The sequence below is a fragment of the Sphingobium scionense genome (genome assembly GCF_014197035.1).
Taxonomy (GTDB): domain Bacteria; phylum Pseudomonadota; class Alphaproteobacteria; order Sphingomonadales; family Sphingomonadaceae; genus Sphingobium; species Sphingobium scionense.
Genome location: NZ_JACIEU010000005.1, coordinates 113,523 through 167,301, shown reverse-complemented (window position 1 = coordinate 167,301; position 53,779 = coordinate 113,523). Strand labels below are relative to the sequence as shown.

The following is a 53,779-nucleotide window of genomic DNA, read 5'->3' as shown; positions in this document are numbered from 1 at the left end:
TGTTGCCGATCAGGGCTTTGAACCACTCAGAGCGTCGCGCGCCTGTTTGGGAAAGTCGCTGAAAATGCCGTCGACGCCGGTCGCGGCGATCGCCTGGACATAGCCGGCAAAATCGCCCCGCCCCTGCGGATCGTCCGGCCGCTTATACGGATCGGGCAGGAAGCTGTTTTCCATCCGCAGCGTCCAGATATGAACCTGAAGCCCGGCATCATGGGCGCGGCCGACGAGAGCGGTCGCACCTTCGGGCGCCAGCACCATGGCGGCGGACGGACCAAGGCCGGTGGCATAGCCGGCGATCGCCTCCAGCCCGGAGACACTCATCATGTCGGCATAGCTGGTGCCGGGCTCGTCGGCGGGGCCGCCTTCTGCATCGACGAGCTGGATCAGGCGCAGCCGGGTCGCTTCATGCAGGGCCTTGAGGTTGCCGACCTCGAACGACTGGATGAAGACCGGATCGTCGGCATTGGTGTAGCCATATTTGCCGAGCAGATCGAGCAGCGCCTGCTGGTGCGGCAGGCCGATGCTGGCGAAATAGCTGGGATGCTTGGTTTCGGGATAGAGGCCGATGCGACGATGCTGCTCCGCCTCCTTGGCACGGACCAGCTTCAATATCTCCTCGAAGGTCGGGATGAGATAGAGGTCGTTGAAGCGGACATTGGGCGCGCGCAGATCAGGCAGGCGTTCGCGCGCCCGCAAGGTGCGCAGTTCGGCGAGGGTGAAATCCTCTGTGAACCAGCCGGTCATTTCCACGCCGTCGATCGTCCTGGTCGTCTGGCGATCGGCAAATTCGGGATGGTCGGCGACGTCGGTGGTGCCGCCAATCTCATTTTCGTGCCGGGCGACCAGCACGCCGTCCCTGGTCAGGACCAGATCAGGCTCGATATAGTCGGCGCCCTGGTCGATCGCCCGCTCATAGCTGGCGAGCGTATGTTCGGGCCGCTCGCCGCTGGCACCGCGATGCGCGATGATCAGCGGGTCGGCGGCCCGGACGGCGGAAAGGGGGAGCAGGCCCATCATCAGCAATGCCCCGATGCCCAGCAGCCCCCGTCCGATCACGCCATCACGCCTTTCAGCGCGTTTTCATAGGTCGTCGCCTTGAAGCCGACGATCGTGCCCTTGCCGGTGTCGAGGATCGGGCGCTTGATCATCGAGGGGTTGGTGATCATCAACAGGATCGCCTTGTCCGAGTCGATATGCGCCTTGTCCCCGGCGTCGAGTGCCTTGAAGGTGGTGCCGGAGCGGTTGAGGATGGTTTCCCAACCATGCTCCATCACCCATTCCTCCAGCTTTTCCTTGTCGACGCCGGCGACCTTATAGTCGTGGAAATTATAGGCGACGCGCTCATTATCCAGCCAGTTGCGGGCCTTCTTGATCGTGTCGCAATTCTTGATGCCGTACATGGTAATCATGATGATGTGTCCCTGTTACCCTTTGAAGGCGGTGACTTCGATTTCGATCTTCATCTCCGGCTTGATGAGGCCAGCGACGACGCAGCTGGCGGCCGGGCGGATCTCGCCAAAGATGGGCGCAGTGGCCTTGCCCAGATCGTCCCAATAGGCAGGGTCGGTGATATAATAGGTGACGCGCACGACATCGGCAAAGGAGAAGCCGGCGTCTTCGAGCGCCTTGCCGATCACCTTGAGCGCGTTGACGCCCTGATCGACCACGCTGTCGGGCATGATCTTGGTTTCGGGATCGGTGCCGGTGGTGCCGGCGACGAAGCACCAGTCGCCCTGGACGACGGCGCGCGAATAGCCGACCTGCGCCTCGAAGGGCGAGCCGGAGGAAATGAGCTGGCGGGACATGGAGGGATTCCTGTTGCAGTGCGAAAGGATCGACAGGGCCTTTGCCCCCTTGGTCCGGCGCTGTCCAGCCGTTTCCCGGCGCGCAGGCACGGAACGGGGCCATGGTGTGGACGTTTGGGAGGGGCACGCCCTTTTCAAGGAGACACGCCATGACGCTTCCCGACAATCGCCCCTTCCCCGATGACAGCCCCGACAACAGCGAAGAGAATAGCGAACAGGCCGACACCGGCACCCAGGCGAACGACGTTGCCGACGATGCGCTGGGCCGGACCAGCGACCTGAGCGAAGAGAGCGAGCATGGCGGGCGGACCAACCCGGCGCAGATCATCCCCGATGATGTCCCCGACCTGGTCGACAAGATGAACGAGATGAACCGATCCGGCCGGATCGATGAAGGGGCATTCGACGGCGAGCCGCGCATGGACGACGAGGATGACGGCGAGGAAGACGAAATCCTGAACGAGGATGACGACTAGGAGTGATCGATATTCAGCGCTGACGGCCTGCAAACGAGCAGTGCCCCCTCCCGTCTACGGGAGGGGAATAGCAAAAAGCGCCTATCCCGGCCTTTAGGCCGGTTGCGCCTGTGCCGGCGCGAGACCGAAATTGATCATGCCGCGCGCCATATGGCCGAGCGCCTGCGCCATGGCGTCGGCAATGTCGGTGTCGAGATCCTCCTGCCCGGCGATGGCGCAGGCGGCCGCCGTCGCCCATTGATCGGCCAGTTGCGGCGTGATCGGAAAGGCGCGGTGCAGCGACATGATGCAGGTGCCGCGCTGAAACCAGTCGCGCGGCCCGCCGAGCCAGCCACACAGGAAGCGGGTGAGGCCGTGGCGCACGACGGAGAGGTCGGCGGCATGAATGGCGCGCAACTGCGCATAGGCCGGATCGCTTTCCAGCAGGTCATAGAAGCGGTCGGCAATGGCGCGGACGACCGGTTCGCCGCCGATGCGGACATAGGGAGTCATGGGGGCATTGGGCGACGCGGCGGCGTTCATGCGGCGATCTCCATGGGCTGAGGCCGGCGCACCATGGCATCCCCCACGATCGCGACATTGATCCTAGTCAAAAGCCGGTTCACCCCGAAATGGCGACAGGCCGGATCAGATTTAACCTACTGTTTTTTCTGAACCTGCTAGGGGCGCGCCATGTCCAGACGCCCCGACCGATTCACCCCCGACCGCATCGACACATTCTGGCGCCGGGAAGCAGCGCGGCGCGGCGGCTTCAGCGGCAAGACCCTGATATTCGTGCTCGCGATGGGGATGATGATCGGCTGGCAGGCGCCCGACTGGTGGACGCGGCTGGCGCCCGAGATCGCGATGCCGACGGCGTCGACCGGCACCGCTCCGTCGAACGCCAGCGCCGACCAGCTGTCGGCCGAGTTCGGCTATTGCCACAGCGGCGGCGGCACCAATTGCGTCGTCGATGGCGACACTTTCTGGTTCCGGGGCGAGAAATATCGGATCGCCGACATCGACACGCCCGAAACCCATGGGCCGCGCTGCGCGGAGGAAGGCGCGCTGGGCGCGCGGGCGACCAGCCGATTGCAGCAGTTGATGAATGCCGGCCCCTTCTCGCTGGAGATCGAGGGGCGGGCGACCGACAAATATGGCCGCGCGCTGCGGATCGTGATGCGCGACGGCCGGTCGATCGGTGGCCAATTGGTGGATGAAGGGCTGGCCCGGACCTGGGATGGGCGACGCCATCCCTGGTGCTGAAAAAGGGGGCGTTTCCGCCCCCTTTTCAAATTAGCGACAGCTCAGGCTGCCCCGGTCGATCTCGCGGCCGAGCAGCGCGCCGGCACCGCCGCCGATCAGGATGCCCGCCGTGTTGGAATAGCCGCGATCCAGTTGGCCGCCGATCAGCGCGCCGATCGCGCCGCCGATGATGAGGCCGGTGGTGCCGTCCGAACGGCGACAATAATAGCGGTCGTCATAGCCGCGATAGATGCGCATGTTGCGGTCAACCCGCATTGGGGCATAGCCGCCGCGATAATAGCGATCGGGCCGATAGCGCCCGCCATAGCGCGGATCGGGCCGGTTCCAGTCATAGGCATAGACCGGCGGACCGGGGCGACGATAGCCGCCATGGGGCGGCGGTGGCGGACGATGGTTGCCAGGACGGCCATATTGGGGCGGACGGCCATTGCCGGGACGGCCGGGCTGTGGCGGGCGGCCTGCCCCCGGCCGGCCGTGTTGCGGCGGACGCTGGGCACCGGGACGACCGCCTTGTGGTGGCCGTTGCGCGCCGGGACGCCCCTGGGGCGGACGCTGGGCATGATTGCCGCCATGGCTGGGCGGACGTTGCGCGCCCGGACCACCGGGGCCGCCATGACCCGAGGAAGGACCGCCGGGGCGACCATGGCCCTGCCCTGGCTGGGCGGTGGCGGGCATGGCGGTCAACGCCATGGCGCCCAGTGAAAGCGCGGCAATCATGCTTCTGGCAAAGCGATGCATGGTCCTGTCCCTTTTCGATAATTGTTGACCGGGGCAAGCTAGAACGCCGCGGCTGAACAAATGTTGCACGAACGGAACAAAAGAAGCGAGGGCGCTATCCGAAATAGGAAATGCCGCGCTTAACTTCGCACATTTCCCGCACATTTTGACATTTAATTTCCAACTATTATCATTTCAGAACAATTCCCTGCCGACCACCGGAACGGCGGGACAGCATCATAGGTGGGTGGGAAGAAATAGGACAGCGGCACCCGAGCGCCCGCCCGGCACCTCAGAGCGCGTTGGCGATGACGGCGCGCTGACTGTTGTCGAGACCGTCCAAAGCAGCCGTCGCGGGCTGATCTGCGCCGACCTGATCGCCGCCGTCGCTGCCCACGAACTGGATCGCGCTGAGCAGCACCAGCACGGCCCAGAGCAAGGCCATCCAGCGGCTGGTGAAGAGGGAGCGGAGTCGGACGCCGAACATGGTGACGGGCATAAGGGCGCCGCCGTTAAGGAAGCGTCACTCGCCCGGTCAGCCCGATGCAGGCGGAAAGGCCGCAGTGCGCGTCGGCAAGGCGGCCGGCGAACTGGTCAGCAAAAGCTGATCGAGTTGCGCATAGCCCAGGCAGCGATGGCAATAGGCGAAGTCGAACGCGGTGTTGAGCACCCATGCCTGGGTCGCGACGTCCCAGGCGGCCCAGGCTTCCCGTGTAACCTGATCGCTGCCGCAGACATTGCAGACAAAGACATAATAAGGCGGAGCCGGCGGATCTGTCGGGCTGGTCATGGCCGGACCATAGCGCAGGGCATCGCATAGCGGCGCGAGACTGGTCCGTTATGGACGCGATGTGCGCCACCCGAAAACGGCGCGAAAAAGGGGAGGCACGCCGCCGTGCCTCCCCTCATGTCGATCCTGCCCGACGCTTATTCGGCGGCGATGCCGGCCGCCTTGAACATGTCCGGGTCGCCTTCTTCCGCGTTCGCCGCATCGCTGCTCTTGAGCGACTGCCGACGGTCGAATGCATTCCAGACGTCGTTCCACTGGCCGCGGGTCGCGCCCTTGGAATATTCGGTGGCGCGGGTTTCGAAGAAATTGGCATGCTCCACGCCGTTCAGCAGCGGAGTAAGCCAGGGCAGCGGATGCTCGTCGATCATGTAGATCGGCTTGAGGCCGAGCTGGCCCAGGCGCCAGTCGGCGATGTAGCGGACATATTTCTTGATGTCCTTGGGGGTCATGCCGGGCACCGGCCCCATTTCGAAGACCAGGTCGACGAAGGCATCCTCGATGCGCACCGTCTTCTGGCACATGTCCATGATATCGTCCTTGACCGCCGGGGTCAGGCACTGGCGTTCGGCGCAGAAGGCGTGGAACAGCTTGATGATGCCCTCGCAATGGAGCGTTTCGTCGCGCACCGACCAGGTGACGATCTGGCCCATGCCCTTCATCTTGTTGAAGCGCGGGAAGTTCATCAGCATGGCGAAGGAGGCGAAGAGCTGAAGCCCTTCGGTGAAGCCGCCGAACATGGCGAGCGTGCGGGCGATATCCTCGTCGCTGTCGACGCCGAAGGTCGCCAGATAGTCATGCTTGTCCTTCATCTCCTTATATTGGAGGAAGGCCGAATATTCGCTTTCGGGCATGCCGATCGTATCGAGCAGATGCGAGTAGGCGGCGATATGGACCGTTTCCATGTTGCTGAACGCGGTCAGCATCATCTTGATCTCGGTCGGCTTGAACACGCGGCCATATTTCTCGTGGTAGCAATCCTGCACTTCCACGTCGGCCTGGGTGAAGAAGCGGAAAATCTGGGTCAGCAGGTTGCGCTCATGGTCGCTGAGCTTCTGCGCCCAGTCCCGGCAATCCTCGCCCAGCGGCACTTCCTCGGGCAGCCAGTGGAGCTGCTGCTGGCGCTTCCAGAATTCATAGGCCCAGGGATATTCGAAGGGCTTGTAGACCTTGGAAGCTTGAAGAAGGGGCATGGCGACTTGTCCTAGTGATGTTGTTTGCGCCGTCGAAGTCGGCGGCTTTCCGCCTGAGACCCCAGCTTTCGCTGGGGTGACGGCCAATGAGCTTACTGGCAGGCGAGGAGAGTTTGGCGTTCCTGGTCAATGATCCGGGGGATCATTGACAGGCCAAGCACTCGTCATAGTCGGTGGTCTCGCCGATCTCGAACTTGGGGGCATCGATCGTGTTGTCGGCCTCCACCCCGCCGCTGCCCGCAAAGCCCGCGCGCTGCACCGACTTGGAGCGCAGATAATAGAGCGACTTGATGCCCAGTTCCCAGGCACGGAAGTGGAGCATCAGCAGATCCCACTTTTCAACGTCGGCCGGGATGAACAGGTTCAGCGACTGGGCCTGGTCGATATAGGGGGTGCGATCGGCGGCGAGTTCGAGCAACCAGCGCTGGTCGATCTCGAAGCTGGTCTTGTACACATCCTTTTCTTCCGGGGTCAGGAAGTCGAGATGCTGGACCGAGCCGCCGCGTTCCAGGATCGAGTTCCACACGGCGCTCGAATCCTTGGCCTTTTCGACCAGCAGCTTTTCCAGATAGGGGTTCTTCACCGCGAAGCTGCCCGAGAGCGTCTTGTGGGTGTAGATGTTCGCCGGGATCGGCTCGATACAGGCCGAAGTACCGCCGCAGATGATCGAGATCGACGCGGTCGGCGCGATCGCCATCTTGCAGCTGAACCGTTCCATCACGCCCTGATCGGCGGCGTCGGGGCAAGGGCCGCGTTCCTGCGCCAGCATCATCGATGCCTCGTTCACCTTGGCATTGATATGCTTGAAGATGCGCAGGTTCCACGACTTGGCCATGGCGCCTTCGAACGGGATGCTGCGCGCCTGGAGGAAGCTGTGGAAGCCCATGACGCCCAGACCCACCGAGCGTTCGCGGCTGGCGCTATACTTGGCGCGCGCCATTTCCGGCGGGGCACGGTCGATATAGTCCTGGAGCACATTGTCGAGGAAGCGCATGATGTCTTCCGCGAACATCGCTTCATCCTTCCACTCGTCCCAGGTTTCCAGGTTCATGGAGGAGAGGCAGCAGACCGCCGTGCGGTCATTGCCGAGATGGTCGCGACCCGTCGGCAGGGTGATTTCCGAGCAGAGGTTCGACGTCGAGACCTTGAGCCCCAGGTCGCGGTGATGCTTGGGCATCATCCGGTTCACCGTGTCGGAGAAGACGATATAGGGTTCGCCCGTGCGCAGGCGGGTTTCCACCAGCTTCTGGAACAGCGCGCGCGCATTGACCGAACCGCGCGCCGACCCGTCCTTGGGCGAGGTCAGCGTCCATTCGTCATTGTTGCGCACCGCTTCCATGAAGGCATCGGTGACCAGCACGCCATGGTGCAGGTTCAGCGCCTTGCGATTGAAGTCGCCGGTGGTGTTGCGGATTTCCAGGAACTCCTCGATCTCCGGGTGGGAGACGTCGAGATAGCAGGCGGCCGAACCACGCCGCAGCGAACCCTGGCTGATCGCCAGCGTCAGGCTGTCCATCACGCGGACGAAGGGGATGATGCCGCTGGTCTTGCCGTTGAGGCCGACCGGTTCGCCGATGCCGCGCACACTGCCCCAATAGGTGCCGATGCCGCCGCCGCGCGAGGCGAGCCAGACATTCTCGTTCCAGGTGTTGACGATGCCTTCCAGGCTGTCGTCGACGCTGTTCAGATAGCAGCTGATCGGCAGGCCGCGACCGGTGCCGCCGTTCGACAGCACGGGCGTCGCCGGCATGAACCAGAGCTTGGAGATATAGTCATAGACGCGCTGCGCATGATCGGCATCGTCGGCATAGGCGGCGGCGACGCGCGCGAACAGATCCTGATAGCTTTCGCCGGGCAGCAGATAGCGGTCGTTCAGCGTATCCTTGCCGAATTCGGTCAGCAGCGCATCGCGCGACGAATCCGTCACCACATGAAAGCGACGCGCATGAATCTTGGAAGACGCAGACGCCTCAGCCTCGACCGCCTTGTCCTTGGCGGCCTTGGGCTCGGCCTTGTCCACCAGATCCTCGATACGCTCGTCCATCACCGTCGCCACGTCGCCGTTTCCACCTTGTTCACTATCTCGAAAGTCCATGCGAGCCCCCGATTATTCCTGATTCCGTTCGATTCGGTCCAACCAGTTCAGAGACACCTGAAACCATAGCATGAACCCAATCGGGCCGGGACAGAAATGGGGTCAACCGACCAGACCGCAAGGGCAAAAGCCCCTTATCACCGGAAGCAGGTCCGGCAATGCAATCACAATCTATTGGGTGACCCCCTTGGTCCCGATACCACAGATAGTGCCACACCCCCGTGATCACGCAAGAGGGTAAATGACAGTTCGGGGACTCCGTTCATCGCCATCCAGATTCGTTTCGTCGCCGACACCCCATGCCATGGCACGGCGACGCGCGGACTTTCTAGGGCCTTTGAAAAGGCAAGAGGCGCCACGCAAATTTAAAATAAATTTGCCTTGCCAAGCAAAACCGCGCGTCGCCCGATCCGCGACAAAATCATGACCTGGCGGCATGGTGGCAAGGGCGACCACCATTTGTTGAATCATCCCATTTGCGACCTTGCTGCACAGCGCCCACCGATGCGCTATGGTGATGGGAAGGCGGACGAATCCGGGCGGCGCGCTCGATCGGGAGGCAGGCATGATCCTCTATTACCATCCCCTCTCTTCCTATTGCTGGAAGGTGCTGATCGCCTTTTACGAAAATGGCACGCCCTTCACCCCGCGCATCCTGGAAGCGGACGAGGCAGTGGCCGAATGGCGGGAACTGTGGCCACTGGGCAAATTCCCGCTGCTGCATGACCCGGTGCGCGGCGCGGTGATCGCGGAGGCGAGCATCATCGTCGAATATCTGGGCCGGCACGAGCCCGGCACTTTCCGCCCGATCCCGGTCGACGGCGACGCGGCGATCGAGGTGCGGCTGATGGACCGGCTGTTCGACAATTATGTGATGGGGCCGATGCAGGCGCTGGTCGGTGATCGGCTGCGGCCCGAGGCCGTGCGCGATCCCCATGGCGTGGCGGAGAATGCGGCAGCGCTGCGCAAGGCCTATAATCTGCTGGAGGCAAGGTTGGCTGGCCGCATCTGGGCGGCGGGCGATCATCTGTCGCTGGCCGACTGCGCGGCGGCGCCCTCGCTTCATTATGCCGACCGGATCGTGCCGCTGCGCGCCGACCACCCGGTACTGGGCGCCTATCTCGACCGGCTGGAGGCGCGACCCAGCTTTGCCCGGGTGCTGCGCGAGATGCAGCCCTGGTGGCAGAATTTTCCCTTTGCCGACGGGCCGCTTGCGTCCTGAACCGCAACCCTCTTCTGGACTCGTCGCCTCAAAGGCCTATAGCGCCGCCTTGCAGGGACCCGCCGTGCAGAGGCGGGCCGCAAATATAGGGACCAGGGTAGATGACGCTCATCAAAACCGCCGACCTCATCGAGAGCGTCGCCGATGCACTCCAGTTCATTTCCTACTATCATCCGATGGATTATATCCGGGCATTGGGCACCGCCTATGAGGCCGAAGCCAATCCGGCGGCGAAGGATGCCATCGCCCAGATCCTGACCAACAGCCGCATGTGCGCCGAAGGGCATCGCCCGATCTGCCAGGACACCGGCATCGTCAATGTGTTCGTCAAGTGGGGCATGGAGTGCCGACTGGACGATAACAGCCGGTCGATGCAGGACGTCATCGATGAGGGCGTGCGCCGCGCCTATCTCAACCCCGAGAACCGCCTGCGCGCGTCGATCCTGAAGGACCCGGCCTTTTCGCGCCAGAACACCAAGGACAACACGCCCTGCGTGCTGAACGTCGAGATGGTGCCGGGCAACAAGGTCGTCATCGACGTCGCGGCCAAGGGGGGCGGCAGCGAGAACAAGACCAAGTTCAAGATGATGAACCCCAGCGATTCGATCGTCGACTGGGTGCTGGAGATGGTGCCGCAGATGGGCGCGGGCTGGTGCCCGCCGGGCATGCTGGGCATCGGCATCGGCGGCACCGCGGAAAAGGCCGTGGCGCTGGCCAAGGAAAGCCTGATGGACCCGATCGACATGGGCGAGCTGAAGGCGCGCGGCCCGCAGAACAAGATCGAGGAACTGCGGATCGAGATTTTCGACAAGGTCAATGCGCTGGGCATCGGCGCGCAGGGCCTGGGCGGCCTTGCCACCGTGCTGGACATCAAGATCCACGACTATCCCTGCCATGCGGCGGGCAAGCCGGTGGCGATGATCCCGAACTGCGCCGCGACCCGCCACGCGCATTTCACCCTCGATGGCTCCGGCCCGGCCTATCTGGAAGCGCCCAAGCTGTCCGAATGGCCGCAGGTCGACTGGAAGCCGAGCAAGGAAGCGATCCGCGTCGATCTCGACAATCTGACGCCCGAAGTCGTCCAGAGCTGGAAGCATGGCGACCGCCTGCTGCTGAACGGCAAGATGCTGACCGGCCGCGACGCCGCACACAAGCGGATCGCCGACATGCTGGAAAAGGGCGAGACCCTGCCGGTCGATTTCAAGGGCCGCGTGATCTATTATGTCGGTCCGGTCGATCCGGTGCGCGACGAGGTGGTCGGCCCGGCCGGTCCCACCACCGCAACGCGCATGGACAAGTTCATGGACATGATGCTGGAACAGGGTCTGGCCGCCTGCGTCGGCAAGGCCGAGCGCGGCCCGGCCGCGACCGACAGCATCAAGACGCACAAGAGCGCCTATCTGATGGCGGTCGGCGGCGCGGCCTATCTGGTGTCGCGCGCGATCAAGGCGTCCAAGGTCGTGGGCTTCGAGGATCTGGGCATGGAAGCCATTTACGAGTTCACGGTGGAGGACATGCCCGTCACCGTCGCCGTCGATAGCGAAGGCCAGAATGTCCATCGCCTCGCCCCGCTGGTGTGGCAGGAGAAGATCAAGAAGGAAAAGCTGCTCGAAGGGGCGTAAGCTGCATATTCCTCCCCAAGCTTGCTTGGGAGGGGGACCGGCGAAGCCGGTGGAGGGGAAATAGACAATGCCCCCGAAACGCGAAACCGTAGAGAAGGCGCGCAACCTAAGGCGCGCCCTCTCCCTGCCCGAAGTGGCGTTGTGGCAATGGCTGCGCGGCAGGCCCGATGGCCTGAAGTTCCGGCGGCAACATCCGGCCGGTCCCTATATATTGGATTTCTATTGCCCCTCGGCGCGGCTGGCGATCGAGATGGATGGCAGCGGCCATGATCTGGCCGGGCAGGTTGCGCATGATGCACGGCGCGATGGCTGGTCGCAGGCGCAGGGGTATCGCGTGCTGCGGGTCCGGGCCGTGGATATTTTCAGGGATTTTGATGCGATGGGGCGGCAGATTTTGGACTGCTGTGGCGCATTACCCCTCCACCAGCCTTCGGCTGTTCCCCTCCCCATGCTACGCATGGGGAGGATTAAGTGATTGATACGGATCAAGGCGGCGCGCGAGACGGGAACCCCGTTCCGCGCGCCGCATTATTCCGGCACCCAAAGCCGGAGTTCATCCATGTCCTTCACGCAACTCGAACCGCCCTTGCCCGTCATCATCGAAGGCAAGGGCAAGGGTTATGCCTTCGCCGTCATCGACTATGGGCAGGAACATAATCTGATCTGGGTGACGGGCCTCAGCGACAGCGGAGAAATCTGGTGCGCGCCCAACCCGCTGGTGCGGCTGCAGACCAACTGGACGATGGGGCGCGCGCCGCATCATGAACCCGACTGGAAGAATGTCACGCTGGCGCCGATCAAGCCGAGCTGACGAAAAGGCGCGCCACCCGATGGGATGACGCGCCTTTTCGTAGCTTCCTCCCCATCTGGCGATGGGGAGGAATAACCTAGGTCTTACAGCTTGCCGCTGAGCGACACGCCGATGATGCGGGGTTCGTTGAACACCGGCGCCATGTAGTTTTCGATCACGCCCTTCATATTCTTCTCGCCCGTGATGTTGCGGGCAAAGGCAGCGATCTCGTATTTGCCGTCCGGGGCGGTGTAGCCGATCTTCAGGCCGCCCTCCAAGTCGCCCTTCGAGTAGAACTCCTTCGTCTTGTAGAGGACGAAGTTGGTGTAGCCCTGAATGTTCCAGTCGGTCGCCGCGAAGATCTTGCCGCCATTGCCCAGCGGCACGTCATAGCGGGCCGCGATGTTGGCGGTGTATTTCGGCGCGTTGGGCAGCGGGTTGCCGTCGATCTGGGCGAAGACGCCACGGCCAGCGACGGTAACGGTCGGATCCTGCACGGTGCAGACGACGACGCCGTTCAGCGCGCAGACCTGGGCATAGACATTCTTGTCGTTGATCTCGCTGTGCAGCAGGCTGAGGCCGGCCGACAGGGTGAGATTGTCGAACGGACGCGCTTCCAGATCGGCTTCCAGGCCATAGGCCTTGGCCGCATCGGCGTTGAACAGGACGCCATTGCCGTCCACGTCGTTGCCGTTGAGCTGGATATTCTTCACCTTCCAGGCGAAGCCCGACAGGTTGAAGCGGACCCGGTTGTTCAAGAGGTTGGTCTTGATGCCGCCTTCATAGGACATGATCGTTTCCGAATCCGCCGTGGTGAAGTCGCTGTTGAACACCGCCGAGCGGCCCTGGATGGTCGGGCCACGGAAGCCGCGCGCGACGCGGGCATAGAGGCTGACTTCGGGGCTGACTTCATAGAGGGCGCTGACGTCCCAGCTCGGTTCCTTGCCGGTCAGCTTGACATAGCGACGACCGGCATAGGTCGAGACGCCGGCCGCATTGGCGGTGGCGCGGACCAGACGGGTTTCCTTCGTGTCCTTGGTGTAGCGGCCGCCGGCGGTGATGGTCAGGCCCGGCACGACTTCGTAGCTCGCCTGGCCGAACAGGCCCCAGCTTTCATTCTTGTTGCGCAGGCGCACCCAGTTGTTGGGATTGTTGGCGGCGCCGGTCAGGAAATAGGCGCGCTGGTAGAAGTCGGTGGTGTCGCGGCTGTCGAAATACATGCCGCCAACCTGCCATTTGAAGGCGCTGTCGCCATTGCTGGCGAGGCGAACTTCCTGGGTCAGCTGGTCGAGATCGCGCACCTGGCCCTGGCTCTGGCCATAGCCATTGGCAACGCCGTTCACGGGATAGTCGGCCGCGGCGCCACCATCGGTGTCGCCACGGCTGTAGCCCGAGGTGGTTTCATAGGCGGTGATCGAGGTCAGGGTGACGGGACCCATGTCGATCGCGATATTTTCCGACGCGCCATAGGTCTTGTAGGCCTGCGGGTTGTTCATCGCTTCGTCGAGGGCGATCTTCGAACGGGGTTCGCCCGACACGCTGTTGCTGCCCTTGGTGAGGCCGGCGCGGTGGAAGATGGTCGAGGTGCCGTCATAGTCGCGGGCATGGACGCTGGTCAGCATCGAGACATTTTCGGTCGGCGTCATCAGCAGCTGAAGGCGCACGTCCTTCTCGTTATAGCCGCCCATCGCGTCCTTCTTGGGGGACACGGTGCCGTCGGCGCTGGGGCCTTCATAGGTGTTGTCGACCCAGTCGTCGCGATGCTGGTAGAGGGCCGAAACGCGGAAGGCGAGCTTGTCCGCGACGATCGGGCCGCCGATGCCGCCGTCGAAAGTGACGGTGTTATAGCTGCCATAGCTGGCCTGGGCGCGACCTTCCCACTCCATCGACGGACGGATGGTGTCGAACTTGATGATGCCCGCGGTGGTGTTGCGGCCGAACAGCGAACCCTGCGGGCCGCGCAGCACTTCCACCTGGTTGACGTCGAACACCGGGTTCGACTTCAGCACGACATGCTCCAGCACGACATCGTCCTGGATGATCGACACCGGCTGCGACGCGCCGAGATAGAAGTCGATATTGCCAAGGCCACGAATGTAGAAGCGCGGGAAGATGCGGCCGGTGGTGGTTTCGGCATAAAGGCCGGGCACGCGGGCGGCGAGTTCGAGAATGTCGCCGCCGCCGGCGGTCAGGTTGCGCAGCGCATCGCCCTGCACGACGCCGACCGAGACGGGCACCTTCTGCAGATTTTCCGAGCGGCGCTCGGCGGTCACGACGATCTCGTCGAGCTGGCCGGCGTCAGCGCCCGCTTCCTGTGCATGGGCGACGCCGGTCAGCGCACCGAAAGCCGTGGTCAGCAGCAGCGCCGACCGTGCGAAAGTGAATTTCGACAAGGTTATTCCCCGATAATATTGCTTTTGCGCCCGGGACAGCGGCGCCCCTGCGCCTGCCGTCCGGGATGCCATCGCCGCTAGGCGCGATTTGTGGCGGGACGGTGACGCCCGCCGCCCCGATCGCGTAACCATGTCCGAATGTTGCCGAGCGTTGTAACAATGCAACACAATGCGATCGACGCGCCAAGGTGACTGGCAAGCGTCATACACCCTTGTTATCCTCCCCGCCCATGACAGGGGAAATCGAAGCAGCGGGTGACGCGATCACCGGGGGCATGCTCGCACGGGCGGTCGAGCCGGGCCATGGGGAAGCCGGGCATGAGGCCCATGAAGCCGGCCATGGCGCCTGCCTGAATTGCGGTACGGCGGTGACGGGCAATTATTGCCCCGAATGCGGCCAGGCCGCGCATCTGCACCGCAGCTTTGCCGCGATCGGCCATGACCTGGCCCATGGCGTGCTGCATTTCGAAGGCAAGATCTTCACCACCCTGCCCGAGCTGGCGCTGCGCCCCGGACAGCTGACGCGCCGCTATATCCATGGCGAGCGGGCCAAGTTCGTATCGCCCTTTGCCCTGTTCCTGTTCAGCGCCTTCCTGATGTACGCGATCTTCTCCCTGACCAGCCATCATGGGCCGGAAGGCGCGCGCAACCAGGTGAAGATGAACAGCGAGGCGGTCGCCGAGTTGAAGAAGGAAGCGGCCAAGGCCGACGCCGATATCGCCAAGGTGAAAGCGCAACTGGCCGAGCCGGGGATCAGCGCGAGCCGGCGCGAGACGTTGCAGGAGAAACTGAAGGACGCGCAGGACGAGCGGCAGGGCCTGTCGATGGCGAGCGGCCTGACCGATGCGCTGGCCGGCGAAGGCGTCAACAAGGGCGTCGCCGACACGGTCGGCAAGGCGATCAGCGCGGCCGCCAAGGATCCCGAATTCGCCTATTACAAGCTCAAGGCCAATGCCTATAAATTCTCCTGGCTGCTGATCGTCATATCCCTGCCCTTCCTGTGGCTGCTCTTCCCGTTCAGCCGCCGGTTCAAGATCTATGACCATGCGATCTATGTGACCTATTCGATCGCCTTCATGTCGCTGCTCTTCTCGCTGTCGATGATCGTGACGGCGGTCGGCATCACCCATGGGCTGGTGACGGTCGTGCTGCTGCTGTTCGCGGCCTGGCACATGTATCGCCAGTTCAAGGACGCCTATCAGCTATCGCGCGGCGGCACCTTGCTGCGGCTGCCGCTGCTTTATGGCTTTGCCTGTGCGTCGCTGTCGCTGTTCTTCGCATTCCTCATGATGATGGGGTGACGGGGCGCGTGCCTGGGCTATAGGGCGCGCATGATTACGTCCCCGATCTGGTTGCCCGCCACGCTGATGGCCGGGGCCACGCAGGCCTGGCGCACCGCGGTGCAGCGGCGCGTGGGCAAGACGCTGTCGATCAATGCGGCGGGCCTGGTCCGCTATCTTTACGGCATACCTTTCGCGCTCATCCTGCTTGGCGCCTATCAGCTTCTCTTTCCCGCGCCCTTCCCGGCACTGGGGCGGCTGTTCCTGCCCTTCTGCCTGGCCGGGGGGCTGGCCCAGATCATCGCCACCAATTTGCTGATCATGGCGTTCGGCCATCGCAATTTCGTCGTCGGCACCGCTTACTCCAAGACCGAGGCGGTGCAGGGGGCGATCCTGTCCTTCCTGCTGATGGGCGAGCGGCTGAGCGCACTAACCTGCGCCGGCATCGGCTGCGGCGTGGCCGGCGTGATGCTGCTGTCGACCGGCGGCAAGCGGATGGGGGTGATGGATTTCCTGCGCGCTCTGGGCCAGCCGGCGGCGATCACCGGCATCGCTTCGGGATTCTTCTTTGCGCTGACCGCGATCGGCATCCGCCGCGCGACGCAGGAGGTGGGCGGCGGCGATCCGATCCATGCCGCGCTGATCGTGCTCAGCGTCACAGTGCTGCTGCAGACGCTGTTGCAGGGCGGATACCTGTTGCTGCGCGAGCCCGGCGAGATGCGCAAGGTCTTCACCAGTTGGCGCGTGTCGGGCCAGGTCGGCTTCCTGTCGGCGATGGGTTCGGCCTGCTGGTTCACCGGCTTTGCCACGGCACCGGTCGCACTGGTGCGGATCGTCGGCCAGATCGAGGTCGCCTTCACCATGGCGTTCGGCCATTTCTATCTGGGCGAGCGGATGGCGCGCAGCGAGGCGATGGGACTGATGCTGGTCGCCTGTGGTGTGGTCCTCGCTCTACTCGGTGCGCTCTGACGAAGCTGACATCCGTGTCAGTATGATAACCGATATTTTACCATCCATGGCTAGCCAGTTGCCGTGGGCACAGAAACGCAATCGGGAACCGTCGCACGAGCGGTAATGAAGGTCGCCAAATTATCCGGCGACCTGGGTATCCGTACGCTCGACCTTCAGGCAGACATCAGCGAACTCGCGGACCGGGTGACGCAGCAGGCGCGCACGATCGAGGCGATCAGCGGCGCCGCGTCGCAATTGTCCCGCGACGGCGAAAGCGTGTCGCTGGTCGGCCAGGACGCGCGCGAGAAGGCGGTCGCCGCGCGCGCCATCATCGATGATTCGGGACGGCAGCTGTCGACCGCGAACGGCAATTTCGTCGACCTGATCGAACAGGTGAGCCGCATCCATTCCCGCCTCGACGGCTTTGGCGAGGCGCTCAAGACCGTCGCCCATGTCACCAGCGTGATCAGCGGCATCGCCAGCCAGACCAATCTGCTCGCGCTCAACGCGACGATCGAGGCGGCACGGGCCGGGGACGCCGGGCGCGGCTTTGCCGTGGTCGCGGCCGAAGTGAAGAAGCTGGCGCAGGAAACGGCGAGCGCGACCCAGACGATCGAACGGTCGATCGGCGCGCTGACCAGCGAAGCCGGCGGCATGCTGGACAGCATCATCCATGGCGCGCAGACGGCGCGCACGGCGCTGTCCGACACCAAGAATATCGAGGCGCTGGTCGACCGGCTGGGATCACTGATGCAGGGCCTGTCGAGCAACAGCGAGGCGGTGGCCGAGCGGATCGCGTCGATGGTCGGTTCCGCCAGCGAGATCCGCACCGGCCTGTCGGCGCTGTCGAGCACGTCGGGCGACAATGCCGATGGCCTGCAACGGTTGTCGGGTCGGGTGTCGATCGCCAGCGACGACACCAACATGCTACTGCAATATCTGGCGGAAAGCGGCGTCGACATTCCCGATTCGCCCTATATCCGCTTCAGCCTGACCGCCGCGCAGGCCGTGGGCCATGCGATCGAGCAGGCGTTAAACGAGGGCCGGATCAGCGAGGCCGACGTCTTCAGCGAATATTATGCGCCGATCCGGGGCACCAATCCGCCGCAATTCACCCATCCGATCCAGCCGATCATGCTGGCCGAGGCGCGCGCGCAGCAGGAAGTGGCGCGCGGCTACAAGGGGCTGTTCGGCATGACCTTCACCGATCGCAACAGCTTCGGCGCGCTTGCCATGCCCGAGCGCGCGCTGCCGCAGCGGCCGGGCGACGAGAAATGGAACGCGGAATTTTCGCGCCAGGGCGTGGTGTTCGATTTCCCCGACACCCGCGAGCAGTGCAAGATCACCGAACCCTTCTGCATCAAGGCCTATCGCCGCCTGACCGCCGAGGGCGAGGTCATCCTGCTGAAGCAGGTGATCGCCGCCATCCATGTGCGCGGCCGTCATTGGGGCATATTGCAGATGGCCTATAAGGATCAGGGCTGACGCCCGGCGCCCGACGCGTCCGTTTCCTCCTATAAATCAGGCTGCACGGCAGCGACCATGGCCGTCCGCCCGACAAGGGAGGGCGGCCATTTCCATATGATCGGCGTGCATGTCAGACATTCGACAGGGAGGCTCGGATGAAGCGGATTGTGATCTGTTGCGACGGCACCTGGAACGAGCCTGACCATAATGAGCAGGGCAAGCCCTGCCCGACCAATGTGGTGAAGCTGGCCAGCCTGATCCCCGCAATGGCGGATGACGGCACGGCCCAGCGCGTCTTCTATCATAATGGTATCGGGTCGATGGCGTCGCGGACCAAGCGGCTGATCGACGGGGCAACCGGCTATGGCATCAGCCGCATCCTGCTGTCCTGCTATGCCTGGCTGGTGCGCACCTATCAGCCGGGCGACCAGCTTTACTTCTTCGGTTTCAGCCGGGGCGCCTATACGGCGCGGTCGCTGACCGGATTCGTGCGCAATTCAGGCATATTGCGGACCGAACATGAAAGCCTGATCCCCGACGCCTTTGCACTTTATCGATCGCGCGACGGCACACGCGCGCCACGATCGGAAGCGTCGCGCCTGTTTCGGCAAAGCTATGCCTGGTCCGACAGCACGCCGATCCAGTGCGTGGGCGTATGGGACACGGTCGGATCACTGGGCGTGCCCAACACATTGTTCCAGGGCATATTGAAGCATCTTTTCCGGGTGAACCGCGAATTTCACGATACTGACCTGTCTTCGAGCGTCGCCTTCGCCTTTCATGCGGTGGCGATCGACGAGCATCGCAAGCCGTTTCTGCCAACGCTTTGGACGCTTCCCAAGGGACAGGGCGCAGGCCAACATGTCGAACAATGCTGGTTTCCCGGCTGCCATGCCGATGTCGGTGGCGGCAATCCCGATTCCGGCCTGTCGGCGGTCGCACTGGAATGGATGGTGGCGCGCGCACGACTGGCCGGACTGGCGGTGGACGATCCGTTCCGGCTGGTGCCGCCCGGCTTCCCGCCGCACCACCCCGATCCACTGGGTCCGGTCAGCGAATCCCAGACCCTCTTCTATCGCCTGTTCGGATCGGGCGAGCGCGCGATCGATGTGCCCCACCCAGCCGGGCGGACCAACGAGGGCCTGTCCGATGCCGCGATCGAGCGCTGGCACAAGCTGCCCGAATGGCGGCCGGCCGCGCTGGTCGATCTGGTGCATCGCAAGCCCGACATGCTGGAACCCCGTAGCCCGTGACGGGCCGGGGGCGGATCAGGAGGCGCCCGGAATCACGCCATATTGCTGCAAGCCCGACATGATCGCGTGGATCGCCAGCGCCGCCTGCAGCACCGCGACCAGCCAGCCGAACGCCATCAGCGTGCCGATACGGATGAAGCCCAGCAATTGCCGGGCAAAGATCATGGCCAGGCAGTCGGCGACCATCATGCCGAGGAAAATGCCGAACACGCCGACAAGGAAAGTCTGGGCGTTTTCGGCGACCGCTGCGAACAGCAGCAGGGCGACGATACCATAGGGCGTGATGATGATCGGGAAAGTCACCGGCGACAGCGCCAGTCCCCTGGTCGACTGGGGTGGCGCCTGCGTATCGGGCCGCTGCTGCGCATTCTTGATCGCATCGAGCGCCCCGATCAGCAGCAACACGCCCCCGGTCATCAGCAGATCCGCCGAGCCGATCTGCCAGTTCGCGCGCAGCTTGTTGCCCAGAAACAGGATCAGCAAGCCTACGGCCGTCGCCAGCAGGCTGGCCTTGATCGCCAGGGCGCGGCGATCCCCTTCGGCAATTTCGCTGGTCAGTTGGGCGAAGGCCGGGATCACCTTGATCGGCCCCAGCGTGACGAAGAAGATAATCATGACGAAACTCAGATCGTTCATGGCGCGCTCCCCTATCTGCCAAGGCAACCGAAGCTAGATCGCCGATCGACCCGAGGCTATCGGGGTTATCCTTGATCCCGGGGCGGAAAGACCGCCGGCTTGAGCGGGATCAGGTCATGCTCCGGCCTTGCCCTGCCCTGCCGGTCCGCTATGTCGGCGCGAGGACGGGCATGGGAGCAGGCATGGCGCGCGCGGTTGCAATGATGAAAGCCTTTGGTGTCGCGCTGCTGTTCCTGCTGATCGCCGCCTGTCTAGCGACGGTGATCGTGCCGCCCTTCCTCGACCGCATCTATTATGAAGGGCCGGCGAGCCGCCATTATGACGGCGCCCGCTTCTTCAACCCCGATGGCGAGATCGACATGCCCGCCCCGCCCGGCACCAGTCGGCAGGGCTTCATCGCCCGCTGGCTGCTGGGCGATGACGACCGCCCCGGCTGGCCCGATGCGGTGGCAGTGAAGCCGGCGCACCCCGCCCCCTTTGCCGCGCCGCGCGGCATGGTCGCCACCTGGGTCGGCCATGCGACCGTGCTGGTGCAGGCGGCCGGGATCAACATCTTGACCGACCCGATCTGGTCCGACCATGCCAGCCCCTTTCCGCCGCTAGGGCCGAAACGGGTCGCGGAGCCGGGCATAAGGATGAAGGATCTGCCCAGGATCGACCTGATCGTCATCAGTCATAATCATTATGACCATCTCGACATTCCGACGCTGAAGGCGCTGTGGCAGCGTGACCGGCCCAGGATCGTCACCGCGCTGGGCAATGACGCGATATTGAAGGCGAACGGCATCCCGTCGGTGGCGCTCGACTGGGGCCAGTCGGTGACCGGCGCGCAGTTGAACGGACTGGTGCCCGAAGCGGTGATCCAGTGCGAAAATTACGAGCATTGTCCCGATTATCGGGTCCATGCGACGCGCAACCATCATTGGAGCAGCCGCTGGTTCACCGATCGCAACCGGGCGCTCTGGTCGAGCTTCCTGATCGAGACGCGGGCCGGCAACATCTATTTTGCCGGCGATACCGGCGCGGGCGACATGGGCTGGACCGGCGATGCGACGCGGTTCGGGCCGATCCGGCTGGCGCTGATCCCGATCGGCGCCTTCCGCTTCTGGCCGGGACAGATGGAATCGGACGCGCATATCGGCCCGCGCCGCGCGGTCGAGCTGTTCGAGCGGTTGGGCGCATCCACCGCAATCCCGATCCACTGGGGCACGTTCCGCCTTTCCTATGAGAAGCGCGACACGCCGCCGCGGATGCTGGAACAATATCTTCGCTGCGAGGGGATAGAGCGCAGGCGCTTCGCCCCGGTGCGGATCGGCCAATCGCTGCTGGTGCCCAATGTCAGTCCGGTGCCGCGCGAACCGAAGCATTGCGACCAGCGGGCGATCGACGCGCTGCAATAAGCGGGCCTTGTGCCGACCCCAAGAAAATCTGGGGTGGTCTTTCATGCCCTGGCGAGGCAAAGGGCGGCGCCAAAGGGATATTTCAGATGAATCTTTTCGTGCCTCTGTTGGCTGGAGCGCGTCCGGGCGATCGGCTGGTCGCGGGCCTGGGCGCCGCGATCGGCATCAGCCTCACCATATTGGTGTGCAGCCAGTTACCGCTGCATGCCGGCGACCTGCCGATCATCGTCGCGCCGCTGGGTGCGTCGGCGGTGCTGATCTTCGCGGTGCCGGCCAGCCCGCTGGCCCAGCCCTGGTCGGTGGTGGGCGGCAATATCCTGTCCAGCCTGATCGGCGTCGCCGCCTTTCACCTGATCCCCGACATGATGGTCGCGGCCGGCGTGGCGGTGGGCGCGGCGATAATATTGATGAGTCTGCTGCGCTGCCTGCATCCGCCCGGCGGCGCGGCGGCGCTGACGGCCGTGATCGGCAGCCAGGGGATTCATGATGCGGGCTATGCCTTCGCCTTTGCGCCGGTCGGGATCAATTCGATCGCGCTGGTGTCATTGGGCCTGTTCTTCCACCGCCTGTCGGGCCACAGCTATCCGCACCAACCGGCCGCACCACCGATGATCGCCGACAAGATGCGCGCAGAGGCGGGCTTTCATCTGGAGGATATCGACAAGGCGCTGGCCGAACTGCCCGACAATTTCGACATCAGCCGCGCTGACCTCGACCTGCTGCTGTCGCGGGCGGAAATCCACGCCCAGGCCCGCCGGGTAGACTGAGGCCGATCAGCAGTCACCGATGCGGAGAAGCGTCCGTCGGGCAGAGATGACCAGCATATGATTGCTGCCGGTAGGCAGGCTCAACCGCTGGATCATCCGCATGTCGAGTTGCAGGCGGTCTGGCCCGATCATGCCGTCGAACCGGACGGCCGGCGTCACCGCCTTTCCGGCCGACCGCATGATCGGCGCGCAACTGGCAAGGCCCGATACCGCCGGACCGTCGCGATCGAGCCTTTCGACCCGACAGCCTTCGAACCGCTGATTGAGAAAGCGCTCCATCTCATCCTGCTTTCGCAGATAAGGCTCGCCGCAATGTTCCTCGATCCGGTTGAGCTTGGCCAGCAGGTCGCGAAAATCGCCGGGCAGTTCGCCATCGGGCACGCCACGATCATCCATGGTAATGCCGATCGGCACAGTCTCGTCGCGCCAGCGGCCAAGGCGCGGGACATTGTCGGGATCGTCCAGTGCCGGCCTGCATCCTGCCAACAGCAGTGCCGCGCACATCCATCCTAGTCGCATATGTCCCCCAATCCCCGACGGAGGACATAGAAGCGACGGATTACCGGATCGCTAATCCGCCGCGAAAAGCCTGTCAGGCCGGGCAGTCGCCGTCGCGCTTGCCGGACAGGTCGTGGGTGGTGCGCAGCACCGGCTTGCCATCCTGAGTCTTGGTCATGGTGGTGCCGAAGGTCAGCGTATCCTCCGTAAAATTGCCTTCGACCACGATTTCCGATGTGCCGGCACCCGCCTTGCAGGCGAGGGTCGCGATCAGGCGCCCCTTGCGCACCATCTTGTCCTTGTAACTGCAATCGCTGCCTTCCGCCCCGGCCAGCGCGTCGGCATCCGGCGCGCCCGCAGCGTCGACCTTGATGCAGATCTTGTCCTCGTTCACCTGCTTGAGCGCGGCCTGATATTCTTCCGCCGTGACGGTGGGGGTGTTGTAGCCGGTGGTCTTGCGGCTGAGCGTCCATTGCCCGCTCTTCATCACCGCCGGCACGGCGTCCTCCTCCTGCGCGGGCGGCGCAGCCGGCTCGCCACCACAGGCCGCAAGGGTCAGGCTGGTCGCCAACAGGCCGGCCAGCGTCAGAATGTCACGCATATCCTCTCCCCGTTCATTCCATTGCGGCACGCTCTACCGATGCGCGTGCCCGTGCAAGTGGAAATATTGCGCGGGCGAATTCATCGCCGGCGGCGCCCGGTGGACAGGGTCGGCGCATGGAAATCGGCAGGCTTGTCAGCGATCCAGGCGAGGAAGCGGGCGATCGCGGGATGTGCCCGCAATGCCGCCGCATCGGCATAGGCGCGCGCCAGTTCCGCGTTGGACAGGGTGGCGTGGATGGTGCGGTGGCAGATCGGATGGACCGGCGCCATCTGTCGCCCGCCCCGGCTCTTGGGCACGGGATGATGCCATTCGGTCTGCGCGCCGAGCGGGCGGGCGCAGAGCCAGCAGCATTGCCCTTCCCCCTGCCTCACCCGGCCAGGTCGGCGCGATCGGGAAGGAAGATGACAAGCCTCATTGACCCTCCGCACAATCCGGGCCGATCCAGCGGCCCTCCGACCTTGCCTTCATCGCCATCTCGACACCATTGGGCAAGCCGGTCTGGCGCATGTCCATCTGTACCGCATAGCTGTCGGGCGCATAGATGCCCGCCATCGTCATGCTGCTGGTGCCGCCGTCACGTCGACAGGTGACATTGCCCTTCACCGTGCCGCCGCGCACGGCGAAGTCGCTGTAGCGGCAATCCTTGCCGGGATCGCCGGAAAAGGCGCGGCCGTCGGGATGGGCGGCCTGCTCGGGCGTGACGCAATAGCGCAGCGTGTGGTTCATCGCCTGCTGCATCTGCCGGCGCGCCGCAGCGGGCATGGCCTCGCCGCCGCTCATGTCGATCCGCTCCATCACGAAGCGTCCTTCCCACTGGCCGGGCTTGAGCTGCATCTTTTCGAGTTGGGTGGCGGCGGCATCATGGCTCATCGCATCGGTCGCGGCGATCTGTGTCTCCGGGCTGGCGGCCGGCTTGTCGCATCCGGCCAGCGCCGCGAGCGCGCAGGCCAGCAGTCCGTTGGTCAAGGCTTTGGTCATCACCGGCTTCCCCTGGCATATCTTGGCAGAAGCGACCCTTTATCTGGCCCAGACTTAGCAAGCGGTGGCGGGTCTGGATATCGGGATTATTGCGATCCGGGGGTGGCGGGGCGTGGTAAGGTGTTGAGGTGCGCTCCCCTATCATTTGTTCTTGATTTGTTCTTTAAATTATGATAGGCGATCTTTTCATCATGGGGGGGGCGTGTCGATGACCGAGAGGGAGTCCATTCGATCCAAACGCGAAACCGCATTCAGTCTTTATCTCCGCACCGGCCGGCGTATCGGGCCGGATGCGATCGAGGTGAAATTCAACCCCTGGCATGACGAGGAAAATGGCCGCTTCACCTTCCGCGGGCAGGGCCGCTATTTCGGCGCCACGGGTGGCAGCCTTCGTCCCGTCCCGGTGGCACCGGCGTCGCACGGCCATCGTCACCGTTGGCGACAAGGAGAAATGGTGCTCCTGATCGCGATCGCTTTCGCGCCGATCACCCCGCCAATCATTCGCTCTACATGGTCAAACAGGGCGACACGCTCAGCCGTATCGCCGCCCAGCGCCAGGGGCTGACGGCTGCGGACCTCGCCTGGCTGAACAACATGCCGCTCGATCAACCCTTGCAGATCGGACAGCGATTGAAGCTGCCACATCAGGCCTATCTGGATGCAGGGCGGGCAGCCAAGAACAAGTTCGTCGCTCTTGCCCATTATATGGATACGCATGGCGGGGACTTGCCGCCCGATCCGGCTGATCCGCCGTCGCTGGAAAGCCAGCTACTGAACTCCGACTGGAAGCGGGAAGTGAGAAATGGCTATGCGTTCGATATCGATGTCATCGCTCGCCCAAGAGACATCAATGCCGAACTCACGGATGGGTCGATCGCCAAACGCTCCCGGCAGGCACAGGCTCAAGCAGGTCAGCCGGATCGTCGCCCCAGTGACGATGGTGGTCATTTCATTGCTGCCCGTTTCAACGGTCCCGGCGACAGCTTCAACCATTTCGCCCAGGATCGGAATTTCAATCGGGGTGCCTACCGCACTATGGAAGACGGGTGGACGCGGGCACTACGCAACGGAAAGAAGGTCTTTGTCCATATCGTTCCCTTCTATGAGGGAGCGTCAAAACGGCCCTATCGAATCCATGTCACTTGGCGCATCAACGGCGTCGACGAATCCCGGGATTTCTCGAACGAAAGAAAAGGCCGGCCTCATGAGCGATAAACTCGATACCCTGGGACCGCTCATGAACGAGATCGGTCAAGAATTGGCCAGCTTGGTCGGAGGCGATCCAAATGGCGTGTTTCTGTATGTGGAAATCGGAGACGGTTGGGTAAGCCCCAGCGTTTTCAAGGATGAAGGCGACGTCGTTCGTTATTATAATCCGCGCGACACAAATCTCAGCGATATGCTTTGGGAAGCCTGGTATCTGGAACCCGACGGCCCCAACATGCGCTGGTCGGTGTTGGAATATATGATCACTGGGAAGAAATTTCATGTCAGCTTTCGATATCCTGAAGAGGTGGATGTCGAAGTTATCGATAGCGCGCGCCGCGAGCTGGCTTTGCGCACGCGGTTCGGTGACAAGCCGGTCGTCTATCCGCCGCCGCCCAGGAGCGCGTTCGAATTGCAGCCCTGACTTGCCAGGGCGCGGATTGCACCCTTGCCCAAAGGCCCCATATTACGCCCATGTCGATCCAGATCCGCACCAGCCTTGAAGAACCCGAAACCGGCCAGGACTTCGTGCCGCACCGGCCCGCGCGCCCGGAGAAGAGCGAGGGTGGACGCCCCTTCACCCTGGTCAGCGACTATGAACCGTCGGGCGACCAGCGCACCGCGATCCCCGAACTGGTCGAACAGGCGCGAGCGGGCGAGCGCGACCAGGTTCTGCTGGGCGTCACGGGTTCCGGCAAGACCTTCACCATGGCCAAGGTGATCGAGGCGATGCAGCGTCCGGCGCTGATCCTGGCGCCCAACAAGATTCTCGCGGCGCAGCTCTATGGCGAGTTCAAGAGCTTCTTCCCCGACAATGCGGTCGAATATTTCGTCAGCTATTACGACTATTACCAGCCCGAAGCCTATGTCGCGCGGTCGGACACCTATATCGAGAAGGAAAGCTCGGTAAACGAGAGCATCGACCGGATGCGGCATTCGGCCACCCGCGCGCTGCTGGAGCGGGACGATGTGATCATCGTGGCGTCCGTCTCCTGCCTCTATGGCATCGGGTCGGTCGAAACCTATTCGGCGATGACCTTCTCCATGAAGAAGGGCGGGATCGAGGACCAGCGCGAGATCATCCGCAAGCTGGTGGCGCTCCAGTATAAGCGCAACGATGCCGGTTTCGCGCGCGGCAATTTCCGCGTGAAGGGCGACAATCTGGAAATCTTCCCGTCCCATTATGAGGATACGGCCTGGCGGATCAGCTTCTTCGGCGACGAGATCGAAGAGATTGTCGAATTCGATCCGCTATCCGGCAGGAAGGTCGCCAGCCTTGATTACGTGAAGGTCTTTCCCAACAGCCACCATGTGACGCCCGGCCCGACCTTGAAGCAGGCGATGGAGGCGATACGGTTCGAGCTGACCGAACGGCTGAAGGAACTGGAGGCCGAGGGCAAGCTGCTGGAGGCGCAGCGGCTGGAGCAGCGCACCAATTTCGACCTGGAGATGATCGCGGCGACCGGAAGCTGCGCGGGGATCGAGAATTACAGCCGCTTCCTGACCGGTCGCCTGCCCGGCGAGCCGCCGCCGACTTTGTTTGAATATCTGCCCGAAAATGCGATGCTGTTCGTGGACGAAAGCCACCAGACCGTGCCGCAGATCGGCGCAATGGCGCGCGGCGACCATCGGCGCAAGATTACTCTGGCCGAATATGGTTTCCGCCTGCCCAGTTGCATCGACAATCGCCCGCTGCGCTTCAACGAATGGGACGCGATGCGGCCGCAGACGGTCAGCGTCTCCGCCACGCCCGGCCCGTGGGAGATGGAGCAGACCGGCGGCGTGTTCAGCGAACAGGTCATCCGCCCTACCGGCCTCATCGACCCGCCGGTCGAGATCAAGCCGGTCGAGGACCAGGTCGACGACCTGATCAACGAATGCCGCAAGGTCGCGGCGCAGGGATACCGCACGCTCGTTACCACCCTGACCAAGCGGATGGCCGAAGACCTGACCGAGTTCATGCATGAGGCGGGGATCAAGGTCCGCTACATGCACAGCGATGTCGAGACGCTGGAGCGTATCGAGCTGATCCGCGACCTGCGGCTCGGCGTCTATGACGTGCTGATCGGCATCAACCTGCTGCGCGAGGGGCTCGACATTCCCGAATGCGGACTGGTGGCGATATTGGACGCGGACAAGGAAGGCTTCCTGCGCAGCGAAACGTCGCTGATCCAGACGATCGGCCGCGCCGCGCGTAATGTGGAGGGGCGTGTCATCCTCTATGCCGACCGGATTACCGGATCGATGGAGCGAGCGCTCAACGAAACGTCGCGCCGGCGCGAGAAGCAGGAGGCGTACAACCTCGAACACGGCATCACGCCGACCACGATCAAGCGCAATATCGGCGATATCATCGCCCATGTGGCATCCAAGGATCAGGTCACGGTCGAGACGGGCCTGGAGGACCGCCCGCACCTCGTCGGCCATAATCTGCGCGCCTATATCGAGGATCTGGAGAAGAAGATGCGCGCGGCGGCGGCGGACCTGGAGTTCGAGGAAGCCGGCCGCATCCGCGACGAGATCCGCAAGCTGGAAGCGGAGGAACTGGGCCTGCCGGCGGACCAGCAGGTGGCCGCGCCACGCGGCCGCGCGACCGAGGGCAAGCCGGGGACGCGCAAGGGTCGCTTCGGGAAGACGACGCGGAAGTTCGGGCGGTGATACGCCGCCGCCTGCTCCTGATCGGTGCAGCGCTGGTCATCGGCCTCGTCATCATGCTGGCCGAAAATGTGGCAGCCGATATCGTCGTCGGACGGACGCCCTTCACGAACGGACGCCTGGGCTTCATCGATGCGCCCGATGGCGTCGTATTTCATTTCGCCATCGCGGCGCTGCCCATGCTGGCACTCGCGCTGATCGGCAGTTCCCGGCGATGGCTCTGGGCGGTGGCGATCGGCATGACCACGCTGTTCGCGACCTTTGCCGTCTGGCAGTTGAGGCAAGATTATCTCGCCGACTTTGCAGGCGGCGCGAATATCGGCCTCGGCATCATCATGATGGCATCGCCCTGGATCACGCTGATCGTGATGGGCGTCATGGCATTGCTCGTGCGAATCATCGGCGCCCGATCAGGACCGGACGCCGTTTAGACAGGAATCAATGCGTCCGGCTGGTCACCTTGGCGGTGCCGTCGGGCAGCACCTCGATCAGATGGGCGGTTTCGTTGTTGCACTGGGCCTTCCAGCCCTTGACGCCCGGCCGGATTTCGGCGCGTTCCGAGCCAGTGACCGAGGGGCAGGCAACGCCCGATGCCTTGATCGCCTTTTCCAGCACGCCGTTGCGCAGATCGGGGTCGAGCTTGGCGACTTCGGCCGCCGCGCCGGTTTCGGGCATGGCCCGGTTCTCGACCGCCGCCCCCTCATCGCCGCCGCCGCAGGAGGCGAGAAACAGCGCCGTCGCCAGAAGCATCATAGTCCGCACGTCTTTTCCTCCATCAACTTCATCACGCCGTTCGAGACGTCAGCCTCTCAACAAAGGCGCAGCAGCAAAATATCCGTCAATTGCCCTGACCGGGCGCACGCTGCGTGAGTCGGCTGCTTTCCAGCAGCGGCAATCCCCCCTCGGTCGGCACATAGATGAGACTGGCATCCTTGTTGTCGATCGCCTGGATCTGCAGATAGCGCAGATAGCCGTCCGGCCCGCCCAGACTGTCCTGCAGGATGCGATTGGCCCGCGCCGCGCCTTCGGCCCGGACGACTTCGGCGTCGGCCAGCATCTTGGCGCTTTCCAGCTTCGCCCGCGCTTCCAGCACGGCGATCTGGCGCGAGGACTGCGCTTCGGCCAGCGCGGCGCGCCCTGCCTGTTCCTTGCTGTAGACATTATAGGTGGGACAGCCCCACAACACGCCCGACAATGTCAGGGCGAAGAGAAGCACGATCCCCAGCATACCGGTCGCAGACAGTCGCATCATTTCCCCCTGCTCATTTGTCCGAAGCTTTTTCACCAGGGGCGAAAACAGCTTCATGGCTCAGTCCACAAACCCGTCGGTCGCGCGGATCAGCGCGTCCAATATGCCCGGTTCGTTGAAGGCATGACCGGCGCCCTCGATCATTTCGAAGCGCGCCTGCGGCCAGGCGCGGTGCAGCGCCCAGGCGGTTTCGGCCGGGCAGGCCATGTCGTAGCGGCCCTGGACGATGACGCCGGGAATATCGGCCAGCTTGCCTGCCTCGCGGATCAACTGGCCATCTTCCAGCCAGCCACGATGGACGAAATAATGATTTTCGATCCGGGCGAAGGCGAGCGCGAAATCATCGCCCTCATGGGTGGCGGACAGCGCGTCGTCGGGCAGCAGGCGGATGGTCTCGCCTTCCCAGACGCTCCAGGCCTTGGCGGCGGCGACCTGCGCGGCGCGATCGTCACCGGTCAGGATACGGCGATAGGCGCCGACCATGTCGCCGCGCTCGCCTTCCGCAATCGGGGCGACAAAGCGTTCCCACTTGTCGGGATAGATGCGGCTGGCGCCCTGTTGATAATACCAGTCGATCTCTGACTGGCGGATGGTGAAGATGCCGCGCAGCACCAGCTGCGTGACGCGCGCGACATGCGCCTGCGCATAGGCCAGCGCCAGCGTCGAACCCCAGCTGCCGCCGAAGACCAGCCACTGGTCGACGCCCATCATCTCGCGCAAGCGCTCGATATCGGCGACCAGATGCCAGGTGGTGTTGGCGTCGAGATTGGCGTGCGGGGTCGATCGGCCACAGCCGCGCTGGTCGAACAGGAGTACGTCATAGCGGGCGGGATCGAACAGGCGGCGATGATCGGGCGAGATGCCGCCGCCCGGCCCGCCATGCAGGAAGACCGCGGGCTTGGCGCCGGGCGTGCCGGACCGTTCCCAATAGAGGCTGTGGCCATCGCCTACGTCAAGATGACCAGTGGCGTAGGGTTCAATCGGCGGATAGAGGCTGCGCATGACACCGTCCTAACAGGCGGCGGGACGAAGCGAAATGGGGGTTTGACGCAATGCGGACGATGAAGATCATGCTGGGCGCACTGGCGCTGATGCTGGGCGTGCAGGGGGCGAATGCCAAGCCCGCCGCGCCGGCAAGCCCCAGGCGGCTGGTGATCGTCGACGACGACATGATCGGCCTCAACGGCGTGCCCCTGCTGTTGCTGCAGAGCCCGGATGTCGAGGTGCTGGGTATCACCACCACCAGCGGATCGGTGTGGCGCGACACCGCGACCGCCTATGCGCTGCGCACGCTGGAGATATTGGGCCGGACCGACGTGCCGGTGGTGCCCGGCGCGACCTTCCCGCTGCTAAACAGCGCCGAGGCGACCAAGCGCTGGGAAGGCCAATATGGCCGGCTGGTGTTCAAGGGGCCATGGACCGATTACTGGCCGGGCGACACGATCCAGGAACATCCCGGATCGACCGATCCGACCAAGGTGCCCGACCTGCCAATCGGCAACCCGAAGACGAAGCCCAGCGCCGAGATTGCCGCCGCATTCCTGGTGCGGATGGTGAAGGCGCATCCGGGCGAGATCACCCTGTTCGCGACCGGGCCGATGACCAATATCGCGATCGCCCAGAGCCTGGACCCCAGCTTTGCCGCCAATGTGAAGGAAATCCTCTATATGGGCGGCAGCCTGGCGCCGCATCAGGTACTGGAAGGGCCGTCGGCCGAGCAGTTTGCCCGCGAATTCGTCAACTCGCCGCGCCGCGAGTTCAACATCCGCTGGGACCCCGAAGCGGCGAAGATCTTTGCCCATGCGCCGTGGAAGAAGATCAGCATGATCCCGGTCGATCCGTCCACCGGCACGCAATGGACCCGCGCCTTCCTCGACGGGCTGAAGCCCGCCCATACCCCGTTGACCGATCTGTTCCAGACCGGGCTGGAGCCGGGCTATCCGATGTGGGACGAGATCGTCGCCATGGCCTGGCTCAATCCGGAGATCGTGACGAAGGACGAGACTTTGTGGGTCGATTTCGAGACCAGCCAGACGGCGGCTTATGGCGACACGCTGTCCTGGACGGAATCCTATCGCCCGCATCTGGGCGAGCAGGCGCAGCGCGTGATCCTGTCGGTCGACCGGGCGAAGATGGAGGCGGCGATGGCGCGCCTCTATATGCGCCCCGTCGGCAAGGCCGCGAAATAGGCGCTATTTCCGCTTCTTCTTCGTGCCGGGCCTGATGCTGGGCTTGGCCGTTGCCTTGGGGCAGGGCCAGGCCTGGCGCGTGGCGGTGAAGACCAGGGCGGAGGCGGACTGGGCGCGCTTGTCGGGATTGGCGCGCAGATAGTCGACGGTGGCGCCCTTCAACTGGTTGAGCGTCACATCGGCGGGGATGCAGCTTTTGAGACCGTTCACCTCGCGCGTGGTGTTGAACGCATCGACTGCGCCGGCGACATAGCCGACGCATTCATAGCTTTTCTCGAAGAACGCCTTGTCGTTGCGGTCGGCGGTGCAGCTTTGCAGCAGCGCCTCGCCCGAATAGAAGCCGGCCTGAGCGCTGCCCGGCGACAGGCCCGCCGCCGCGACCAGTATCAGGCCGCTTGCCCTCCGGATCATCATGCGCGTGCCTCCCGCCTTATGAGGATGCGTCCGCCTTCCGATAAGACTGGACATGCAGGGGAGGGAAAACCGCTTCAAGCGACTTTGTGTCCGGCAGCACATAGACATAGCCGCCCTTTTTCAGAAATTGCGGGCGCAGGCCGCGATTATAGAAGGCGATCGGCACGTTGATGCAGCCAAAGGTGATGCGATTATCGTCGATCGTCGGCGACAGCATGCGCTCGCGTCGCTTTTCCTTGGGATTGCCCTTGGGGATGGTGTGCATCGCGACCGAGGTCGCATAATCGACCCACAGCACGCGTTGCTTGCCCGCCGCGAGGCCGAATTTGGCGAGGAAGCGGCCGGCCGGCGTGGTCTTTTCCGCCGGGCCGATCTCCGCCAGGCTCTTCTTGCCCACGCCAGGCGTGGCGTCGTCTCCGGGCGCGATGCCGATCAGCACCGGCGCATCGGCCAGCGCCTTGCCCTTGGCATCGAACAGGAAGACATGGGCCGCCTGCTTGTCGACGATGGCATAGGGCAGACCGTGATTGTCGCCGGTCGCGGCGATCCAGTCGATGACCCGGCGCGCATCGGGCGATCGCGGGGGTTCAGGCGCGGACTTTTCAGCCGCAGGCGCTTCGGGCGCGGCCGCCAGCGCGGGGGAGGCACCGTACAGCGCCAGCATCGCCAGCGCCCATGGGAATTTGTGCATGGAGGAGCATATCCGGGAATGGGGCCGGCGCCCCCAACAAGCGAGGGCGCCGGCACGGGGTCGGGACCAGCCCGACCGGATCAGTTACGTGATCAGTTGCGCGATCAATTTCTGGCGCGCTTGGTCTTGGCTTCGCGCATCTGCTGCTCGACACCGTCTACGCGGGCGTTCAGCTGATCGAGGCGCTGGCCGTTATTCTGGGCCTGACCGGCGGCCGACTGGGCCTGGGCCAGAGCCTGCTGCGCCGTGCCGTCGGTGGTCTGCAGCTTGGCGTCGAGCGCATCGACGCGCTGGTTCACGGTCGCCACCTGTTCGCGCACGAAGGATTTCGTGGCACAGCCACCCAGCCCCAGCGAGCCCACCAATACCATGGCAATGGGGGCTAATTTCATCGGGTGCGACATCATTTTCTCCTTATCATCTGCCCCCGATCCGTCCCAAGCCGAGCCCGTTAACCATGACAATATGATTGGGCCTGAACGTGCATGCGCAGAGCCGAGTGGACGCGGTGCGCCTGCCCCGCCCTTCGACCAACGACCGGAATCGATCGACCGGCATCGACGCGGATCGTTGAACGGGCGCGCGATCGGGCGCATGCTGGCCCGCCTTCCATGAGGGGAAAATCCATGCGCCTGATGCTTGCCCTGGCCCTGAGCGGCCTTGCCCTGTCCATGCCGATCGCCGCCCTTGCCAAAACGGATCTTGCCGCCGCCGTGGCTGCCCCAAAGCGTCCGGCCGACGCGCGTGCGCTGGACGAAAGCCGCAAGCCGGCCGAGACGCTGGCCTTCCTGGGCCTCAAGCCCGGCATGCAGGCGGCCGACATCATGACCGGATCGGGCTATTGGGCGGAGATCATGGCTGATGCGGTCGGCCCCAAGGGCAAGGTGACCGGGTTCGAGCCCAGCCAATTCTACGCCAGCGAGGAAGAGAAGCCCAAATGGGCGGCACTGGTCGCGCGCCGGCCGGAGGTCGACTGGGTGCGCTATCCGTTCGAAGCCTTTGCCGCGGCGGCCGACAGTTTCGACTTCACCATCATCAATCTGAGCTACCATGATCTCTACTGGCAGTCGGACAAGTTCGGCATTCCGCGCACCGACCCCGATGCCTTCGTGAAGACGCTCTATGCTGCGACGAAACCGGGCGGGATCGTCGGCATCATCGACCATGCCGGTCCGGCCGGCGACACCCGCGCGGTGGTGGACAAGCTGCACCGGATCGATCCGGCGGTGGTGAAGGCCGACTTCCTGCGCGCCGGATTCGTGCTGGAGGCGCAGAGTCCACTGCTCGCCAATCCGGCAGACGATCATAGCAAGCTGGTGTTCGATCCCGCCATTCGCGGCAAGACCGACCGCTTCCTCTATCGTTTCCGCAAGCCGAAATGATCCGCCGGATTTGAGCGCAAGGCGCGGGATGACGCCGCGCCGCGCGCCGCCCATGCTGCACGCCATGGACCTCACCGACCTTGACCGGCATGGCGCCGCGCGCCTGCCTGCCCTGCTTTCCCCGGACCAGTGCGACGCGATCGTCGCGCTATGGGATCAGCCCCATGCCTTCCGCAAGGAGGTGGTGATGGCGCGCCATGGCTATGGCCGGGGGCGCTATCGCTATTTCACTTACCCGCTGCCCGAGCCGGTCGCCGCATTGCGCGCGATGCTCTATCCGCCGCTGGCGCAGGTCGCCAATCGCTGGGCGGCGATGCTGCGGAGCGATGCGCTCTACCCCGCCCGTCACGCCGATTTCCTGAACCAGTGCGCGCTCGGCGGCCAGGACAAGGCGACGCCCTTGCTACTGCGCTATGAGGCGGGCGACTGGAATGCGCTGCATCAGGATGTCTATGGCGCGACCATCTTTCCGTTGCAGGCGGCGATCCTGCTGTCGGAGCCGGAAGCGGACTTCACCGGCGGCGCCTTCATCCTGACCGAACAGCGCCCGCGCATGCAGTCGCGGCCCGAAATGGTGCCGCTGCGCAAGGGCGATGCCGTGGTCTTCCCGGTGCGCGAGCGGCCGGTGATGGGCACGCGCGGCGTCCACCGAGTGCAGATGCGCCATGGCGTCAGCCGGCTCCTGTCCGGCATGCGCCATACGCTGGGCATCATCTTCCACGACGCCCAGAGCTAGGGCCAATCGACATTCAGCCCTGACGGCCTGCAAATGGCGGTTCTCCGCGCTTCCGGTGCTCACGTACTTTAAGTACGCTGCGTTGAAACGAGGCACGTGACTCGTTTCAAGGGTCACGGAAAACCACCATTTTCGTCACGTCATCATCTGAATGTCGATCGCCCCTAAGCGAGGCGGCGACACCGCCGCCCCGCCCTTTTCAATCAATCCAGCGACGGATCCTCATATTTGAACGGATCGCTGACCGCCGGCTGGGTCGGCAGCGGCATGCGTGGCAGCGTCTTGTCGCTGTTCGCCGCCTGCAGCAGCAGGCCGGCGAGGACGACCGCGCCCTGGCGCATATCCTCCGCCTTCAGATGATCGAAGGTGTCGATGCCGCTGTGATGGACCCGGCTTTCATAGTCGAGCGGATCCTGGATGAACTGGTAGCCCGGCACGCCGATCGCCTGCATATATTCATGGTCGGTGCCGTCGGTCGGCTGCGACACGACATTGCCGGCGCCCATGCTGGCAAAGGGGCTCAGCCATTCGCGCAACAGCGAGACGGCCGCGACATTGCGTTCGGCATAGAGGCCGCGCAGCTTGCCCGAGCCATTGTCGATGTTGAAATAGGCTTTCAGGTCCGCATAGCCGGGCTTGGGCGTGATCGGGAAACGGGTCTTGTAGCGGAAATACATTTCCTCCCGCCCCTGTTCCTCCTTCGGCCCCGGTGCGCGGGTGGCGAGATATTCGTCGACATAGGCCATGGAGCCGAACAGCCCCTGTTCCTCGCCCGACCATAGCGCGAAGCGGATCGTTCGCTTCGGTTTGATCCCGAGTGATTTGAGGATGCGTGCAGCCTCCATGATCATAGCGCTGCCCGCGCCATTGTCCGCCGCGCCATCGCCCGCGACCCAGCTGTCGAGATGCGCGCCGGCCATGACATAGCCGGCCTTGGGATCGCTGCCGGGGATATCGGCCAGGATGTTGTAGGCGTTGACGTCGCTGTCGTCGAAACGGACGTCGCTGTTGATTTCCAGCACAGGCGCCGGGCCGGTCTTGGCGAGGCGAGCGAGACGGCGATAATCTTCCGCCGCGATCTCGACGCCGGGCAGCGCGGCCGTGTCGTTGACGCCGAAATCATAGCCTTCGCCATGCAACAGCTTGCCGTCGCGATAGGATTGACGCGCCCAGCCGACCGCCCCCTCGGCCTTCAGGAAGGCCTCCAGCTTGCGGATGAAGCTGAGGCGCTTCATCAGCCGCTCCAGCGACGCCGGATCATTCTTGGGCTGCTCGAACCTGTCGAGCTTCTCGATATCCTCACCCTTCAGCCGCTGGAAGGCGGCCTCGTTCGGCTCGTCGCCCGTGCCGGGCAGCGACACCAGCACGATCTTGCCGGCGAGCTTGCCGCGCCAGGCGTCGAAATCGCGCTCCTTCTTCATCGGCGCAACGATGATCGGCGCACTCAGCACGCCATTGGTCGGCGGCGTCCAGGCGATGGGGATGGCCGTGAGCTGGATCGGGCGGGGGCTGACCATCTTCACCGAGGAGCCGGCGATCCACCAGCCGCGACCGAAACGGAAGCCCTGCTTGCGGACGTTGCTGAGCCCCCATTGGCGAAACTGGTCTGCGGTCCAGGCCTCGGCCTGCCGCATCTGTGGCGAATTGGTCATGCGCCCGCCAATATCGTCGGTCAGATGCTGGGCGATCTGCATCACCTGGCTGTGGTTCAGCCCTTCATCGATGACGCGGTTGAGATCGTCGGGTTGCTGCGCGGCGACCGGCGCGGCCAGGCACAGCAAGGGCAGCAGGATGATGGAATGGCGCATATAATCCCCCTTCGTCTGGCCGTCAGGCGCGGCCGCGAAAGCCCGTCTATGCCCGACTGACACGGGACCGCAAGTGAGGCCGATCACGCCCGAAACCATATTTGTTGCACCATGTGACGCGCCGTTACACTTTGCGACAAATCTGTCTTGGCCATGCCAGATTTTTGCGACAAGTGCCGGCTAAACGAGATCCTGCCAGGGTCCAGATTAGGGGTAAATTCGCGTGCGCAAGATAACGTCGCTGCTGCTGTTTTCATTGATGCCGGGCGTGGCGCCTGGCGCGCTGATGGCGCAGGAAACCGAACAGAAGGCTCCGCCGGCACAGGGCGACGAGGGCGACGAGATCATCGTCACCGGCGCGGTCCAGCGTGGCGCGGTGCCCGGCGACATCAAACCCGAACAGCAATTGTCGCCCGCCGATGTCCGGGCACTGGGCGTCACGTCGATTTCCGAAATCATCACCGAATTGTCGCCGCAAACCAACGGCACGCCGGTCATCCTGCTGAACGGCAAACGCATTTCCAGCTTCTCGGAAATTTCCGACCTGCCATCCGAAGCGGTGTCGCGGGTCGACATTCTGCCCGAGGAAGTGGCCCTGTCCTATGGCTATGCGCCGACGCAGAAGGTGGTGAACATCGTCCTGCGCCAGCGTTTCCGCGCGACCACTGTCGATCTGCGCGGGGGCACGACGACCGATGGCGGGCGCGAAAATGGCCAGGGCGAAGTGGGCGTTCTGCGCATCCAGGGCGACAATCGGCTGACGCTGAACGTCAAATATAGCCGGGCCGACAATCTGCTGGAGAGCGAGCGCGGCATCAATGCTGCGGCGCCCAGCATGCCCTATTCGCTGGCCGGCAACATCACCGCGATCGACCGCGGGACGGAGATCGACCCGGCCCTGTCGGCGGCCGCCGGCCAGACCGTGACGGTCGCCAGCGTGCCCGGCAGCGCTGCCAATGGCGCCCCCGGCCTCAATGATTTCGTCGCCGGCGCGAACCAGACCAGCGTCAGCAATCTGAGCAAATATCGCACGCTCAGCCCCGCGACCGAGAATTTTTCCGCCAACGCGACGCTGGCGCGCGCGCTGGGCGGCGTATCGGCGACGATCAACGGCCGGCTGGAACTGTCCGACAATGATTCGCTCCAGGGCCTGTCGGCCGCTACCCTCACCCTGCCCGGCGGCAATCCCTTCTCCGCCTTTGGCGACGATGTCCGCCTCTATCGCTATCTGGAACAGGCCGGCGCGCTGGGACAGAAGATCCGCGGCACCACCGGCCATGTCGGCGTCACGCTGAACGGCCGGCTGGGCGGCACCTGGCAATGGTCCTTCACCGGCAATGGCGACATTTCCGACACCCGCACCCGGACCGATCGCGGCGTCGACACGGGCGGCATTCAGGCCGCGCTCGATGCCGGATCGGCCAGCGTCAATCCCTATGGTGCCTTCACCGCCGACCTGCTGCAATCGCGCCTGACCGACCGCGCCCGGTCGCAATCGCGCGCGATCGGCGGCGACATGCTGGTCAGCGGATCGCTGCTGACCCTGCCGGCCGGCAATGTCATGACGTCAGTGCGGGTTGGCGCGTCGGCCAACGGCTTTGAAAGCAATTCGGTGCGGTCGGGCGTCGAACGCGGCCTTGACTATAATCGTGAGATTGCAAGCGGACAGGTCAGCTTCGACATACCGCTGACCAGCCGGTCCAAGGGTTTCCTGGGCGCGATCGGCGATGTCGGCGTCAACATGAACGCCGGCGCGCAGCATCTGTCGGATTTCGGCACGCTGTCGACGCTGGGCTATGGCCTGCGCTGGCGGCCGGTGCCGGCGGTGCAGTTGCTGGTATCCGCCAATCAGGACAAGTCGGCGCCGACCGGCACGCAGATCAACGATCCGGTGATTTCGACGCCCAACGTGTCGGTGTTCGACTATGCCACCGGCCAGACGGTGTTCGTCACGCAATTTTCCGGCGGCAATCCCGACCTGCGGTCCAGCACGCGCGACCAGTTCCGCATCAATGCCCGGATCAAACCGTTCGAGACGCCGAACCTGACGCTGACGGCCACCTATCTCAACAGCCGGACCAGCAACCCCATTTCCGCCTTCCCGACGCCGACCCCGGCGATCGAGGCGGCCTTCCCGCAGCGCTTCATGCGCGACGAGGATGGCCAGTTGCTGAGCATCGACGGGCGACCGATCAACTATCTGCGTTCGCAGAGCGAGCAGTTGCGCTGGGGCTTCGACCTCTCCCTCTCGCTGAAGTCGCATATCCAGAAGGTGATCGAGGCGTGGCGCGCAGCCGGCGCCAAGCCCGAGGATCGGCCCAAGGAATTGCAGGACATGCGTGCAGCCTTCGGCAATCGCGGCCCGCGCGACGGCGCGCAGGGCAATCGCGAGGGCGGTCCCTCACGCGGCGAGGGCAATGACGGCGCGCCCCGCGGCGAAGGCGACAACAACCAGCGCGGCAATGATGGCCCCGGTGGCCAGAATGGCGGTCAAGGTGGCGGCGACAATGCGCAGGGCGGTGGCGATGGTCCGCGCGGACCGGGTGGTCCCGGTGGTCCGGGCGGCGGCTTTGGTGGGCCGGGCGGTTTCCGTGGCCCCGGCGCCGGCCAGGCCGGCGGGCGGCTGACCTTCAGCCTCTATCATACCTGGCACCTGACAGAGAGCATCCTGATCGCGCCGGGCGTGCCCGAACTCAACCTGCTCGACGGCGATGCAGTCGGCTCCTCGGGCGGGCAGCCGCGTCACGAATTGCAGGCCCGTGTCGGCTATGTGAACAATGGCATTGGCGGCCGGCTGGGCGTGAACTGGGAAAGCGGCACCCATGTCGATGGCGCACTGGGCGGCAGTTCGCGGCTGGACTTTGGTAGCCTGGCCACGGCCAATCTGCGGCTGTTCGCCAATTTCGGCCAGATGCCCAGCCTGGTGAAGGCCCATCCCTTCCTGCGCGGTGCGCGCGTGTCGATCGGGATCGACAATATCTTCAACACCCGCCGGGACGTGACCGACGCGACCGGAGCGACGCCGGTCCGCTATCAGCAGGGCTATCTCGATCCGCTCGGCCGGACCGTGTCGGTCAGCTTCCGCAAGCTGTTCTTCTGAAAGATCGGCCGGTCGGGCAATGCCCGGCCGGCCTTCATCCTCTATCCGGCCAGCGCCTTGGGCTGACTACGGAGCAGGGCGAGGTCGATTGGAGCGGCGAACTCCACCCCCATGCGATCCTCGCGCGACCAGCGGGTGGTCGCGTCGACGCTCTGCCCTTCAGACAGGTCGATCGCGAACTGCGTGCCTTCAGGCACATTCCACAGCCCCTCGATCATCGCGCCGGTGGCGGAGATGTTGCGGATGCGGCCATTATAGACATGGCCGTCATGATGGACGGCAACCGTGCGCAGCATCGCCTTGCGCTCCGGCCGGCTCGACTGGAAACCTTCAGACCGGGCGGAGACGCCATTGGTGCGCTGGCCTTCCAGCACCTGCGCGGCGGGCATCGGCCGGCCGTAGATATAGCCCTGGATATGGCTGCACCCCAATTGCCGGATCAGGTCCAGCTCGTCGCGCGTCTCGGCCCCTTCCGCCGTGGTGTCCATGCCCAGTGCCTCGGCCAGGCTGACGATCGCCTTGATGATCGCGCTGTTGCGGCTGCCCCGGATGGCGGCGCCACGCACGAAGCTCTGGTCGATCTTGATCTTGTCGAACGGCGCCTTCTTCAGATAGCCGAGCGACGAATAGCCAGTGCCGAAATCGTCGAGCGCCAGCCGCACGCCCAGCCCCTTGAGGCGGGTGAACATCGCGTCGGTGCCGGCGTCGTCGTTCAGGAAAACGCTCTCGGTGATTTCCAACTCCAGCCGTTCGGACGCCAGTTGCGCACTCGCCAGCGCCTGCATGACGGTGGTCGGGAAGCCGGGATTGGCAAATTGCATCGCCGACACATTGACCGCGACGCGGATATCCTGTTCCCACTGCGCAGCGTCACGACAGGCAGTCCGCATCACCCATTCGCCGATCGGCGCGATCAGACCGCTATCCTCTGCAATGGGGACAAACAGCGCCGGCGATATCGGCCCGCGCGTCGGATGATCCCAGCGCAGCAAGGCTTCATAGCCCGTAATGCGCTCCGTCGTCGAACAGACGATCGGCTGATAGACAAGATGCAGGCCGTCCGCCGTCAGGGCGTGGCGCAAATCCTGCTCCAATTGGCGACGGTCTTCCGCATCGGCGTGCATGTCGGCCGAATAGAAGCGATAGACGCCGCGCCCATCGCCCTTGGCCTTGTAGAGCGCCAGGTCCGCATTGCGGATCAGGGCATCGGCGGTGACGCCATCTTCCGGACAAAAGGAAATGCCGATCGACACGCCGATCACCACCCCCGTGCCCTCGATCGAATAGGGTTGCGATACGGCGCTGATGATCGCCTGTGCCAGCAGGCCGAGCCGGTTGCGGTCATGGCGGCCATGGACCAGCACCTTGAACTCGTCGCCGCCCTGGCGCCCGACCAGCCCCTGATTGCCGACCACGCGCTGCAGCCGCTGGCTGACCTGGCGCAGCAGCGCGTCGCCGGCCGGATGGCCGAGCGTGTCGTTGACGCTCTTGAACCGGTCGAGGTCGAGCATCATCAGCGCACATTCGCCCTGCTTGCCGCGCGAACCGAGCACCGCCTGCTCCAGCGCCTGCAACATCTGCACCCGGTTGGCGAGACCGGTCAGCGAATCATATTGGGCCAGGCGCGTCACTTCCGCCTGGCTGCGCCGCATTTCGGTCAAGTCGGTGCCCGATCCGCGAAAGCCGTGGAACTGGCCATATTCGTTGAACACCGGTTCGCCCGAGATCGACCACCAGCGTTCCTCGCGCGCGATCGCGGCGCGCACGGCGATGTCGGCAAAGCCGGTCCGGGCCGAGAGGTGGAAGCCGAGCGTCCGCTCGCCATCGCCCTGTTGCCGGTCGCCCTGCTGGATGATGTCGGTGAGCAGCCGCCCGATCAGGCTGCCCACTTCCACGCCCAGCGGTCCGGCCAGGGTTGCCGAAATATAGGTGATACGGCTCTGGCGGTCGGTTTCCCAGAACCAGCCACGGCCGGACAGTTCATATTCTTCCAGCAGCCGGTCGGATCGCTGCGCCTTGAGATCCTGCTGATGCTGTTCGATCGCCCGCTCCCGATCCGCCGCCGCCTGACGCAGGGTGGCGATCGCCATCACCGCCAGGCAACTGGCCAGCAGCCCCAGATGCACCATGCCGGCATGGGCGATGCCGGCCACCAGCAACGCCCCCATGAAATAGCTGAGCCCCAGCAGGCGCCGATCGCCGACGATGCAGACCGCCAGCAGCGCGATCGCCATTTCGGGCACCGCCGACGGTATGGCCGCGCCATTGCCCTGCGCCAGCCACAGGCTGAAGCTCAACCCCGAGCAGAAGAGCGCAGGCAGCATCAGCCAATTCTGGATATGGGGCCGCAAATTGCGGAACAGCCCCCAGCGCGGCACCAGCATCAGCAGCCCATCGATCAGCACCACGGCGCACAGCAGGGCGCCATGTTCCGGCCGAGCAAGCGAGAGCATGCCGAGCAAAGCCGCGACGCACAGCTTGGCCAGCAGCATCAGCGGCCAGAGCGCAGCGACATGGGTGAAACTTCGCGAAATCCAGGTAGCGGCGACGTCCGTGCCGCTTTCGGCCAGCCCCAGCGAGACAAGCAGGCTCGCGGTCCTGGCCGGCGCATCCGGATCATGTTTGCGGACAATAGCCATGCCGATCGTCTAACCGACAAAGCTTGAGAAGCGATTACCCGCCGGGTCCGGGCGATTCCCGGATATTCAGATATCTGCCGGCAACGCCGATCAAACGCGCATCGGCATCAGCACATAAAGGGCAGGGCTGCGGTCATTTTCGCGGATCAGCGTCGGCGCGGCGGCATCGGCCAGGTGCAGTTCGACGATGTCCGTGTCGATCTGACCCAATATGTCGAGCAGATAGCGGGCGTTGAAACCGATATCGAAGCCTTCGCCCTGGAAGGCACCGGGCACTTCTTCGGCCGCCGTGCCGTTTTCGGGGCTGGTGACCGACAGGGTGATCTTGTCCTTGTCGAGGCTCATCTTGACCGCACGGGTCTTTTCGGTGGCGATGGTCGCGACGCGGTCTACGCCTTCCTCAAAGCTGCGCGGGTCGATCTTGAGCAGCTTGTCGTTCGCGGTCGGGATGACACGGCTGTAATCCGGGAACGTGCCGTCGATCAGCTTGCTGGTCAGGATGGCGTTGCCCAAACCGAAGCGGATCTTGCTGGGCGACAGGCTGATCTGGACCGAACCCTCGACCTCATCGAGCAGCTTGCGCAGTTCCGCGATGCACTTGCGGGGGATGATGATGCCCGGCATGCCATCCGCCCCGTCCGGACGGGGCACGGTGACGCGCGCCAGACGGTGGCCGTCGGTCGCCGCCGCCTTGAGCACCGGCGAGCCTTCGTCCGAGACGTGGAAATAGATGCCGTTCAGATAATAGCGTGTCTCTTCGGTCGAGATCGCGAAGCGCGTCTTGTCGATGATCTGCTTGAGCGTTTCGGCCGGCAGTTCGAAGCTGGTCGGCAGGTCGCCCTCGGCGATCACCGGGAAGTCGTCGCGCGGCAGAGTCGACAGGTTGAAGCGGGCGCGGCCGGCCTGGATCAGCATCTTGCCATCGGCCGCCTGCAGCGACACCTGGCTGCCCTCGGGCAGCTTGCGGGCGATGTCGAACAGGGTGTGGGCGGAAATGGTGGTGGCGCCGGCCTGTTCGACCTGGGCCGACACGCTTTCCACGACCTGCAGGTCCAGATCGGTCGCCATCAGCTTGATCGCGCCGTCCGCCGATGCCTCGATCAGCACGTTGGACAGGATCGGAATCGTGTTCCTGCGCTCCACCACCGACTGGACGTGGCTCAGGCTCTTGAGGAGCGTTGCGCGTTCGATGGTGGCCTTCATGTCCCTGTTCTGTCCGTTCTTTTTGCGTCGATGGCGAGGATTCGGTCGAATCCCGGCGGCAATGATGGATGGTCCTTCATAACCGCTATGTCGGCGGCGGCAAGCACCTCGACGCGCTTTCGAAACGAAGCCGGGCTTGCAAAAGGCGATGGCTTGCGCTTTGCCCGGACCATGCGCCGCCTGCCCGCCCTGCTGATCCCGCTCGTCGCCCTCGCCAGCCCGGTCATGGCGCGCGATTCGCTCGGCATTTTCGAAAGCTGGGGCGCTTTCCGTGATCCTGTGACGCCGCGCTGCTACGCCATCGCCATGCCGACCCAGCGCCGCACAGGCGAGGCGCCGACAGGCTTTGCCGCCGTCGGCACCTGGCCGCGCCAGCATGTCCGCGGCCAGGTCCATTTCCGCCTCAGCCGCCCGCGCGCCGCCAATGCGCGGGTCTCGCTCAGCGTCGGCGACCGCCGTTTTGCGCTGGTTGCGGGCCAGGCCGACGCCTGGGCCGCCAATCCACAGGATGATGCCGCGATCATCGCCGCGATGCGCTCCGCCAGCAGCATGAGCGTGCAATCGACATCGGCGAAGGGCAGCGCCTTTGCCGACAGCTATGCGCTGCGCGGCGCGGCCACGGCGATCGACGCGGCAGCGCTGGGGTGCGCCCGTTTGCGCTGATTCCAACGCCACTTTAAAAATCCGGCAAAATCGCCTATGTGCGCGGCCATGCACTCCGCCGCCAACCCCATCATGCCGATTCCCGGCCTTATCGACCCTGTGCCCGTGCCCCGCGCGGTGACGCCCCGTGAGGACGGACGCGTCGACATGCTGGGCCTGACCCGTGCCCAGATGAAGGGGGCGCTGGAAGAAGCCGGTCTCGACCAGAAGGCCGCCAAGCTGCGCTCCAAGCAGCTGTTCCATTGGCTCTATCATCGCGGCGAAACCGATTTCGAGAAGATGACCGACCTCGCCAAGCCGATGCGGCTATGGATGGCGGAACGCTTCATCGTCGGCCGCCCGCAGGTGGTGGAGGCCCAGGTATCGAACGACGGCACCCGCAAATGGCTGCTCCGGTCGGACGACGGCCAGGATTATGAGATGGTCTTCATCCCCGATGCGGATCGCGGCACGCTGTGCGTGTCGAGCCAGGTCGGCTGCACGCTCAACTGCAGCTTCTGCCACACCGGCACGATGCGGCTGGTCCGCAACCTGACGCCGGGCGAGATTGTCGGCCAGGTCATGCTGGCACGCGACGCGCTGGGCGAATGGCCCAAGGGCAGCATGGCCAGCGTCAATGATGACGAGGCGGACGACGAGGCGCAATATACGGCGGATGGCCGCATGCTCACCAACATCGTGATGATGGGCATGGGCGAGCCACTCTATAATTTCGACCATGTGCGCGATGCGCTCAAGCTGGTGATGGACGGCGATGGCCTCGCCCTGTCCAAGCGGCGCATCACCCTGTCGACCAGCGGCGTCGTGCCGATGATGGCGCGCGCGGCCGAGGAAATCGGCGTGAACCTGGCGGTTTCGCTCCATGCCGTGACCAAGGAAGTGCGCGACGAGCTGGTGCCGCTCAACCGCAAATATGGCATCGAGGAACTGCTGCAGGCCTGCGCCGATTATCCCAAGGCGAACAATGCCCGGCGCATCACGTTCGAATATGTGATGATCAAGGACAAGAATGACAGCGATGCCGACGCGCATGAGCTGGTCCGCCTGATCCGCAAATATAAGCTGCCGGCCAAGGTCAACCTGATCCCGTTCAACCCCTGGCCGGGCACCGACTATGAATGTTCGAGCCAGGAACGGATTCGCGCCTTCAGCACGATCGTATTCGAGGGCGGCATTTCCGCGCCAGTGCGCACACCGCGCGGCCGCGACATCATGGCCGCCTGTGGCCAGCTCAAGTCGGCGAGCGAGAAAAAGAGCAAGGCAGAGATGAAGCGCCTGGCCGAAGAGAAGCAAGCGGCGCTCGGCTGAATTTCGCGCTGACCCGGCCTGGACCAGCCGCTTGACCAGCCCCGGCAAAACGGCTTAGCCGTTTGAAATGCCTGCCCGACTTCCAAAAGCAAGCGGGCTGGCGTTGAAAAGGGTGGCGCGTGGGGCGGCACCCATGTTCCAGCTCCGGGTCCGCACCGATGAACAGCAATCCCGAACAGGGGACGGAAGCCGCTTCCGCCCTGCAATTTTCCTGCACGTCCTGCGGCCGATGCTGCAACGGGCTACGCCTGCTCCTGAGCCTGTCAGAAGCGATCACCTGGCTCGATCATGGCGGGCGCGTCGAGTTGTTGTGCGATGCGGCTCCGGCCCTGGAGTTTCCCGAGGGATCGAGCGAGGCCTATCGCGCGGCACGTGCCGCGCCGGCAACCAGCCACGCGTTGCCCGTGACCATTTCCGTATTGCCGACCGCCGTGTTCGACGGTCCCTGCCCCAATTTGCAGGCCGATATGCGTTGCGGCGCCTATGACCGGCGGCCCAACGCCTGCCGCATCTACCCCGCCGAAATTCGGCCCGACCGACGGATCGTGCCAGCGGAGAAGCTCTGCCCGCCCCAAGCCTGGGATGCCGATCAGCCGCTCTTTTCACACCCAATAACCGGCATGGCCGATGCCGTCACGGCGACCGCAATCGATCACGCACGCGCCACCGGCATGGACGATGTCGCTCGCAAGACGCGACTGCTCGCACTTCTGGGCATCAATCAGGCCGCACTGGCCAACGAAGGCTATGCTATTTGGAAACCGGCGCCGGCACGACTGCTGGACGCCCTGCGCGAAGTGATGGACGGCGGGCTGCCGACAGACGCTGCGCCGCTGCAAGTGGAAATTGTCTCGTTGCGGGCCGAGACGCGGCGCATGATGGCGGAAGCACAAGGCGGCGACGCCTTGCCCGACACGACGCGCGGCTACGAATATCTGCCGCTCTACGGATGAGCAGAGCTGGACCGGGCGGGAGAGGGATGATGACCGATGACGAGATCGATGCGCTGGGCTGCGATTTTCTGGCCTGCACTTTGCCCAAGGCGCGCTGGACCCATGGCGCCCATTTCGCGACCGCGCTGTGGCTGATGCTGCGCCGGCCCGATGTTGACGCCGAAAGCGACATGCCGGGCATGATCCGCCGCTACAATGAAAGCGTCGGCGGGGTGAACAGCGACACCAGCGGCTATCATGCGACCATCACCCAGGCATCGCTGCACATGGCGCGGCAATTGCTGGCGGGCCAGTCCGACGACGTGACGCCAGCCACGGCCTATACGGCGCTGATGGCATCGCCGCTGGGCGACAAGGACTGGCTCTTCACCTACTGGTCGCGCGAGACGCTGATGACGCCGCTTGCTCGGCGCATATGGGTCGCGCCCGATATCCGCGCCTTGCCGGCATAAAAAAGGGCGGCCCAAATGGACCGCCCTTCCCCATATTCCGATCTGAAAGGATCAGAAACGGTAGCCGATGCCGACGACGCCAGCGTCGCGGCCACCGAAATTATCTTCATATTCGGTGCGCTGATATTCGGCCGAGATATAGGTGTTCGGGGTCACCGAATATTCCAGGCCACCGCCGTAGCGGACGCCTTCCAGCGAGGTGTGGGCACCAGCGGCCTCGATGCGGCTCGACGCATAGCCGACCTTGCCGAACGCCAGGATCTTCGGGGTCACGACATAGCCGAGACGGACCGAAGCGGCGAGATCACGGCTGGCGTCGATGCCCTGGCCGTCGACGGTCGAGTCACCGAAGGAGACTTCCGGACCGAAGGTCACGCGGTTGGCAACGGCGAGGTCGTAGCCGGCGGTCACGCCGTAGCTGAAGCCTTCTTCGCCCTGCGCCTTGTCAAAGCCCATGGTGACGCCAGCGCGCGGACCGGTGAACGGCGCAGCATCCTGAGCGAAAGCGGGAGCAGAAACAGCGGCAGCAGCAGCAATAGCTGCGAAAATCACAGTCTTCATAAAGTCCTCGATATTTATTATGACGCTACGACTTAATTGTTCATCTAGCGTTCAGGTTTGATGCTAGGAAAATATGAAATAGAGTCACACTTCCTCCTGCTTATTCTTCTCCGACACTTCGGAGAGGAACTGCCCCCTCTGCATCATGAGAGCGCATTGGCCATCTAGGATCGCCAAAGTCACTTGCAAAGGGGCAAGACCTTTATTTCAATCAATTTCAGCCCTTGTGTTGCAAAAGTGTGACAACGCGCCTGCAGCACGACCGGCCGCGAAAAAGGGGCAGCCCGACAGCCGCCCCTTTCCCGAAAGTCCGAATTTGCGGGCGATCAGAAGCGCAAGCCGATCCCCGTCACCAGTTGGTGGCGCGACACGCCCGCCTCATAATCGGAGTAACGATATTCGCCCTTGAGGAAGAGCTTTTCGGCGATCCGATATTCCAGACCCGCGCCGAGCCGCAGCCCGTCGCCATTGTCGCCGCCGCGGATCAGGCCGCCTTCGCCGTCACTGGCTTCATATTCCATCCGGGCGTTGCTGTAGCCCGCCTTCACATAGGCGAGCGCCTTGCTGCCGAGCGGCACGCCGAGCCGCCCACCGACATAAAGGTCGCGGTCGGTCTCGCTCTTGCCCCCGGCGACATGCAGGCGGGTGGTGGAATCGGAAATTTCGCCCTCGATGCCGAGGATCAGGCCACCCAAGGCAAAGTCATAGCCGGCATTGAGGCCATAGAGCAGGCCATCGGCCGATTTGGCACCCTTGGCATCGACCACATCATAGCCGGTGATGATTTCGGCATGAGCACCCGTGAAAGGGGCATAATCCTGCGCAAAGACAGGCGCCGAAACGAAACACAAAACAGCCGAAGCGATAAAAAACGTGATACTCTTCATATTACCCATCCAATATCTGCGTCGAAGCGCCGAAAATCGTGACAGGCGACCTTGTTTATACTCCCGTTTCGTGGAGGAATTTTATCAATTCAAATTTCTGTACGAAAATTCTTTGAAGTCGACTTCATCAGTCCCTTGCAGGGCCAGCCGTTGATCGCAATGGCACGCCCGGCACCATCGCCATTCGACCAACGACAGCCCAGGCCATGCGAACGACCGCGATACGGCTGGATATTTCGACGAAAGACAATAGGGTCACCGCCATGGAACCGCATCACGCCCCAGCGGACCTGGTCCGCCGCCATCGCGGGCCGACCCGGCTGTGGCACTGGCTGAACGCGCTGCTGCTCTACATCCTCTTCACCTCCGGCCTTGGCATCTTCAACGCCCATCCCCGCCTCTATTGGGGGCAATATGGCGCCAATTTCGACCATGCCTGGCTGGAGCTGGACCGGTTCCCCGGCTGGATCACCCTGCCCGCCCTCTATAATCTGGCGCTGTCGCGCCATTGGCACCTGACCGCCGCGCCGATCTTCGCCTTCGCGCTGCTCTTCTACATGGTCTGGAGCCTGGCGGGCGGCCATATCGCCCGCGACCTGGCCTTTCGCCGGGGCGAACTGGCCCCGCGCCATGTCTGGCAGGACATATGTGACCACGCCCGGCTGCGCTTCCCCACAGGCGCCGCGGCTCTGCGCTACAATGTGCTGCAGAAGGCGAGCTATATCGCGGTCATCTTCCTCGCCCTGCCGCTGCTGATCCTGACCGGCCTCACCATGTCGCCCGGCATGAACGCCGCCTGGCCCTGGCTGGTCGATCTGTTCGGCGGTCGCCAGTCGGCCCGGTCGATCCATTTCCTGGCCGCCTTCGCACTGGTCGCCTTCTTCCTGGTCCACATAGTGATGGTGCTGCTCGCCGGTCCGGTGAACGAGATAATGTCGATGATTACCGGCCGTTATCGCCTGCCGAAGGACCGGCCATGATCCTGACCCGTCGCACCCTGCTGCTGGGCGCGGCCGCGACGCTGGCGGGATGCGACCGGATCGCGCGCCAGTCGCTCGCCCGCGACATCCTCTTTTCCGCGGACAATTTCCATCAATGGGCGCAGCGCACAATCATGGCGCGCGACGCATTGGCACAGGAGTTCCGGCCCGAGCAGATTTCGCCCATCTTCCGCGCGAACGGCACCGCCAATCCCAACACCCCGGCCTACAAGGCGCTGTGGCGCAGCGGCTTTGCCGACTGGCGGTTGCGCGTCGACGGACTGGTCGCCCGGCCCCTGTCGCTGTCGCTGTCGCAATTGCACGCCCTGCCCCATCGCGAGCAGATCACCCGCCATGACTGCGTCGAGGGGTGGAGCGCGATCGGCAAATGGCGCGGCGTGCCGTTGAAGCTGCTGCTCGACGGCGCGGGGCTGCGCGATCGCGCCCGCTATATCGTCTTCCACTGCGCCGACGACATGGGCGGTGGCACCGCTTATTATGAGAGCATCGACCTGATCGATGCCTTCCACCCCCAGACCATCCTGGCCTTTGCCCTCAACGACCGGCCGCTCAGCGTCGCCAATGGTGCGCCGCTGCGGCTGCGGGTGGAGCGGCAGTTGGGTTATAAACAGGCCAAATATCTGATGCGGATCGAGGCGGTGGAGAGCCTTCTGACCATTGGTCGAGGCAAGGGCGGTTTTTGGGAAGACCGCGCCAATTATGATTGGTATGCAGGCATTTGACGGCCGCGTAACGAGAAGGACCAGCCTGCTCCATGAAGATTTTCGACCGCGTTCTGAGACGTCTTGTCACCAAGGGTCAGTTGACCGTTTTCTATGCCGACGGCCGTAGCGTTACCGTCGGCTCGCCCGACCCGGACTTCCCTCCGCTGGCGCTGCGCTTCCTCGACAAACGCGTGCCCCTCGACATCGTCAAGGATCCGCGCCTGGGCATGGCCGAGGCCTATATCGATGGCCGGGTGGCGATCGAGGGCGGCGGCATCATGGAGTTCGTGTCCATGATCCGCCAGAATAATGCCTGGGAAAATGGCAAGTCGATCGACGCCAAGGGGCCGGTGCAGCGCGCGCTGAAGACGGTGCGCCGCAAGCTGTGGAAGGCCAATCACCGCAGCCGGTCCAAGGCCAATGTCGCCCATCATTATGACCTGTCGGGCGCGCTCTACGCCCTCTTCCTCGACCGCGACCGCCAATATAGCTGCGCCTATTTCCCCGATGCGGAGAATGAGGCGGGGATCAGCCTGGAGCAGGCGCAGGAAGACAAGAAGGCGCATATCGCCGCCAAGCTCTACCTGAAGCCGGGCATGAAGGTGCTGGACATCGGCTGCGGCTGGGGCGGCATGGCGCTGTACCTGCACAAGCATTTCGGTGTCGACGTGACCGGCATCACCCTGTCGGAAGAACAGTTGAAGGTCGCGCGCCAGCGGGCGATCGACGCGGGCGTCGCCGACCATGTCCGGTTCGAGCTGATCGACTATCGCGACATTGAAGGGCCGTTCGACCGCATCGTGTCGGTCGGCATGTTCGAACATGTCGGCACCGCCGACTATCGTGTCTTCTACAACAAGTGCCGCGACCTGCTGACCCAGGATGGCGTGATGCTGATCCACACGATCGGCCGCGTCGACGGCCCCGGCATCACCGACCTGTTCACCACCAAATATATCTTCCCCGGCGGCTATATCCCCGCTTTGTCGGAAATGGTGGCGGGCAGCGAGGGCACGCGGCTGATGATTACCGACGTGGAGGTGCTGCGCATCCATTACGGCCTCACCATCCGCGACTGGTACAAGCGGACCATGGCGCACAAGGCGGAGATCGTCGCCCTCTATGACGAGCGTTTCTTCCGCCTGTGGACCTTCTATCTGGCGGGCGCGGCGACCGTGTTCGAACATGGATCGATGGTCAATTTCCAGGTCCAATATGTGCGCGACCGCCGCGCCTTGCCGATCACCCGCGACTATATGATCGAGGCCGAGACGGCGCTGCGCGGGCGCTGATACGCCGCCACGCACCGATGATGCGAGGCAGAAATGCGACCGTCCGGGCGGGCTGAACACAGCCTGTCAGCCCCGTTCCCGGACGGTTCAGTGACTTGGCCCCATTCTCCTCTCCACGCCCCCGCGCTGCCCCGGCAGCCGGGCCGGACAGAGGAGAAGCAAGATGAAATTCCTGTGGAAAAGCGCTGCGATGCTGGGCCTGGCCATGGCCGGCATTACCGTCACCAGCGCACCAGCCCAGGCGCAACAGTATCGCGGCGACGGCTGGCGCGGCGACCGCGATGGACGCTGGGAGAATCGGGGTCGGGATCGGCGCCACTGGGACAATCGGCGTTGGGGCGACCGCCGCGACTGGCGCGGCGACCGGCGCTATCATGATGGCCGACGCGGCTATTATCGCTCCAGCTATCGCCAGCGCTGCTGGGATGAGTGGCGCTATAATCCCTATCGCGACCGCCGGGTCCGGGTGCGCATCTGTCGCTGACCCCGCCTGAGCAAATATATATCGCGGCCCGCCCCGATTGAACCCGAGGGCGGGTTGCGGCATTTCTGTTCCCATGAGCGATCCCACCCCCGTCTTCCAGAGCCTGTTGTCGGGCCTGCCGATCCTTCTTCTCCACCTCGCCTGCGCGACCCTGGTCTGGGCCGCGGCCATGGCGGTCTATATGTGGATAACCCCACATGACGAGTTCAAGCTGATCCGCGCCGGCAATGAGGCGGCGGCCATTTCGCTGGGTGGCGCGGCCCTTGGCCTTGCCGTACCGCTCGCCTTCTGCCTCGCCGGATCGGTCAATGTCTGGGACGTGGTCATCTGGGGCAGCGTCACGCTGGTGCTGCAACTGATCGCCTTTCGCCTGGTCGACCTGTTGCTGGGATCGCTGTCCGGCCGGATCGAGGCGAATGAGCGATCCGCCGCCATCTTCCTGGCGATGATGAAGGCTGCGGTCGCCTGCCTGACCGCTGCGGCCGTGGCGGGCTGACGCGATGGGACGTCGGGGCTGCGGCTGCCTGCCCTGGCTGCTGGGCCTGATCCTGCTGCTCGCCTGGCTGGGCGAGATACAGGCACCGTCCTTGCAGGTCGAACAATATGACCCCCGCTCGCCCCGCCGCCCGCTGCCGCGCGGGGGCGAGGAACAATATATTATCGAGGATCGGCCCGGCGGCCCGGCGGACGCCATGGGCACGGCCTTTGCCGTGGATCGCAACGGCGTGTGGATGACCGCCGAACATGTCACCCATGGCTGTTCGCGCGTCGGGCTGGAACAGCGCGGCCGCGCGCTGGAAGTGCCGCGCGTCATCGAAAGCCGGGAATCGGATGCCGCGATCATCCCGCGCGGCCCCCGCAGCCCCGCCGCCCTGCCGCTGCGCAGCGGTGCACCATCGCCCGGCGCCACCGGCTATCATATGGGCTTTCCCGCCGGCGAACCGACATTGGTCCTGTCCGAACTGATCGGCCGGGCCGAAGCCCGGCGCGGCAGCAGCGGCATCGACCAGCCGGTGCTGGTCTGGGCCGAGCGTGGCCGCCTGCCCGAGGGCGATGGCACCCTGTCGGGGATCAGCGGCGGGCCGGTCTTCTCCACCGATGGCCGGGTGGTCGGCATCAACAGCGCATCGACGGACCGGCGCGGCCGCATTCTGACCGTCGCGCCCGACGCGATGATCCGCCTGACCGCCGCCAGCCGTGCCGTCGGCGACCAGCCGGTCGCCTATCCCTTTGCCGGCCTTACCGACGCGCAGGAACGTTTCACCAACTGGCTGGACGAAGGCGTCATCCGCCGCATCTTCTGCGACGTTGATGACGGGCGCGGCGGTTGACGCCTGCGGGCAGGAAAGAGTAGGCGCTGCGCAGCATTTTCAGGGAAATTGAGATCATGAGCGACACGCCCCCCGACCATCTGTCCACCAACCCGCGCAGCCCCCATTTCGACATGGAGGTGCTGCAGCGCGGCATCGGCATCCGTTTCAAGGGCCGCGAGCGCAAGGATGTGGAAGAATATTCGATTTCCGAGGGCTGGATTCGCGTTGCCGCCGGCAAGACCCGCGACCGTAACGGCAACCCGCTGACCATCAAGCTGTCGGGTGAAGTCGAGGCCTGGTTCGAAAATCCGGCCGAAGGCGCCGAGGGCGACAAGGCCGCCGACGCCGAATAAGCCTATAAGGCCGGTCTCCGCTCAATCGCGGGGGCCGGTCAGTTCATCAGGGATTCGCGCTTCACGTCAGCGATGACGTCGCCCAGCGAGCGATCCGACGGGCTGTTGTCCGCATATTCGATGATGAACGGGTCCGCCTCGATACGGGGCGCTGCCTTGCGCCGGGGCGCAGCAGGCTTGGGCGATACCGTCGCCACCATCGCGTGCGTCTGAACCCTCGCCATCCGTGTCGCCGCCCTGGGCAGCGGCGCAACCTCCGCACCTTCCTCACCATCGCCTGTCTCGACCGCGGCGCTGGCATAGCGAAGGCTGCTGCCCAGCGCCGGATCGGGCGTGAAGGGGTGCAGCTTCGCCTTG

The 53,779-nt window shown here is 64.2% G+C and carries 60 protein-coding genes (1 of these 60 running past the window's edge); 32 read left to right on the top strand and 28 right to left on the bottom strand.

Features of this window, described 5'->3' with window-relative positions; translation table 11 throughout:
- Positions 1-9: 9 nt before the first annotated feature.
- The 3 genes from GGQ90_RS07370 to GGQ90_RS07360 are packed head-to-tail and all read right to left on the bottom strand — an operon-like array spanning position 10 to position 1,805.
- Entirely contained in the window at positions 10-1,056 is a 1,047-nt protein-coding gene (locus tag GGQ90_RS07370; protein WP_188081527.1) for a glycerophosphodiester phosphodiesterase family protein, read from the bottom strand.
- Entirely contained in the window at positions 1,053-1,409 is a 357-nt protein-coding gene (locus GGQ90_RS07365; protein WP_188081526.1) for an ArsC family reductase, read from the bottom strand. The genes GGQ90_RS07370 and GGQ90_RS07365 overlap by 4 nt, the downstream gene beginning before the upstream one ends.
- A 15-nt stretch (positions 1,410-1,424) precedes the next feature.
- Positions 1,425-1,805, bottom strand: a complete 381-nt coding sequence (locus GGQ90_RS07360; RefSeq protein WP_007711207.1) for a RidA family protein — start codon at positions 1,803-1,805, stop codon at positions 1,425-1,427.
- Between the two features lie 149 nt (positions 1,806-1,954).
- On the opposite strand from GGQ90_RS07360, the gene GGQ90_RS07355 reads away from it, so the two are divergent.
- Positions 1,955-2,281 (top strand): hypothetical protein, encoded by a 327-nt coding sequence (locus GGQ90_RS07355; protein ID WP_188081525.1) that lies wholly within the window; start codon positions 1,955-1,957, stop codon positions 2,279-2,281.
- Between the two features lie 93 nt (positions 2,282-2,374).
- On the opposite strand, the gene GGQ90_RS07350 is transcribed toward GGQ90_RS07355, so the two are convergent.
- Entirely contained in the window at positions 2,375-2,803 is a 429-nt protein-coding gene (locus GGQ90_RS07350; RefSeq protein ID WP_188081524.1) for a globin domain-containing protein, read from the bottom strand.
- A 150-nt stretch (positions 2,804-2,953) separates the two neighbouring features.
- Between GGQ90_RS07350 and GGQ90_RS07345 the strand changes: the two genes are divergently transcribed.
- On the top strand, positions 2,954-3,526 hold the full coding sequence (locus tag GGQ90_RS07345; RefSeq protein ID WP_188081523.1) for a thermonuclease family protein: 573 nt from the start codon (positions 2,954-2,956) through the stop codon (positions 3,524-3,526).
- Between the two features lie 30 nt (positions 3,527-3,556).
- On the opposite strand, the gene GGQ90_RS07340 is transcribed toward GGQ90_RS07345, so the two are convergent.
- From GGQ90_RS07340 to GGQ90_RS07315, 6 genes are all read right to left on the bottom strand, one after another.
- A complete protein-coding gene (locus GGQ90_RS07340) occupies positions 3,557-4,264 on the bottom strand; it encodes a glycine zipper 2TM domain-containing protein (protein ID WP_188081522.1) in 708 nt (235 codons plus the stop codon).
- A 271-nt stretch (positions 4,265-4,535) separates the two neighbouring features.
- Complete coding sequence (locus tag GGQ90_RS07335) at positions 4,536-4,730, bottom strand: hypothetical protein (RefSeq protein WP_188081619.1); 195 nt, start codon at positions 4,728-4,730, stop codon at positions 4,536-4,538.
- Between the two features lie 48 nt (positions 4,731-4,778).
- Positions 4,779-5,033, bottom strand: a complete 255-nt coding sequence (locus GGQ90_RS07330) for a hypothetical protein (protein ID WP_188081521.1) — start codon at positions 5,031-5,033, stop codon at positions 4,779-4,781.
- Between the two features lie 137 nt (positions 5,034-5,170).
- Positions 5,171-6,223 carry a ribonucleotide-diphosphate reductase subunit beta gene (locus GGQ90_RS07325; protein ID WP_188081520.1) on the bottom strand — a complete coding sequence of 351 codons (1,053 nt, stop codon included), beginning with the start codon at positions 6,221-6,223 and terminating at the stop codon, positions 5,171-5,173.
- A 142-nt stretch (positions 6,224-6,365) separates the two neighbouring features.
- On the bottom strand, positions 6,366-8,318 hold the full coding sequence (locus GGQ90_RS07320) for a ribonucleoside-diphosphate reductase subunit alpha (protein ID WP_246428162.1): 1,953 nt from the start codon (positions 8,316-8,318) through the stop codon (positions 6,366-6,368).
- Positions 8,319-8,543: 225 nt separating this feature from the next.
- A complete protein-coding gene (locus GGQ90_RS07315) occupies positions 8,544-8,777 on the bottom strand; it encodes a hypothetical protein (RefSeq protein WP_188081519.1) in 234 nt (77 codons plus the stop codon).
- A gap of 106 nt (positions 8,778-8,883) precedes the next feature.
- On the opposite strand from GGQ90_RS07315, the gene GGQ90_RS07310 reads away from it, so the two are divergent.
- From GGQ90_RS07310 to GGQ90_RS07295, 4 genes are all read left to right on the top strand, one after another.
- Positions 8,884-9,540 carry a glutathione S-transferase family protein gene (locus GGQ90_RS07310; RefSeq protein WP_188081518.1) on the top strand — a complete coding sequence of 219 codons (657 nt, stop codon included), beginning with the start codon at positions 8,884-8,886 and terminating at the stop codon, positions 9,538-9,540.
- A gap of 101 nt (positions 9,541-9,641) precedes the next feature.
- Entirely contained in the window at positions 9,642-11,162 is a 1,521-nt protein-coding gene (locus GGQ90_RS07305; RefSeq protein ID WP_188081517.1) for a fumarate hydratase, read from the top strand.
- 67 nt (positions 11,163-11,229) lie between these two features.
- The gene (locus tag GGQ90_RS07300; RefSeq protein ID WP_188081516.1) at positions 11,230-11,637 is read left to right on the top strand and encodes an endonuclease domain-containing protein; all 408 of its coding nucleotides are present in this window, start codon (positions 11,230-11,232) and stop codon (positions 11,635-11,637) included.
- Between the two features lie 84 nt (positions 11,638-11,721).
- On the top strand, positions 11,722-11,973 hold the full coding sequence (locus tag GGQ90_RS07295) for a hypothetical protein (RefSeq protein ID WP_188081515.1): 252 nt from the start codon (positions 11,722-11,724) through the stop codon (positions 11,971-11,973).
- Between the two features lie 83 nt (positions 11,974-12,056).
- On the opposite strand, the gene GGQ90_RS07290 is transcribed toward GGQ90_RS07295, so the two are convergent.
- Positions 12,057-14,345, bottom strand: coding sequence for a TonB-dependent receptor (locus GGQ90_RS07290; RefSeq protein WP_188081514.1), 2,289 nt, complete (start codon positions 14,343-14,345; stop codon positions 12,057-12,059).
- Positions 14,346-14,575: 230 nt separating this feature from the next.
- Between GGQ90_RS07290 and GGQ90_RS07285 the strand changes: the two genes are divergently transcribed.
- From GGQ90_RS07285 to GGQ90_RS07270, 4 genes are all read left to right on the top strand, one after another.
- Positions 14,576-15,646 (top strand): DUF3667 domain-containing protein, encoded by a 1,071-nt coding sequence (locus tag GGQ90_RS07285; RefSeq protein ID WP_188081513.1) that lies wholly within the window; start codon positions 14,576-14,578, stop codon positions 15,644-15,646.
- A gap of 30 nt (positions 15,647-15,676) precedes the next feature.
- Positions 15,677-16,594 carry a DMT family transporter gene (locus tag GGQ90_RS07280; protein WP_188081512.1) on the top strand — a complete coding sequence of 306 codons (918 nt, stop codon included), beginning with the start codon at positions 15,677-15,679 and terminating at the stop codon, positions 16,592-16,594.
- 105 nt (positions 16,595-16,699) lie between these two features.
- The gene (locus GGQ90_RS07275) at positions 16,700-18,061 is read left to right on the top strand and encodes a methyl-accepting chemotaxis protein (RefSeq protein ID WP_188081511.1); all 1,362 of its coding nucleotides are present in this window, start codon (positions 16,700-16,702) and stop codon (positions 18,059-18,061) included.
- A gap of 137 nt (positions 18,062-18,198) precedes the next feature.
- Positions 18,199-19,296 carry a DUF2235 domain-containing protein gene (locus GGQ90_RS07270; RefSeq protein ID WP_188081510.1) on the top strand — a complete coding sequence of 366 codons (1,098 nt, stop codon included), beginning with the start codon at positions 18,199-18,201 and terminating at the stop codon, positions 19,294-19,296.
- 15 nt (positions 19,297-19,311) lie between these two features.
- Here GGQ90_RS07270 and GGQ90_RS07265 read toward each other — a convergent pair whose 3' ends face one another.
- The gene (locus GGQ90_RS07265; RefSeq protein WP_188081509.1) at positions 19,312-19,932 is read right to left on the bottom strand and encodes a MarC family protein; all 621 of its coding nucleotides are present in this window, start codon (positions 19,930-19,932) and stop codon (positions 19,312-19,314) included.
- A 182-nt stretch (positions 19,933-20,114) separates the two neighbouring features.
- Here GGQ90_RS07265 and GGQ90_RS07260 point away from each other — a divergent pair, with 182 nt between their 5' ends.
- The gene (locus GGQ90_RS07260; RefSeq protein ID WP_188081617.1) at positions 20,115-21,332 is read left to right on the top strand and encodes an MBL fold metallo-hydrolase; all 1,218 of its coding nucleotides are present in this window, start codon (positions 20,115-20,117) and stop codon (positions 21,330-21,332) included.
- 86 nt (positions 21,333-21,418) lie between these two features.
- On the top strand, positions 21,419-22,099 hold the full coding sequence (locus GGQ90_RS07255) for an HPP family protein (protein ID WP_188081508.1): 681 nt from the start codon (positions 21,419-21,421) through the stop codon (positions 22,097-22,099).
- A 6-nt stretch (positions 22,100-22,105) separates the two neighbouring features.
- On the opposite strand, the gene GGQ90_RS07250 is transcribed toward GGQ90_RS07255, so the two are convergent.
- The 4 genes from GGQ90_RS07250 to GGQ90_RS07235 form a co-directional block, all read right to left on the bottom strand.
- Positions 22,106-22,618 carry a DUF3617 domain-containing protein gene (locus tag GGQ90_RS07250; RefSeq protein WP_188081507.1) on the bottom strand — a complete coding sequence of 171 codons (513 nt, stop codon included), beginning with the start codon at positions 22,616-22,618 and terminating at the stop codon, positions 22,106-22,108.
- A 73-nt stretch (positions 22,619-22,691) separates the two neighbouring features.
- On the bottom strand, positions 22,692-23,198 hold the full coding sequence (locus GGQ90_RS07245; RefSeq protein WP_188081506.1) for a DUF3617 domain-containing protein: 507 nt from the start codon (positions 23,196-23,198) through the stop codon (positions 22,692-22,694).
- A gap of 80 nt (positions 23,199-23,278) precedes the next feature.
- Positions 23,279-23,572 (bottom strand): HNH endonuclease, encoded by a 294-nt coding sequence (locus GGQ90_RS07240; RefSeq protein WP_188081505.1) that lies wholly within the window; start codon positions 23,570-23,572, stop codon positions 23,279-23,281.
- 40 nt (positions 23,573-23,612) lie between these two features.
- Positions 23,613-24,179: a DUF3617 domain-containing protein gene (locus GGQ90_RS07235; RefSeq protein ID WP_188081504.1), complete on the bottom strand. Its 567-nt coding sequence runs from the start codon at positions 24,177-24,179 to the stop codon at positions 23,613-23,615.
- 202 nt (positions 24,180-24,381) lie between these two features.
- On the opposite strand from GGQ90_RS07235, the gene GGQ90_RS29260 reads away from it, so the two are divergent.
- The 5 genes from GGQ90_RS29260 to GGQ90_RS07215 are packed head-to-tail and all read left to right on the top strand — an operon-like array spanning position 24,382 to position 28,471.
- Entirely contained in the window at positions 24,382-24,744 is a 363-nt protein-coding gene (locus GGQ90_RS29260; protein WP_246428161.1) for a hypothetical protein, read from the top strand.
- The gene (locus GGQ90_RS07230) at positions 24,690-25,394 is read left to right on the top strand and encodes a LysM peptidoglycan-binding domain-containing protein (protein ID WP_246428160.1); all 705 of its coding nucleotides are present in this window, start codon (positions 24,690-24,692) and stop codon (positions 25,392-25,394) included. The genes GGQ90_RS29260 and GGQ90_RS07230 overlap by 55 nt, the downstream gene beginning before the upstream one ends.
- Positions 25,384-25,809, top strand: coding sequence for a hypothetical protein (locus GGQ90_RS07225; RefSeq protein ID WP_188081503.1), 426 nt, complete (start codon positions 25,384-25,386; stop codon positions 25,807-25,809). Before GGQ90_RS07230 ends, GGQ90_RS07225 begins: the two co-directional genes overlap by 11 nt.
- Before the next feature lie 50 nt (positions 25,810-25,859).
- Positions 25,860-28,043: an excinuclease ABC subunit UvrB gene (gene uvrB, locus GGQ90_RS07220; protein WP_188081502.1), complete on the top strand. Its 2,184-nt coding sequence runs from the start codon at positions 25,860-25,862 to the stop codon at positions 28,041-28,043.
- Positions 28,040-28,471 (top strand): hypothetical protein, encoded by a 432-nt coding sequence (locus GGQ90_RS07215; protein WP_188081501.1) that lies wholly within the window; start codon positions 28,040-28,042, stop codon positions 28,469-28,471. Before uvrB ends, GGQ90_RS07215 begins: the two co-directional genes overlap by 4 nt.
- 7 nt (positions 28,472-28,478) lie before the next feature.
- Here the strand turns inward: GGQ90_RS07215 and GGQ90_RS07210 are convergent, their stop codons facing one another.
- The 3 genes from GGQ90_RS07210 to pip all read right to left on the bottom strand — a co-directional run bounded on the left by GGQ90_RS07210 (position 28,479) and on the right by pip (position 30,291).
- Positions 28,479-28,793, bottom strand: coding sequence for a hypothetical protein (locus GGQ90_RS07210; protein ID WP_188081616.1), 315 nt, complete (start codon positions 28,791-28,793; stop codon positions 28,479-28,481).
- A gap of 85 nt (positions 28,794-28,878) precedes the next feature.
- Positions 28,879-29,292, bottom strand: coding sequence for an SPFH domain-containing protein (locus tag GGQ90_RS07205; protein WP_188081500.1), 414 nt, complete (start codon positions 29,290-29,292; stop codon positions 28,879-28,881).
- A gap of 57 nt (positions 29,293-29,349) precedes the next feature.
- On the bottom strand, positions 29,350-30,291 hold the full coding sequence (gene pip, locus GGQ90_RS07200; protein WP_188081499.1) for a prolyl aminopeptidase: 942 nt from the start codon (positions 30,289-30,291) through the stop codon (positions 29,350-29,352).
- A gap of 59 nt (positions 30,292-30,350) precedes the next feature.
- On the opposite strand from pip, the gene GGQ90_RS07195 reads away from it, so the two are divergent.
- Positions 30,351-31,478: a nucleoside hydrolase gene (locus GGQ90_RS07195; protein ID WP_246428159.1), complete on the top strand. Its 1,128-nt coding sequence runs from the start codon at positions 30,351-30,353 to the stop codon at positions 31,476-31,478.
- A gap of 3 nt (positions 31,479-31,481) precedes the next feature.
- Here GGQ90_RS07195 and GGQ90_RS07190 read toward each other — a convergent pair whose 3' ends face one another.
- The 3 genes from GGQ90_RS07190 to GGQ90_RS07180 form a co-directional block, all read right to left on the bottom strand.
- Positions 31,482-31,892, bottom strand: coding sequence for a Rap1a/Tai family immunity protein (locus tag GGQ90_RS07190; RefSeq protein WP_188081497.1), 411 nt, complete (start codon positions 31,890-31,892; stop codon positions 31,482-31,484).
- Positions 31,893-31,908: 16 nt separating this feature from the next.
- Entirely contained in the window at positions 31,909-32,583 is a 675-nt protein-coding gene (locus GGQ90_RS07185; protein ID WP_188081496.1) for a hypothetical protein, read from the bottom strand.
- A gap of 104 nt (positions 32,584-32,687) precedes the next feature.
- A complete protein-coding gene (locus GGQ90_RS07180; protein WP_010336512.1) occupies positions 32,688-32,954 on the bottom strand; it encodes a hypothetical protein in 267 nt (88 codons plus the stop codon).
- 255 nt (positions 32,955-33,209) lie between these two features.
- Here GGQ90_RS07180 and GGQ90_RS07175 point away from each other — a divergent pair, with 255 nt between their 5' ends.
- Both GGQ90_RS07175 and GGQ90_RS07170 read left to right on the top strand, forming a co-directional pair.
- Complete coding sequence (locus GGQ90_RS07175; RefSeq protein ID WP_188081495.1) at positions 33,210-33,965, top strand: class I SAM-dependent methyltransferase; 756 nt, start codon at positions 33,210-33,212, stop codon at positions 33,963-33,965.
- Between the two features lie 28 nt (positions 33,966-33,993).
- Positions 33,994-34,701 (top strand): 2OG-Fe(II) oxygenase, encoded by a 708-nt coding sequence (locus GGQ90_RS07170; RefSeq protein ID WP_188081494.1) that lies wholly within the window; start codon positions 33,994-33,996, stop codon positions 34,699-34,701.
- A gap of 203 nt (positions 34,702-34,904) precedes the next feature.
- On the opposite strand, the gene GGQ90_RS07165 is transcribed toward GGQ90_RS07170, so the two are convergent.
- On the bottom strand, positions 34,905-36,509 hold the full coding sequence (locus tag GGQ90_RS07165) for a M20/M25/M40 family metallo-hydrolase (protein WP_188081493.1): 1,605 nt from the start codon (positions 36,507-36,509) through the stop codon (positions 34,905-34,907).
- Between the two features lie 223 nt (positions 36,510-36,732).
- Between GGQ90_RS07165 and GGQ90_RS07160 the strand changes: the two genes are divergently transcribed.
- Positions 36,733-39,609, top strand: a complete 2,877-nt coding sequence (locus tag GGQ90_RS07160) for a TonB-dependent receptor (RefSeq protein ID WP_188081492.1) — start codon at positions 36,733-36,735, stop codon at positions 39,607-39,609.
- 41 nt (positions 39,610-39,650) lie between these two features.
- Here GGQ90_RS07160 and GGQ90_RS07155 read toward each other — a convergent pair whose 3' ends face one another.
- Entirely contained in the window at positions 39,651-42,248 is a 2,598-nt protein-coding gene (locus GGQ90_RS07155) for an EAL domain-containing protein (protein WP_188081491.1), read from the bottom strand.
- Positions 42,249-42,338: 90 nt separating this feature from the next.
- Entirely contained in the window at positions 42,339-43,451 is a 1,113-nt protein-coding gene (gene dnaN, locus GGQ90_RS07150) for a DNA polymerase III subunit beta (RefSeq protein ID WP_188081490.1), read from the bottom strand.
- Between the two features lie 171 nt (positions 43,452-43,622).
- On the opposite strand from dnaN, the gene GGQ90_RS07145 reads away from it, so the two are divergent.
- The 4 genes from GGQ90_RS07145 (at position 43,623) to GGQ90_RS07130 (ending at position 46,827) form a co-directional block, all read left to right on the top strand.
- Positions 43,623-44,114 (top strand): hypothetical protein, encoded by a 492-nt coding sequence (locus GGQ90_RS07145; protein WP_188081615.1) that lies wholly within the window; start codon positions 43,623-43,625, stop codon positions 44,112-44,114.
- A gap of 48 nt (positions 44,115-44,162) precedes the next feature.
- Positions 44,163-45,422: a dual-specificity RNA methyltransferase RlmN gene (gene rlmN / locus GGQ90_RS07140; protein WP_188081489.1), complete on the top strand. Its 1,260-nt coding sequence runs from the start codon at positions 44,163-44,165 to the stop codon at positions 45,420-45,422.
- A gap of 158 nt (positions 45,423-45,580) precedes the next feature.
- On the top strand, positions 45,581-46,375 hold the full coding sequence (locus GGQ90_RS07135) for a YkgJ family cysteine cluster protein (RefSeq protein ID WP_188081488.1): 795 nt from the start codon (positions 45,581-45,583) through the stop codon (positions 46,373-46,375).
- Between the two features lie 29 nt (positions 46,376-46,404).
- Complete coding sequence (locus tag GGQ90_RS07130) at positions 46,405-46,827, top strand: hypothetical protein (protein WP_188081487.1); 423 nt, start codon at positions 46,405-46,407, stop codon at positions 46,825-46,827.
- A 51-nt stretch (positions 46,828-46,878) separates the two neighbouring features.
- Here the strand turns inward: GGQ90_RS07130 and GGQ90_RS07125 are convergent, their stop codons facing one another.
- A complete protein-coding gene (locus GGQ90_RS07125) occupies positions 46,879-47,388 on the bottom strand; it encodes an outer membrane protein (protein ID WP_188081486.1) in 510 nt (169 codons plus the stop codon).
- Between the two features lie 326 nt (positions 47,389-47,714).
- Positions 47,715-48,239: an outer membrane protein gene (locus tag GGQ90_RS07120; protein WP_246428158.1), complete on the bottom strand. Its 525-nt coding sequence runs from the start codon at positions 48,237-48,239 to the stop codon at positions 47,715-47,717.
- Between the two features lie 299 nt (positions 48,240-48,538).
- Here GGQ90_RS07120 and GGQ90_RS07115 point away from each other — a divergent pair, with 299 nt between their 5' ends.
- From GGQ90_RS07115 to GGQ90_RS07085, 7 genes are all read left to right on the top strand, one after another.
- Positions 48,539-49,255, top strand: coding sequence for a cytochrome b/b6 domain-containing protein (locus GGQ90_RS07115; RefSeq protein ID WP_188081484.1), 717 nt, complete (start codon positions 48,539-48,541; stop codon positions 49,253-49,255).
- On the top strand, positions 49,252-49,998 hold the full coding sequence (locus GGQ90_RS07110) for a molybdopterin-binding protein (RefSeq protein ID WP_188081483.1): 747 nt from the start codon (positions 49,252-49,254) through the stop codon (positions 49,996-49,998). The genes GGQ90_RS07115 and GGQ90_RS07110 overlap by 4 nt, the downstream gene beginning before the upstream one ends.
- A gap of 32 nt (positions 49,999-50,030) precedes the next feature.
- Positions 50,031-51,272, top strand: a complete 1,242-nt coding sequence (locus GGQ90_RS07105) for an SAM-dependent methyltransferase (RefSeq protein WP_188081482.1) — start codon at positions 50,031-50,033, stop codon at positions 51,270-51,272.
- 163 nt (positions 51,273-51,435) lie between these two features.
- Positions 51,436-51,756, top strand: a complete 321-nt coding sequence (locus GGQ90_RS07100) for a hypothetical protein (RefSeq protein WP_188081481.1) — start codon at positions 51,436-51,438, stop codon at positions 51,754-51,756.
- A 73-nt stretch (positions 51,757-51,829) separates the two neighbouring features.
- Complete coding sequence (locus GGQ90_RS07095; RefSeq protein ID WP_188081480.1) at positions 51,830-52,252, top strand: DUF350 domain-containing protein; 423 nt, start codon at positions 51,830-51,832, stop codon at positions 52,250-52,252.
- A gap of 4 nt (positions 52,253-52,256) precedes the next feature.
- A complete protein-coding gene (locus GGQ90_RS07090; protein ID WP_188081479.1) occupies positions 52,257-53,087 on the top strand; it encodes a S1 family peptidase in 831 nt (276 codons plus the stop codon).
- A 56-nt stretch (positions 53,088-53,143) separates the two neighbouring features.
- Positions 53,144-53,422, top strand: a complete 279-nt coding sequence (locus GGQ90_RS07085) for a DUF3297 family protein (RefSeq protein WP_188081478.1) — start codon at positions 53,144-53,146, stop codon at positions 53,420-53,422.
- Between the two features lie 38 nt (positions 53,423-53,460).
- Here GGQ90_RS07085 and GGQ90_RS07080 read toward each other — a convergent pair whose 3' ends face one another.
- On the bottom strand, positions 53,461-53,779 hold the final stretch of the coding sequence (locus GGQ90_RS07080; protein WP_188081477.1) for a CHAP domain-containing protein. It continues 437 nt past the right edge of the window; only the last 319 of its 756 coding nucleotides appear in the window; its start codon lies off the right edge, out of view; its stop codon occupies positions 53,461-53,463.

What these genes read in the sequence shown, in the direction of transcription:
- GGQ90_RS07365 (WP_188081526.1), bottom strand. Translation starts at nt 1,409, where the DNA reads ATGATTACCATGTACGGCATCAAGAATTGCGACACGATCAAGAAGGCC.
- GGQ90_RS07360 (WP_007711207.1), bottom strand. Translation starts at nt 1,805, where the DNA reads ATGTCCCGCCAGCTCATTTCCTCCGGCTCGCCCTTCGAGGCGCAGGTC.
- GGQ90_RS07355 (WP_188081525.1), top strand. Translation starts at nt 1,955, where the DNA reads ATGACGCTTCCCGACAATCGCCCCTTCCCCGATGACAGCCCCGACAAC.
- GGQ90_RS07350 (WP_188081524.1), bottom strand. Translation starts at nt 2,803, where the DNA reads ATGAACGCCGCCGCGTCGCCCAATGCCCCCATGACTCCCTATGTCCGC.
- GGQ90_RS07345 (WP_188081523.1), top strand. Translation starts at nt 2,954, where the DNA reads ATGTCCAGACGCCCCGACCGATTCACCCCCGACCGCATCGACACATTC.
- GGQ90_RS07340 (WP_188081522.1), bottom strand. Translation starts at nt 4,264, where the DNA reads ATGCATCGCTTTGCCAGAAGCATGATTGCCGCGCTTTCACTGGGCGCC.
- GGQ90_RS07335 (WP_188081619.1), bottom strand. Translation starts at nt 4,730, where the DNA reads ATGTTCGGCGTCCGACTCCGCTCCCTCTTCACCAGCCGCTGGATGGCC.
- GGQ90_RS07330 (WP_188081521.1), bottom strand. Translation starts at nt 5,033, where the DNA reads ATGACCAGCCCGACAGATCCGCCGGCTCCGCCTTATTATGTCTTTGTC.
- GGQ90_RS07325 (WP_188081520.1), bottom strand. Translation starts at nt 6,223, where the DNA reads ATGCCCCTTCTTCAAGCTTCCAAGGTCTACAAGCCCTTCGAATATCCC.
- GGQ90_RS07320 (WP_246428162.1), bottom strand. Translation starts at nt 8,318, where the DNA reads ATGGACTTTCGAGATAGTGAACAAGGTGGAAACGGCGACGTGGCGACG.
- GGQ90_RS07315 (WP_188081519.1), bottom strand. Translation starts at nt 8,777, where the DNA reads ATGGTGGTCGCCCTTGCCACCATGCCGCCAGGTCATGATTTTGTCGCG.
- GGQ90_RS07310 (WP_188081518.1), top strand. Translation starts at nt 8,884, where the DNA reads ATGATCCTCTATTACCATCCCCTCTCTTCCTATTGCTGGAAGGTGCTG.
- GGQ90_RS07305 (WP_188081517.1), top strand. Translation starts at nt 9,642, where the DNA reads ATGACGCTCATCAAAACCGCCGACCTCATCGAGAGCGTCGCCGATGCA.
- GGQ90_RS07300 (WP_188081516.1), top strand. Translation starts at nt 11,230, where the DNA reads ATGCCCCCGAAACGCGAAACCGTAGAGAAGGCGCGCAACCTAAGGCGC.
- GGQ90_RS07295 (WP_188081515.1), top strand. Translation starts at nt 11,722, where the DNA reads ATGTCCTTCACGCAACTCGAACCGCCCTTGCCCGTCATCATCGAAGGC.
- GGQ90_RS07285 (WP_188081513.1), top strand. Translation starts at nt 14,576, where the DNA reads ATGACAGGGGAAATCGAAGCAGCGGGTGACGCGATCACCGGGGGCATG.
- GGQ90_RS07280 (WP_188081512.1), top strand. Translation starts at nt 15,677, where the DNA reads ATGATTACGTCCCCGATCTGGTTGCCCGCCACGCTGATGGCCGGGGCC.
- GGQ90_RS07275 (WP_188081511.1), top strand. Translation starts at nt 16,700, where the DNA reads ATGAAGGTCGCCAAATTATCCGGCGACCTGGGTATCCGTACGCTCGAC.
- GGQ90_RS07270 (WP_188081510.1), top strand. Translation starts at nt 18,199, where the DNA reads ATGAAGCGGATTGTGATCTGTTGCGACGGCACCTGGAACGAGCCTGAC.
- GGQ90_RS07265 (WP_188081509.1), bottom strand. Translation starts at nt 19,932, where the DNA reads ATGAACGATCTGAGTTTCGTCATGATTATCTTCTTCGTCACGCTGGGG.
- GGQ90_RS07260 (WP_188081617.1), top strand. Translation starts at nt 20,115, where the DNA reads ATGGCGCGCGCGGTTGCAATGATGAAAGCCTTTGGTGTCGCGCTGCTG.
- GGQ90_RS07255 (WP_188081508.1), top strand. Translation starts at nt 21,419, where the DNA reads ATGAATCTTTTCGTGCCTCTGTTGGCTGGAGCGCGTCCGGGCGATCGG.
- GGQ90_RS07250 (WP_188081507.1), bottom strand. Translation starts at nt 22,618, where the DNA reads ATGCGACTAGGATGGATGTGCGCGGCACTGCTGTTGGCAGGATGCAGG.
- GGQ90_RS07245 (WP_188081506.1), bottom strand. Translation starts at nt 23,198, where the DNA reads ATGCGTGACATTCTGACGCTGGCCGGCCTGTTGGCGACCAGCCTGACC.
- GGQ90_RS07235 (WP_188081504.1), bottom strand. Translation starts at nt 24,179, where the DNA reads ATGACCAAAGCCTTGACCAACGGACTGCTGGCCTGCGCGCTCGCGGCG.
- GGQ90_RS07230 (WP_246428160.1), top strand. Translation starts at nt 24,690, where the DNA reads ATGGTCAAACAGGGCGACACGCTCAGCCGTATCGCCGCCCAGCGCCAG.
- GGQ90_RS07225 (WP_188081503.1), top strand. Translation starts at nt 25,384, where the DNA reads ATGAGCGATAAACTCGATACCCTGGGACCGCTCATGAACGAGATCGGT.
- uvrB (WP_188081502.1), top strand. Translation starts at nt 25,860, where the DNA reads ATGTCGATCCAGATCCGCACCAGCCTTGAAGAACCCGAAACCGGCCAG.
- GGQ90_RS07210 (WP_188081616.1), bottom strand. Translation starts at nt 28,793, where the DNA reads ATGATGCTTCTGGCGACGGCGCTGTTTCTCGCCTCCTGCGGCGGCGGC.
- GGQ90_RS07205 (WP_188081500.1), bottom strand. Translation starts at nt 29,292, where the DNA reads ATGATGCGACTGTCTGCGACCGGTATGCTGGGGATCGTGCTTCTCTTC.
- pip (WP_188081499.1), bottom strand. Translation starts at nt 30,291, where the DNA reads ATGCGCAGCCTCTATCCGCCGATTGAACCCTACGCCACTGGTCATCTT.
- GGQ90_RS07195 (WP_246428159.1), top strand. Translation starts at nt 30,351, where the DNA reads ATGAAGATCATGCTGGGCGCACTGGCGCTGATGCTGGGCGTGCAGGGG.
- GGQ90_RS07190 (WP_188081497.1), bottom strand. Translation starts at nt 31,892, where the DNA reads ATGATGATCCGGAGGGCAAGCGGCCTGATACTGGTCGCGGCGGCGGGC.
- GGQ90_RS07185 (WP_188081496.1), bottom strand. Translation starts at nt 32,583, where the DNA reads ATGCACAAATTCCCATGGGCGCTGGCGATGCTGGCGCTGTACGGTGCC.
- GGQ90_RS07180 (WP_010336512.1), bottom strand. Translation starts at nt 32,954, where the DNA reads ATGGTATTGGTGGGCTCGCTGGGGCTGGGTGGCTGTGCCACGAAATCC.
- GGQ90_RS07175 (WP_188081495.1), top strand. Translation starts at nt 33,210, where the DNA reads ATGCGCCTGATGCTTGCCCTGGCCCTGAGCGGCCTTGCCCTGTCCATG.
- GGQ90_RS07170 (WP_188081494.1), top strand. Translation starts at nt 33,994, where the DNA reads ATGACGCCGCGCCGCGCGCCGCCCATGCTGCACGCCATGGACCTCACC.
- GGQ90_RS07165 (WP_188081493.1), bottom strand. Translation starts at nt 36,509, where the DNA reads ATGCGCCATTCCATCATCCTGCTGCCCTTGCTGTGCCTGGCCGCGCCG.
- GGQ90_RS07155 (WP_188081491.1), bottom strand. Translation starts at nt 42,248, where the DNA reads ATGGCTATTGTCCGCAAACATGATCCGGATGCGCCGGCCAGGACCGCG.
- dnaN (WP_188081490.1), bottom strand. Translation starts at nt 43,451, where the DNA reads ATGAAGGCCACCATCGAACGCGCAACGCTCCTCAAGAGCCTGAGCCAC.
- GGQ90_RS07145 (WP_188081615.1), top strand. Translation starts at nt 43,623, where the DNA reads ATGCGCCGCCTGCCCGCCCTGCTGATCCCGCTCGTCGCCCTCGCCAGC.
- rlmN (WP_188081489.1), top strand. Translation starts at nt 44,163, where the DNA reads ATGCACTCCGCCGCCAACCCCATCATGCCGATTCCCGGCCTTATCGAC.
- GGQ90_RS07135 (WP_188081488.1), top strand. Translation starts at nt 45,581, where the DNA reads ATGAACAGCAATCCCGAACAGGGGACGGAAGCCGCTTCCGCCCTGCAA.
- GGQ90_RS07130 (WP_188081487.1), top strand. Translation starts at nt 46,405, where the DNA reads ATGACCGATGACGAGATCGATGCGCTGGGCTGCGATTTTCTGGCCTGC.
- GGQ90_RS07125 (WP_188081486.1), bottom strand. Translation starts at nt 47,388, where the DNA reads ATGAAGACTGTGATTTTCGCAGCTATTGCTGCTGCTGCCGCTGTTTCT.
- GGQ90_RS07115 (WP_188081484.1), top strand. Translation starts at nt 48,539, where the DNA reads ATGGAACCGCATCACGCCCCAGCGGACCTGGTCCGCCGCCATCGCGGG.
- GGQ90_RS07110 (WP_188081483.1), top strand. Translation starts at nt 49,252, where the DNA reads ATGATCCTGACCCGTCGCACCCTGCTGCTGGGCGCGGCCGCGACGCTG.
- GGQ90_RS07105 (WP_188081482.1), top strand. Translation starts at nt 50,031, where the DNA reads ATGAAGATTTTCGACCGCGTTCTGAGACGTCTTGTCACCAAGGGTCAG.
- GGQ90_RS07100 (WP_188081481.1), top strand. Translation starts at nt 51,436, where the DNA reads ATGAAATTCCTGTGGAAAAGCGCTGCGATGCTGGGCCTGGCCATGGCC.
- GGQ90_RS07095 (WP_188081480.1), top strand. Translation starts at nt 51,830, where the DNA reads ATGAGCGATCCCACCCCCGTCTTCCAGAGCCTGTTGTCGGGCCTGCCG.
- GGQ90_RS07090 (WP_188081479.1), top strand. Translation starts at nt 52,257, where the DNA reads ATGGGACGTCGGGGCTGCGGCTGCCTGCCCTGGCTGCTGGGCCTGATC.
- GGQ90_RS07085 (WP_188081478.1), top strand. Translation starts at nt 53,144, where the DNA reads ATGAGCGACACGCCCCCCGACCATCTGTCCACCAACCCGCGCAGCCCC.